Source organism: Micromonospora jinlongensis (assembly GCF_013410645.1).
Taxonomy (GTDB): Bacteria; Actinomycetota; Actinomycetes; order Mycobacteriales; family Micromonosporaceae; genus Micromonospora; species Micromonospora zamorensis.
In genome coordinates this window covers 3876606-3933747 of sequence record NZ_JACCHK010000001.1, presented here as the reverse complement: position 1 = coordinate 3933747, position 57142 = coordinate 3876606, and the positions used below count along the sequence as shown (strand labels likewise).

Below are 57142 nucleotides of genomic sequence, written 5' to 3'. Positions count from 1 at the left end.
CCGGGCGTCGACGATCATCGCGCTGGCCGAGCAGATCCCCTACCGCACGCTTCCGTTGGTGCGGAGCGCCGTTCGCGCCGAGGGAAGGGCGCTCTAACACCTCCGAGCCCAGAAAGCGTGGCGACACGGCGGCGCGGGCGTACGGAAGATCCGTGATCGTGGCTACGGTGTGCGGTGTGGCGAAGGGGAGCGTGCGCGGTGGGCTGCTGCTCGGCCTTGCCGTGGTCGTCGCCCTCGCCGCGACCGGCGTGTGGAACCCCTTCCCCGGCCTGTGGGACTGGGTGGACCGCAGCGAACCCATCTCCGAGCCCGACGTGGTCTGGCAGCAACGGGTCGGCGGCACTCCGCGCAGCGTGACCATCGCCGGCGACTCCGTCGTGGTCGAGCAGCGCACCCGGGTGGAGGCCCGCAGCCTGGCCACCGGCGCCCAGCTGTGGGAGCGCAAGGCGGACTGGTCGGCGGTCGCGGGCGGCGACCGTGACCCGGTCGTCGCCGTGGGCAAGCTCCTGGTCAAGGGGTACGAGCTGCTCGACCCGGCCACCGGGGTGACCCGGCGACGCGACGACGACGCGGTGGCCGTGTGGACGTACCGCAACCTGCTCCTCGACGCCCGCTGCACGGACGCCACCGACTGCACCCTGAGCGCCTGGGACCCGCGCGGCACCACGCCACTCTGGACGGCGTTCCTGCCCGGTGTGCACAGCGGCCTGCTCGCCGACAACCCGGGCCTGCGCGGCACCCGTCGGCTCACCACCACCCGGATCGACGACGGGGTGGCCGGGGCGGAACCCGCGCCACCGCTGCTCGGGTTCCCGGTGGACGGCCGGGTGCACGTGGTCGACACCGCCACCGGTCGCGTGTTGCAGAACGTCGAACCCGGCCGGGACGAGCGGCTGTCCGTGGTGGGCGGCCGGATGCTGCGGATCGCCGCCCGATCCCAGGACGGCACCTGCTACTTCGCCATCTCCGCCCGGGACCCGGCGACCGGGCAGGAGGCCTGGCAGCGGGCCGGGGTCAACCTGCGCACCGCCGACTCCGCAGGCTGCGTGCAGCGCGAAGACCCGCAGGGCGCGCGGAACGTGCTGATCGGCGTCGGCCCGGACGGCCGCGAGGCGGTCATCGACGGGTACGACGGGCGACTGCTCTGGGTCGGCGGCTCGGGCACCAAGCTGATCGCGGTCGACGACCGCCTGGCGGTGTTCCGGGCGGCCGACAAGCGGTCGGTGGCCGCCCACGAGCTGGGCACCGAGAAGGTGCTGTGGACCCGACCCGCCAGCGGCAAGGCCGGTGCCGCGCTCACCCCGTACGCGGCTGTGGTCGCCGACGAGAAGCCGTCCCGGTTGGCCGCGCTGGACCCACGCACCGGCCGGGAACTGGCCGTCCTGCGCACCTCGGCGAACGCCCTCGCGGTCGGGTCGCAGGGCATGATCGTCGGCGAGGGGCGGGAGATCGGGTACGTCCGCTTCGGTGCGGCCGGGGGCTCGCCCGCCCGACCGCCCGGCGACGGCGGAAATCCCGCGCCGGGTGGCACCGGGCCGGGCGGGTCGAACAACGGTGACTGCGGGCCGAAGGGGGAACTCTGCCCCGAGCCGGACGGCGGCAAGGACGGCTGAGCGGGCGAGTCACCAGCTGATCTGGACGGCGGGGAGGCGCGGCGGGGCCGAGGCGATGAGAGCGGCGTCCCAGGACCCGCCCGGCGGGTGGGAGTGATCGACCGGTCTGCCCTAGGCTTGCCGCTCATGAGCAGTGCCGCCGCATTCTCGTACGCCCCTCTGCTGCCGACCGGCCCCGACCAGACGGACTATCGCCTGGTCACCGACGAGGGCGTGGACGTCGTACACGGCCCGGGAGGCCGCCGGTTCCTCACTGTGGAGCCGGCCGCGCTCACCGCGCTGACCGCCGAGGCGATGCACGACATCGCGCACTTCCTGCGCCCCGCGCACCTGGCCCAGCTCCGGGCGATCATCGACGACCCGGCCGCCTCGCCGAACGACCGGTTCGTCGCACTGGACCTGCTGCGCAACGCCAACATCGCCGCCGGCGGGGTGTTGCCGATGTGCCAGGACACCGGCACCGCGATCGTCATGGGCAAGCGCGGCCGGCACGTGCTGACCGACGGTGCCGACGCCGAGGCCATCTCCCGGGGCGTCTACCAGGCCTACACCAAGCTCAACCTGCGCTACTCCCAGCTCGCCCCGCTGACCATGTGGGACGAGCGGAACACCGGCAGCAACCTGCCGGCCCAGGTGGAGCTGTACGCCGAGGACCCGGACGGGCACCCCGACGCGTACAAGTTCCTGTTCATGGCCAAGGGTGGCGGCTCGGCCAACAAGTCGTACCTCTACCAGGAGACCAAGGCGCTGCTCAACCCGACGCGGATGATGCAGTTCCTGGAGGAGAAGCTGCGGCTGATCGGCACCGCCGCCTGCCCGCCGTACCACCTGGCCATCGTCATCGGCGGCACCTCCGCCGAGTACGCCCTGAAGACCGCGAAGTACGCCAGCGCCAAGTATCTCGACGCGCTGCCCACCTCGGGTTCGATGAGCGCGCACGGCTTCCGTGACCTGGAGCTGGAGGCGGAGGTGCTGGAGCTGACCCGCAACTTCGGCATCGGCGCCCAGTTCGGCGGCCGGTACTTCTGCCACGACGTGCGGGTGGTCCGGTTGCCCCGGCACGGTGCGTCCTGCCCGGTGGCGATCGCCGTCTCGTGTTCAGCGGACCGGCAGGCGGTCGCCAAGATCACCCCGTCGGGTGTGTGGCTGGAGCGGCTGGAGACCGACCCCGCCCGGTTCCTGCCCGACGTCACCGACGACTCGCTCGACGCCGAGCTGGTGGTGCGGGTCGACCTGAACCGGCCGATGGACGAGATCCGCGCCGAGCTGTCCAAGTACCCGGTGAAGACCCGGCTGTCGCTGTCCGGCCCGCTCGTGGTGGCCCGGGACATCGCGCACGCCAAGATCGCTGAGCGGTTGGACGCCGGCGAACCGATGCCGCAGTACCTGCGCGACCATGCGGTCTACTACGCCGGCCCCGCGAAGACCCCCGAGGGCTACGCCTCCGGTTCCTTCGGCCCGACCACCGCAGGCCGGATGGACGCGTACGTGGAGAAGTTCCAGGCCGCGGGCGGCTCGCAGGTGATGCTGGCCAAGGGCAACAGGTCGGGTCAGGTGACCCGCTCCTGCCAGCAGCACGGCGGCTTCTACCTCGGCTCGATCGGTGGCCCCGCGGCCCGCCTCGCCCAGGACTGCATCAGGCACGTCGAGGTCCTCGAATACGCCGAGCTGGGCATGGAGGCGGTCTGGAAGATCGAGGTGGAGGACTTCCCGGCCTTCATCGTGGTCGACGACAAGGGCAACGACTTCTTCGCCGAGGTCACCAAACCGGTGCTCACCGTCGGCCGCCGCTGACCGACACGTATGCGAGGGGGTGCCGGGCGAACTCGCCCGGCACCCCCTCTGTCGTCCGTGCTCTGCCGACATCGGTGCGCCCGCCCCGATGGGGTGGGGCGGGCGCACCGCCCCCGTCGGATGCCGTCACCGACAACCCGGTGCGAGTCTGAGGTGCACCCCTGTCGATCCGCTCTCACATCACTATCACCGGACTGCGTCAATGTGTGACCGGCGGGTTACGCTGCCGCAAGTTGCAGATCACAGCGGGGGAGCAGATGCGGTTCGGGATCCTGGGGCCTCTGCGTGTCGGCGGTGGCGAGTCCACCGTCACCGCCGGCCGGGACCGGATCGTGCTCGCCATGCTGCTGCTGCGCTCCGGCCGGCTCGTGCCGGTCGACGAGCTGGTCGACGCGGTGTGGGAGGACCACCCGCCGGCCACGGCTCGCGCCCAGTTGCAGACCTGCGTGTCGCGATTGCGCCGCCGGTTCGCCGAGCTGGGGCTGGCACCGGAAATCATCGTCACCGACCCAGCGGGGTACGGCGTCCGCACCGCTTCCACCGACCTGGACGCCGAGGTCTTCGCCCGGGGTGTGGAGGCCGCCCGCGCCGCCGTGGCGGTCGGTCGCCTGGTCGAGGCACGTACCGGTTTCCGCGCTGCCCTGGCGCTCTGGCGAGGGGCGGCGCTCAGCGGCATCCCCAGCCGCAGTGTCCGCCGCCGCGCACAGACTCTCGACGAGCAGCGCCTCACCGCGCTGGAGGAGTGCGTCGACGTCGAGCTGCGCCTCGGGCGGGCCGCCGAGCTGATCGACGAACTCGCCGAGAGCGTCGACCAGCACCCGTTGCGGGAGCGACTGCGGGGCCAACTGATGCTGGCCCTGTCCTCGGTCGGCCGTCAGGCCGACGCGCTCTCCGTCTACCGGGAGGGTCGGCGGTTCTACGCCGACGAGCTGGGCATCGAGCCGGGCGCCGAGTTGCAGGAACTGCACCAGCGAGTGCTCGCCGGTGACCTGGCCCTGGCCGGTCGGGATGCCCGACCGATCGCCCCGGTCCGCTCGCTGCCCCGGGCGATCGGCGACTTCACCGGCCGGCAGCAGACACTGGCCCGCCTGGTCAAAGAGGTGGAGGCCGGCGCGCGGATCCAGCTCATCGACGGCATGGCCGGCAGCGGCAAGACCACCGTCGCGGTGCACGTCGCCACCGTTCTCGCGGACGACTACCCGGACGCCCAGCTCTACATCGACCTGCACGGGCACAGTGAGCGCACCCCGTTGACGCCGACCGCAGCGGTGGCCACTCTGCTGCGGCAGCTCGGTGTGCCCGACGAGCGGGTGCCGGCCAACCAGGACGACCGGTTGGCGTTCTGGCGCAGCGAGCTGGCCGGCCGGCGGGCGCTGCTGGTGCTGGACAACGCAGCCAGCGCTGACCAGGTGACGCCGCTTCTGCCCAACGGCTCGCACTGTCTGGTCCTGATCACCAGCCGTCGCCGACTGGTCGGGGTGGACGAGGGACGGCCGTCATCGCTTCCCGTCCTCGACACCGACGAGGGGGTCGAGCTGCTGGGACGGGTCGTCGGCGCGGAGCGGGTGGCGGCGGAGCCGGAGGCCGCCGCCGAGGTGGTCCGACGCTGCGGCCACCTGCCTCTCGCCATCCGGCTGGCCGGTGCCCGACTGGCGCACCGACCCCGTTGGCGCATCGCCGATCTGGCCGAGCGGCTGAGCACCCGGCCGGATCCGTTGGCCGAGTTCGAAGCCGGCGAACGGTCCGTCGGTCGCGCCTTCGCCCTGTCGTACGCCCAGGTGTCGCCGGTGGCGCAACGCGCGTTCCGGCTGCTGGGCCTGCACCCGGGAGCACGGTTCGACAACTCGGTCGCCGCCGTCCTCGCCGAACTTCCCCTACCCGATACGCAGGACCTCCTGGACGAGCTGATCGACGCGCACCTGGTGGAGGAGGCGGAGCCGGGCCGGTACCGGTTGCACGACCTGGTCCGGGAGTACGCGCGGACGCTGGTGGCAGAGCCGGGGCGGGCGGTCGAGCGGCGGGGCGGCATCGAGCGTCTGCTCGATCACCACCTGCACGTCGCCACGGCGATCGCCCGCGAGAGGGAACTCTCCGCGCTCCGCTCGCTGATCGTGGTGGGGGAGCCGCTCCGCCCTGACCTGGCCATGCTCGTCGCAGAGCAGGGTCGAGCGTGGCTCGACGAGAACCTGGCTGCGTGGACAGCCCTGGTCCGGTTGGCGGAGACCGAAGGGTTTCTCCGCTACTGCTGGCAGTTGGCGAGAGCCTGCTGGTACGCGCAGTTCGAGGGCGGTCGCCTGGATGAACTGATCGAGACACACACCGTCGGCCTGCGCGCCGCCGAGGAGCTGGGTGACGACAGGGCGGTGGGGATGATGCTCAACTATCTCGCCTCGGCCCACTACCGGCTGGGTGATTTCCCCACCTCGATCCGGGTGATGGAGAGGTCACTCGACATCTTCCGCCACCTGGGTCTGCAGTACGAATACCGCAACACCCTGGGCAACCTGGGCACCGCGTACGCCGCCAACTTCCAGTTCCGCCGGGCTCGCGAGTCCTACGACGCCGCTCGGGCGCTGGCGACGCGGATGCGCGACACGACGGCGCTGGCGAACGAACTCAACAATCTGACGATGACTCTGCTGCTCTGGGGACGGTACGACGAGGCGCTGCGCACCGCTCGGCGGCACCTGGGGATCGCCCGCGAGGTCGGCGACACGCGGCGGATCGGCAACGCCCTCGGGCACCTCGGGATGGTCCGACATCGAATGGGCGACGTGGCGCCGGCCGCACGGTTGTTGCGGGTGGCGCTTCGCTTCAAGCGCCAGAGGGGCGCCCGGTTCGGTGAGGGTGAGGTGCTCAACGAAATCGGGATGATGGAACGGGAGGCCGGCCGTCCGGAACAGGCCGCCGACCTGCACCGTGCGGCACTTGTCGCGATGACCGAGGTCGGGGACCGCATCGGCCAGTGCGGCTCGCGCAACCTGTTGGCCCGGGCCATCCTGGATCAGGGGGACGTGACCAGTGCCCTCGACCTGCATCGGCGAGTGCTTGTCGACGCCACCGGACTCGGCGCCCGGCACGAGCAGGGCCGGGCGCTGGAGGGCATCGCCCGCTGCCTGCTGCCGACCGACCCGGCGGCGGCCCGCGCGCACCTGACCCGGGCGCTGTCCCTGTTCCGCCAGATCGAGTCGCCGGAGCAGCACGAGGTGGAACGGCTGCTGGCCGAGTTGGGCTGACGGATCATCTGCGAGTCGGCCACCGGCGCGGCAGGATGGTACGCGTGACGACTCCAGAGGCGACCGGTTACCGCATCGAACGCGACTCGATGGGCGAGGTGGAGGTGCCCGCCGAGGCGCTGTGGCGGGCACAGACCCAACGCGCCGTGCAGAATTTCCCGATCTCCGGCCGGGGCATCGAACCGGCCCAGATCAAGGCGCTCGCGCAGATCAAGGGCGCGGCGGCCCAGGTCAACGGTGAGTTGGGCGTGATCGACCCCAACGTGGCCGCCGCGATCGCCGCCGCCGCCGCGCACGTGGCCGACGGCGGCTACGACGACCAGTTCCCGGTGGACGTGTTCCAGACCGGCTCCGGCACGTCGTCGAACATGAACACCAACGAGGTGATCGCCACCCTGGCCAGCCGGGAGCTGGGGTCGCCGGTGCACCCGAACGACCACGTCAACGCCTCCCAGTCGAGCAACGACGTCTTCCCGTCCTCGATCCACCTGGCTGCCACCCAGTTCATCGTCGAGGACCTGCTGCCGTCGCTGGCGCACCTGGCGGCCGCACTGGAGGCCAAGGCCGCGGAGTTCGAGACGGTGGTCAAGGCCGGGCGTACGCACCTGATGGACGCCACCCCGGTCACGCTCGGCCAGGAATTCGGCGGGTACGCCGCGCAGGTCCGCTACGGCATCGAGCGGTTGGAGGGCTCGCTGCCCCGCCTGGCCGAGCTGCCGCTGGGTGGCACCGCCGTCGGCACCGGGATCAACACCCCGCTCGGCTTCGCCGCCGCCGTGATCGACAAGCTGCGCGAGTCGACCGGGTTGCCGTTGTCCGAGGCGCGCAACCACTTCGAGGCGCAGGGTGCCCGGGACGCGTTGGTGGAGACCTCGGGGCAGCTGCGTACCGTGGCGGTCGGCCTCTACAAGATCGCCAACGACGTCCGCTGGATGGGTTCCGGCCCTCGTGCCGGCCTCCGTGAACTGCGCATTCCCGACCTCCAGCCCGGCTCGTCGATCATGCCGGGCAAGGTCAACCCGGTGGTGGCCGAGGCGATGCGGCAGGTCTGCGCACAGGTGATCGGCAACGACGCGACAGTCGGTTTCGCCGGCTCGCAGGGCGACTTCGAGCTGAACGTGATGCTCCCGGTGATGGGCCGCAACCTGCTGGAGTCGATCCGGCTGCTCTCCGCGGTGAGCCGACTGTTCGCCGACCGGCTGGTGGTCGGCCTGGTCGCGGACGCCGAGGTCTGCCTGGCGTACGCCGAGGGTTCGCCGTCGATCGTCACCCCGCTCAACCGCTACCTCGGGTACGACGAGGCCGCGTCGATCGCCAAGGAGGCGTTGGCCAAGCAGACCTCCATCCGCGAGGTGGTGATCTCTCGGGGGCACGTCGACTCCGGCAAGCTCACCGAGACCCAGCTCGACGAGACGCTGGACCTGCTGCGGATGACCCACCCCTGACATCCGGCCTGCCCGGCTCAGCGGGTGTCGCGTGGTCTGGCCCAGCCGAGGAAGCGGGTGAAGAGCGCTGCGGGCTCCGGGCCGTCGTGTGGGTTGAGCCGGTACAGGTCGGCGGCCGCCTCGTGCAGGACCGCGCACAGGTAGACGCTCAACCCCACCCGGTCGTGGGCGTACTCCCGGCGGAGGGTGAGCCGCGCGACCGGGCAGGGCCAGGGTGCGGCGCAGACCCGGCACAGCCAGAGCGGGCGCAACGGCAGGTGTGGCCGACAGGGCGTCGTGGCGCGGTTGTCCGGGGTGGTCCGGGACATGCTGCTGCCTTCCTTGTCGGGCTGCGCCGGGCCGGGCCGAGTCAAGATCGCGCTCGATCCTGGATGTAGTGGCTTCAGCACGTCAGGACCCCACTGTTTCCACGATCGAGCACGATCTTGCGCGGTCGGTCGAGGTGGTCGACGTGGACGGGGTCTGGGCGAGGTCTGGGTGGTGGGACCGCCCGGCCGGGGGAGCGGGCGGTCCCGTGCGGCGCCGACAGACCCGGGGGACGGGGAGCGGCGCCGCACTTCACAGTCTGGTGATCAGGCGACTACGGTCGGAAGGGTTTGGCCGCGTCGTCACAGTCGCCCTGTTTCGGGTGGCGTCGCCGCTGGCGGCCGGCTGGAGTTGATCGTCAGCGGGGTGGAGGGGCGGCACGGCATGGCCGATGGACAGATGACGGCGGCGGCGTTCCTGGTCGCGGAGCTGCGCCGGGCCCGGGCTCGGCGGGGCTGGAGTCAGGACGAGCTGGCCAAGGCGGTCAACTACTCGGCGTCGATGGTCAGCGCCGTCGAGCTGGGCCAGCAACCGCCCACCGCCAAATACCTGGAACTCGTCGACCGCGCCCTGGACACCGGCGGCCTGTTCGGCCGGATGTCCACCGAGCTGGTCAGCCTCGACAAGGCTCAGGTGTGGCTGCGCGGCTGGCGTGCGATTCTCGCGGAGGCGCGGGCGCTGCGCTGGTTTGACCCGCTGCACGTCCCAGGACTGCTGCAAACCGAAGGATATGCCCGTGCCGTTTTCGAATCGGACCGGCTGCTCGACGCCGACGAGGTTGAGCGCCGGCTGACGGACCGACTGGACAGCCAGCGGGTCCTCTACGAGGACCGGCCGCCGCATGTGGTCGCCGTGCTGGATGAGTCAGTGCTCAGGCGGCGCGTTGGCGGTCGGAAGGTGATGTTGGAGCAGGCGATGCATCTGGCACGCTTGGCGACCGAGCATCCACGAGTTCAGCTGCACGTGGTGCCTCGCTCGGCTGAGGAATATCCCGGCCTGAACGGGCCGTTCATCCTCGCCACCGTGGCGGATCAGAGCGACCTTGCCTACCTTGGTGGCCAGATCGGCGGCCAGGAACTTGATCGGCCCGCGGACCTATTGCGTCTACAGTGGACCTGGGAAGCGACCCTCGGGCAGGCGTTGCCACCGCAGGAGTCGATCGAGTTGCTGAGGGAAGTGGCGGAGTCGTGGAATTGACCCGAGCTTCGTGGCGGAAGAGCAGCCGGAGCGGTTCCAATGACCAGTGCGTCGAGGTGGCGACCAATCTCGGGGACGTGGTCGGGGTGCGAGACAGCAAGGACTTGGACGGGCCCGTGCTGGTTGTCGACGCGTACTCCTGGCGGCTCTTCGTGGTCGCGCCCCCGCGCTGACGCGACCGCCTCGCCCGCGACGGTGGTCGCGGGGTTTGTTGCCCGCAACTTCACGGACGTTGCTGCCTCGTCGCGGCCTGACGCAGCAGCTTCCCCGATGTTGCGCGGATCTTGCGTGCGGACGGGCGCGGGTAAAACGGCTCGACGGTGGGGTGGGGCGGCGGGATGATCCCGTCATGAGTGACCTGCCCTGCACCGAGCGGCTGCGGTTTCGGCGGTTGACCATGGCTGACGTGGACGCGCTGGTCGACCTGGACAGCGATCCCGAGGTGATGCGGTTCCTCAGCGGTGGTGTCGCCACGCCGCTGGCCACTGTCCGCGACGAGCAGTTGCCGAGGCTGCTCGCCCAGTACGAGCGGCATCCCGGGTTGGGCCGTTGGGCGGCGCTCGACCGGGGGACCGGCGACTTCCTGGGTTGGTTCGCGCTCGACCCGTCGGCGGACGGCACCGAGGCCGAGTTGGGCTACCGGCTGCGGCGCTCGACGTGGGGGCTCGGGCTGGCCACGGAGGGGTCGCGGGCGTTGGTCCGGTACGCCTTCGACACCGTGGGGGTGCGTCGCGTCTGGGCCGAGACGATGACGATCAACGAGCGGTCCCGGCGGGTGATGGCGAAGGCGGGGTTGGGCTACCTGCGGACCTTCCACCTTCAGTGGGACGACCCGATCCCGGGCACCGAGCACGGCGAGGTGGAGTACGAGTTGCGGGCCGAGGAGTGGGCCGCCGCTCAGGAGCGACCCGCCGCCCGGCGGGCGCGGTAGGCGGTCACCGCGGCGCGGTTGCCGCAACCGGCCTCGCAGAACCGCCGCGACCGGTTGCGGGACAGGTCGACGACCACGCTGTCGCAGTCCGGGTACTCACAGATCCGAAGCCGGCGCAGCTCGCCGGCGCGAACCAGGTCGGCCATCGCCATCGCCGCCTCCACAGCGATCCGGGTGGCCAGGGGCGCGTCCCGGGGTACGGCGTGCAGGTGGTACGGCTCGTCGTCGTGCTCGATGAGCTGGGGCAGCGCCTTGTGTTCCAGCAGCAGGCCGTTGACCAGCGCGACGATCTCGGGTGGCTCGGCGTACCAGATTCGGCGTAGCTGGGGCCGCAAATCCCGGACGGCGCGCAACTCGGCGTCGGTGTGCTCGTGTCGCCCGCTGTAGGAGTAGCGGACGAAGAACGCGTCCAACGCGGCGACGTCGGGCAGCTGCTCGCCGTCCCGACCCGTCGTGTTGACCAGCGCGGCGGCGGCGATCAGGGAACATTCAGTGTCATGAGCAAATAGCATCTTGACTCCTGTCATGGCTTCCGCCTAACGTCATCGGCACAAGGATAGTTTGCTCATGACACGGTGCCGTCCCGAGGAGCGCGACATGCACTCACGACCAGCTGCCGGCGCCGCGTTCGCGTTGCTCTCCGCAGTCACCTTCGCCACCTCCGGCACCTTCGCGCGATCACTCATCGACGCCGGCTGGTCGGCCGGGTCCGCAGTGATCGCCCGGGTCGGCATCGCCGCCCTGGTGCTGGCGATCCCCGCCCTGCTGTCGCTGCGGGGCAGGTGGGCCGTGCTGCGGAGCAACGCCACGGCCATCGGGCTGTTCGGCCTCCTCGGGGTGGCGCTGGCCCAGGTCTGCTTCTTCAATGCCGTGCGCTACCTGCCGGTCGGTGTCGCGTTGCTGCTGGAATACCTCGGCATCATCCTCGTCGTCGGCTGGATGTGGATTCGGCACGGGCAGCAACCCCGCCGGCTCACCGTGGCCGGATCCGTAGCCGCCCTGGCCGGGCTGGCATTCGTGCTCGACCTCGCCGGCACCGCCGACTTCCACCCGGTCGGTGTGCTCTGGGGACTGGGCGCGGCAATCGGCCTGGCCGGGTACTTCGTGCTCGCCGGGCGGGTCGACCCCCGGCTGCCCTCGGTCGCCCTGGCCAGCGGCGGAATGGCCGTCGGCGCCGCCGTCCTGCTCCTCGTCGGGCTGACCGGTCTGCTGCCGCTGCACGCCACCTTCGGCGAGGTCACCTTCGCCGGGCAGCCCACCAGTTGGCTACTGCCCATCGCCGGGCTCTCGCTGGTGGCCGCCGTCATCGCATACCTCGCCGGTATCGCCGGCACCCGGATCCTCGGCCCCCGGCTGTCGTCGTTCGTCGGGCTGACCGAGGTGCTCTTCGCGGTGCTGATCGCCTGGCTGTTCCTGAACGAGCTGCCCACCGGCTGGCAGCTCTTCGGCGGCGCGATGATCATCGCCGGGGTCGCGCTGGTACGACTCGACGAACTGCGCGGGACGCCGGTGTCGCCCGCGGCGGTGTCGCCCGAGCCGGAGCTGGTGCTCGCCGGTCGGTGAGTGTGCCGGTGCCGGTGCCGGTGCCGGTGCCGGTGACCGGCGGTCGTGCTGGTGCTCGGCGGCCCGCGGTCGGCGGTCGGTGAGACAGTGGGCAGCGTGCTGACCACTGTGGTGTTCGATGCCGATGAAACTCTGCTGGATCTGCGGCCGGCGGTGACGGGCGGGCTGGTGGCCGTCCTCGACGAGATGCGGCGGCTCACCCCGGCGGCGGCCGAGGTGACGCTCGCTGAGCTGGAGTCGGACTGGGGCGCGGTCTTCGGCGAGATGAAGGCCGCGCCGGTGACGGAGATCCGCCGGGCCGCGCTGGCCCGGTCGCTGGCCCGCGCCGGGCTGGACGACCACCTGGACGAGGCCGCGGCCCTCTTCTTCGCCCGCCGATTCGCCCTCACCCGACCGTTCCCGGACGTGCCACCGGCGCTGGCAACGCTGCGCGACCGGTACACCCTGGGCTTCGCCACCAACGGCAACAGCCGCACCGAACGGTGCGGGCTCGCCGGTGAGTTCGCCTTCGAGGTGTACGCGCACGAGAACGGCCTGCCCAAGAAGCCGGCGCCGGAGTTCTTCGCAGCGGTGGTCGCGGCGGCCGGGGTGCCGGCCGAGCAGGTCGTGTACGTCGGAGACTCGTGGGAACACGACGTGGTGGCGCCCCAGCGGGCCGGCCTGCGGTCGGTGTGGTTGAACCGGCAGGGGCTGCCCCGCCCCGCCGGGTGCACGCCCGACGCCGAAGTGTCCAGCTTGGCCGAACTGCCGATCGCGCTCGCTCGTCTGCATGCCGGTGCGGGTGGTGTCGGTGCTGTTGAGAGCGGTGTCGGCGGCGTCGGCGTTGGTGTGGGTGGCTCTGACGTCGAACTGGGTGGATGAAGGAGAGATTCACCGCCATAACGGGCGCTCACCTGGCGCAAAGCCGAAGGTTGTTGTGTGATGGCTGCCACGTCCCTCAACGAGAGGATCTGATGTGGTGAGCAAGCGCTTCACCGTCGGCACGGTCGCAACCACGGCAGTGCTGGCACTTACGGCTTCGGGGCTGGGTGTACCGGCCAGCGCCGCGCCAAGCAACTCCCGCACCTTCACCGTCGTCGCCGAGGACGGCGTCGCCGCCGACACGGCGGTCGCCGCGATCCGGGCAGCCGGCGGCACGGTGGTGTCGCGGTCCGACGAGGTCGGCATGTTCCAGGTCACCAGTGACCGGGCCGACTTCGCGGCCAGGGCGAACGCCGCCCCGACGCTGCTCGGTGCCGCCGAGCAGAAGGCCATCGGCCGTAAGCCGAAGCTGGACCGCGTCGAGCAGGAGCACCTGACGGCCGCTGCCGCCAAGAGCGCCGCTCGTGCCGCAGCCAAGAAGGGCACCAAGCTCGACCCGCTCGACGACAAGCTCTGGGGCCTGGAGATGATCCAGGCCGACAAGGCCCGCAAGATTGAGCCCGGCGACCGTCGCGTGACCGTCGGCGTACTGGACACGGGCGTCGACGCCAGCAACCCGGACATCGCGCCGAACTTCAACTGGTCGCTGTCGCGCAACTTCGCGCCCGACCTGACCGACGTGGACGGCCCCTGCGAGGTGCCGAGCTGCCTCGACCCGGTCGGCACCGACGACGGCGGGCACGGCACCCACGTGGCCGGCACCATCGGCGCTGCGGCCAACGGCTTCGGCCTCTCCGGCGTTGCCCCGAACGTCTCGCTGGTCGAACTCAAGGGTGGCCAGGACTCCGGCTACTTCTTCCTCGACCCGGTCGTCAACGCCCTGGTCTACGCCGGCCGGTCCGGGATCGACGTGGTCAACATGTCGTTCTACGTCGACCCGTGGCTCTACAACTGCACCGCCAACCCTGCCGACTCGCCCGAGGACCAGGCCGAACAGCGGGCCATCATCAAGGCGATGAAGCGGGCGCTGATCTTCGCCCACAACAAGGGCGTCACCCTCGTCGGTGCGCTCGGCAACAACAACGAGGACCTGGGCGCACCCCGGACCGACGTCACGAGCCCGGACTACGGTGCCGACCCGTACCCCCGGCCGATCGACAACAACAGCTGCTGGGACATGCCCACCGAGGGCCCGCACGTGATCGGTGTGTCGTCGGTCGGCCCGTCCGGCAAGAAGTCGGACTTCTCCAACTACGGCACCGAGCAGATCTCGGTTGCCGCCCCGGGCGGTTGGTTCCGGGACGGCTTCGGTACCGACACGTTCCGTACCGACGCCAACATGATCCTCTCCTCGTACCCGAAGCACGTGCTTCAGGAGGAGGGCTCCGTCGACGCCGACGGCAACATCGTCGCCGGCTTCGAGGAGTCGGTCTTCAAGCAGTGCAAGGCCAACGGTGAGTGTGGCTACTACACCTACCTTCAGGGCACCTCGATGGCGTCCCCGCACGCCGCCGGCGTCGCCGCGCTGATCGTCAGCCGGTACGGCAAGCCGGAGCGCCGGGGCGGCTTCGGGATGTCGCCGGACCTGGTCGAGCAGCACCTGTACCGGACAGCAGCCGAGCACGCCTGCCCGGAGCCGCGCCTCCAGCAGTACCGCAACGAGGGCCGGGACGAGACCTACGACGCCTACTGCGCCGGTGGAGTCAACTTCAACGGCTTCTACGGCTACGGGATCGTCGACGCCTACGCGGCGGTGAAGACCCCGCTCAAGCCGAACGCTCGCCCGTAAAGCACCACCTCGGGGCCCGGTCGACAATCGTCGACCGGGCCCTGTCGGTGTGCGTGGCCCTGTCGGTGTGCGTGGCCCTGTCGGTGTGCGTGGCCCGGTCGGTGTGCGGGGCTTCGTTCCTCGCCTTGATCGACTCGGGTTTCTTGAAGGCGGGGTGTCGGGGGCCGGTGGATGCCACGGTTTCCAGGAACCCGAGTCGATCGTGGGCAGGTCGGGGGTCACCGTCGCCATCCGCGGCTGACGAGCGCGTCGCGCACCTCTCTGAGCACCGCCGGAAACTCGGCGTGCAGCCGTCGGCTCGTCACATGCAGGACCAACCAACCCGCGCCGACCAGCAGGTTGAGCCGACGGCGGTCGCGGTGTAGCTGATCTGCGTCGGAGTGCCACTTGCCGTCGTACTCGACTGCGACCCGATACTCCGGCCACGCCAGGTCGGGGTGCAGGACAACGCCGCTGACCAGACGTACCGGATGTTGAACGATCGGCCGTGGCAGCCCACCGAGCACCAGCCGTACGCGCAGGTGTGACTCCGGTGGGGACTGGGCTCCGCCGTCAGCCAGGTCGAAGACCCACCGTGCCCGCCGCCCACCAGGACGCTCGGTGTTGCGGGCAGCGAGTGCGGCCAACGTGTCGCGATCGGTCAGCCCCTGCCCGAGCAGCGAGTCGACGACGGCGACTGCCCGGATCGGGTCGAGCCACACCGCCGTCTCCCAGGCGGCCCGCCCCGGGTCGGAGCGGGGGATCGGGCCGCTCGGGTCCCAGTTGGGCTGGGACGTGACACCCGCTCCGCCCCCGTCGCCCGGTCTGGCGACCGCGATGCTGCCCGGTCCGGCGACCGCGATGCTGCCCGGTCCGGCGACCGCGATGCTGCCCGGTCCGGCGACCGCGATGCTGGCCGGTCTGGCCGTCACCGCTCCCGGTCGGGCAAGCTGCCGAGCTGGGCGTGGTGGTGCTCCCACGGTCGGCGGGCGCACTGCTCCCGTGGGGACCCCTGTTCGCGATGGGCGCGCTACATCACGTGATCGCTCTGCGTCCGGCGACCGTTCTGCGTCCGGCGGACGCCATGTTGCTGGTGAGCGCTCGGATCCTGGTGAACGCTCCATCCCAAATGGATGCACCACGCCTGATGCGCGTCCTGCTTCCAGTGGATGCGCCGACGTTGGTGGGGGTCCTGCGGTCCGTGGACGCCCTGAGCCTGGTGGACGCATTGAGTCTGGCGGGCGGCGCGAGGCCGGTGGCGGCGCGGCGACGGCCGGCATCTCGTCGTCGAGGAGCGGGGTGATGGCGTTGACGTGCACGCGGAGGCCACGCTGTGGGCCGATCCGCATCGGCCGGGGCACGAGGACGTGCACGTCGTCGGTGAAGGCGGCGGCGTGTTCGACACCGTGCAGGTAGGCGGCTGAGGGGCCTCCGATCACTACCCCGGGCGGGAGTCGGAGGAGTGCGGCGCGACAGGCCAGGGTGTGGTCCCGGTCGAGCCGTGCGTCGGCGTAGATGTCCTGGCGCAGCCGCAGCCAGGCGGCGCTGCGCAGCTGGTGTTCGGTGAGCAGGCCATCCCGGACAGCGTCGGAGCCGCGGAAGACCCGCCACGTCAGGGCGTCGGGGCGGTGCGGACGTGGTGGCATGCCGAGCAGCCTGCCGACCACCCATGGACCGCCGAAACCCCTGTGGACAACCTGCCCCGGGCGGCCGTCCGACCCTGTGGACAACCGAAAGTCCGCGCGGCGATCGTGGTATGACTCGATCGCTGGCTGGCCAGCGTTGGTGCACCTCGCGGGCGGACCCTCGGCTGGCAGCTCCAGGGCGCTGCCACCCGGCTCAGTCGGCCCGGTCGGCCCGGTCGGCCCCCAACCGGGCTCAAACCAGCCGACGGCCCGCGAAGCTTGTGCCGGAGTTGGTGATCGCGCTGCTGTCGTTGGGACACCCGGTCTGGTGATCCACTCGCGTTCATGAAAGTCGGGGTGTCGTCGGCACCGGGATGCCGCGAGTTTCAGGAATCCGAGTTGATCAAGCCGGGTGCGAGCCGGTGCGAGCCGGTCCGATCCGGTCCGAGCCCGCCTGCACCGGTCTGAGCTGGTCCGAACAGGCGGATGGCTCGTTTGTCAGCGGAGGGCGTTGGTGATGGCCGTGGCTGCGGCCATCACCTGGGGACCGATGGTGTCGACGTCCAGCGGGGCGAGCGCGACCACGCCGACGCTGGCCTCCAAGCCGGGTACGCCGAGCACCGGCGCAGCCACCCCGTACGCCCCGGCCTGCAACTCCCCGCTGCTGCTCACCGGCGCCGCATCCCCGGTTCGACCGGCCAGGATGGCCCGGCCCGCCGCCCCTCGGTCCAGCGGATGCCGTGCCCCGGCGCGGTACGCGACGTGGAATGACGTCCAGCTCGGCTCGACCACGGCCAGGGCCACGCCCTCGCCACCCTCGACGACGGTCAGATGCGCTGTCGCTCCGGCCTGCTCGGCGAGGCGGCGTAGCGCGGGTAGCGCACCCTCGGCGAGCAGCGGCTGGGCGCGTCGGGCCAGGTGCAGCAACCCGGCCCCGAGGCGCAGCCTGCCGTCGCCGTCGCGGCGCAGCATGCCGTGCCCGATCAGCGGGCTGACCAGCCGGTAGACGGCCGCCCGGCCGATGTTGAGCTGGTTGGCGGCCTCGGTGACGGTCAGACCGCCCGAGGCGTCGGCGACCAGGTGCAGCAGTCGCAGACCCCGGTCGAGGGTCTGCGACGTCTCAACGGCCCGTCCCGCAACGGCGTCAGCCCGCCCGACAACCTCCTCGACCTGTCCGGCTGCGCCGACCTGTCCGGCTGCGCCGACCTGTCCGGCTGCGCCGACCTGTCCGGCTGCGCCGACCTGTCCGGCCGCATTGACATGCCCTGCCGTGCCCGCCTGCCCAGGGACGGCGTCGGCGGGGGCGCTGGGGTTGGCCGGAGTCTCACCCGAGCGTGCGGTCGCATCCACGCCTGGCAGCGTACGACCCGGCACCGCCGGACCCGGACAGGCACGGACAGCTACCCTTGTACGGTGACGCTACGCCTGTATGACACCGCCACCCGATCGGTGCGGGACTTCGTCCCGCGGGAAGCCGGCAAGGTGGGGGTCTACCTGTGTGGTCTCACTCTTCAGGCCCCGCCGCATATCGGTCACCTTCGCTCCGGCGTCAACTATGACGTGCTGCGCCGTTGGCTGCTGGCCGCCGGCTACGAGGTCACCTTCATCCGCAATCTGACCGACATCGACGACAAGCTTCTGGTGAAGGCTGGCGAGCAGGGTCGGCCGTTCTGGTCGATCGCGTACGTCAACGAGTTGCTTCTCGCCGAGTCGTACCGGGCGTTGAACGTGCTGCCGCCCACCTACGAGCCGCGCGCCACCGGGCACATCCCGGAGATGCACGAGCTGATCACGAAGTTGATCGCCGACGGGCACGCGTACCCGGCGACTGACGGTTCCGGCGACGTCTACTTCGATGTGGCGTCCTGGCCTGCGTACGGGTCGCTGTCGGGTCAGTCTCCGGACGCGATGCAGTCGGCCGGGGACGCTCCGGACCGGGGCAAGCGGGATCCGCGTGACTTCGCGCTCTGGAAGGGTGCCAAACCGGACGAGCCGGCGGACGCCTACTGGCCGTCGCCGTGGGGGCTCGGTCGTCCGGGCTGGCACATCGAGTGCTCGGCGATGTGCTGGCGGTATCTCGGCCCGGAGTTCGACATCCACGGCGGTGGGCTGGACCTGACGTTCCCGCACCACGAGAACGAGATCGCCCAGTCCAAGGCCGCCGGGCTGCCGTTCGCGCGTTACTGGGTGCACCACGGGCTGCTCAGCATCGGTGGGGCCAAGATGGGCAAGTCCGCCGGCAACGCGCTCGACCTGGCGTACGTGGACTCGCTCGGGGTCCGGCCGGTGGAGCTGCGTTACTACTACGCCGCCGCGCACTACCGCTCGGTGATCGACTACTCGGAGGATTCGCTGCGCGACGCGGCCACCGCGTACCGCCGGATCGAGGGGTTCGTGCAGCGGGCGGCCGAGCGGGTCGGTGCCGGGCAGCCCGGTGAGCTGCCGGCCGGTTTCGTCGCGGCGATGAACGACGACCTCAACACCTCCGCCGCGCTGGCCGTGCTGCAACAGCACCTTCGGGACGGCAACACCGCGCTGAGCGCCGGTGACGATGTGACCGTCCGCACCACCCTGGCCGTGGTACGGGCAATGCTGGATATCCTCGGGATCGACCCCCTCAACCCGGCGTGGACGGGTGGCGGCCGATCGAATGATCTGCGTGCCGTGGTGGACTCCCTGATCGCGTTGGCCCTGGAGCAGCGCGCGCAGGCCCGGGGCCGCAAGGACTGGGCTGCCGCCGACGCGGTGCGTGACCAGCTCAAGCTGGCCGGCGTGGTGGTCGAGGACACCCCCCAGGGCCCCCGTTGGACTATTGGAGAGCAGGACTGATGGCCGGCAACTCGCAGCGCCGTGGCCGGCGACTGACGTCGAAGGCAAGCGCCCCCAAGGGCACCGGCGGCAAGAACAAGGACTCCCTCGCCGGGCGGGGTCGCACCCTGCCCGCGGACGAGCGTCCCTGGCACAAGGGCTACTCGGGCACCGAGAAGCTGCCCCAGCGCACCGCCTGGAAGCAGGACAAGGAGCGCCGCGCGGCGGCCGAGGAGGGGCGCGCCCCGAAGATCGGTCAGCCCGGCAGCAAGGACACCACCTGGGGCAGGGGCGGCGGTCGGGGCGTACCGGTCGGTCGGGGCGCCAGCGGCGGCGGTCGGGGCGGTAAGCCCGCCGGCCGGTCCGGCCCCCGGGTCGCGCCGGGGCGCAAGTCCAACCCGTCCAAGGACTCCCCGGAGCTGCTGGTCGGGCGCAACCCGGTGCTGGAGGCGCTGCGCGCCAACGTGCCGGCGACGGCGCTCTACACCGCCCAGGGCATCGACATGGATGACCGGATCAACGAGATCATCCGGACCGCCGCCGACCGGGGCATCGCCAACCTGGAGATCAGCCGGGCCGAGCTGGACCGGATGACCGGCGGGGTGCTGCACCAGGGCGTCGGGTTGCAGGTGCCGGCCTTCGCGTACCAGCCCTTCGAGGACATGGTCGCTGCCGCCCTGGAGCAGCAGGCCCCCCTGCTGGTCGCGCTGGACGGTGTCACCGACCCGCGCAACCTGGGTGCCGTGATCCGGTCGGCTGCTGCGTTCGGCGCGCAGGGTGTCTTCGTACCCGAGCGACGTGCCGCCGGAATCACCGCGACCGCCTGGCGGACCAGCGCCGGCGCGGCCGCGCGGGTGCCCGTGGCGCAGGTGACCAACCTGACCCGGTCGCTGAAGGCGTGCCGGGACGCCGGCTTCATGGTGGTCGGCCTGGACGCCGACGGTGACACCGACCTGTACGACCTGGAGGCCGCGGTCGGTCCGCTGGTGGTGGTCGTCGGTTCCGAGGGGCGCGGGCTGTCCCGCCTGGTCGGGGAGACCTGCGACCTGACCGTCAGCATTCCGATGATCTCCGAGGTGGAGTCGCTCAACGCCAGCGTGGCCGCCGCGGTCACCCTGGCCGAGGTCGCCCGCCGACGCTCCGCCGAGCTGTAACCACGTCGACGAGGCCCCCTTCCGCCCAGCGCGGGAGGGGGCTTCGCCGTCAGATCTGACGGGTCCACGCGACGAAGAGCAGCGCCCCGGCGAGCGCCATCAGCGCCACGGTCGGGATCAGCCAGCGCGGACCGCGCTCCCCGTCCAGGCGTCGGGTGAGTCGCTGGTGCACGGCGGCGATGCCGATCAGAGCGGCCAGCCCGGCAGCCGCCATCGGCAGGCCGACGAGGAAGTGCACCACCCACGCGCCGGCCCGGGTCGGACCACCCCAGGAATGGTCGTACGGCCCGGGGTCCACCAGGCCGTACAGCGCGCCGCGCAGCACCATCAGCAGTTGGACGCCGAGCGGCAGCAGAGCCACGGCACCGAGGAGCAGGCTGAGCAGCGCGTGGCCGAGCACCGCGACCGTGCCGGGCCGCCGGCCGGGCACGGCCGTCGGTGGCATCCCGAGCAGCCCGGTACGCAGGGCACGCCAGCGTGCGACGGCGGCGCCGGCCCCGCCCATCGGGGCGGTCACCAGCGCGAGTACGGCGACCGGGGCCAGCGTCGCGCAGTAGGCGAGGCTGCGGCCCGCCAGGCGGACCACCTGGTACGACCGGGCACGCGCGGTCGGGAAAGCGGTGGACTGGGCGGGAACGGTGGGCACGGCGTCTCCTCGGGCTCGGGTCGCCGTGACGGTACGAGCACGGACCGCCGTGCGGAGTCACCCCACAGAGCCACCTCCGCGCTGGCTCCGCAGGGTGAAGAGCCTTTGCCGGTACGACGAAAGGGGCGGCCCGCCGAAGCGGACCGCCCCTTTCGGTGAGGCGTTACGTCAGATCCGGCCACCCGTGGCGGCGTGGAAGACGTGGCTGCGACCGGCGACCGGCTTGACGAACACGGTGTCACCCATGTTCGGCATGCTGCGCCGGTCGGTGCGGACGACGAAGCGCTCCGAGTTGCCACCCAGCGCGGCGTGGCCGTAGACGTTGGCGTCCGAGCCGAGGTCCTCGACCAGCTCGACCACGACCGGCATGCCGCCCTCGGTCGGGCTGACCAGCTCGCAGTCCTCCGGGCGGAAGCCCACGGTGACCTTGCCGTCGCCGCCCTCGGCGCGGGCCGCCGCGACCTGCTCCCGGGTCAGCGGGATCTGCAGCTCGGCGAACTCGGCGCCCTGCTCGTTCAGCGGAACGGTCTTGATGTTCATGGCGGGAGAGCCCATGAAGCCGGCGACGAACACGTTGGCCGGGGTGTCGTAGAGCGCCCGCGGGGTGTCCACCTGCTGGAGGACACCGTCGAGCAGCACCGCGACCCGGTGACCCATGGTCATGGCCTCGACCTGGTCGTGCGTGACGTAGACCGTGGTGACGCCCAGCTTGGCCTGCAGGGACGCGATCTGGGTACGGGTCTGCACACGCAGCTTGGCGTCGAGGTTCGACAGCGGCTCGTCCATGAGGAAGACCTGCGGCTCGCGGACGATCGCCCGGCCCATCGCGACACGCTGACGCTGACCACCGGAGAGCGCCTTCGGCTTACGGCTGAGGTATTCCTCCAGCTGGAGCAGCCCGGCTGCCTCCTTGACCCGCCGGTCGATCTCCGACTTGGAGGTCTTGCGCAGCTTGAGGGCGAACGCCATGTTCTCGTACACCGTCATGTGCGGGTAGAGCGCGTAGTTCTGGAAGACCATCGCGATGTCGCGGGCCTTCGGAGGAAGGTGGGTGACGTCACGCTGGTCGATGTAGATCGAGCCGGCGTCCACGTCCTCCAGGCCGGCGAGCATCCGCAGGCTGGTGGACTTGCCACAACCTGAGGGGCCGACCAGGACGAGGAACTCGCCGTCGCCGATCTCGAGGTCCAGCTCGTTGACGGCGGGACGCTCTTGGCCCGGGTAGACCCGGGACGCCTTGGAATAGGTGACCGTAGCCATGGTGAAGCGCTTCCTTTCACCGGCAGGAACGTGCCGGACGATCCGAGTGAAGGAGCAACCGGCGCGTATCCGTGCCGGTCAGCGGACGGCGGCTCGGTCACGCGGGGGCGCCGGGCTGTCGTCCGTGTGTGAACCGTAAACGTGTTTCCCCTTGCTGCCAAGGTCAGGGACCGTCGAACGTGACATACGGATTACACATTCCGGTCACTCCGGCACGGTCGGACATCAATCGACACACGGCCAGGCGGCGGAAAGGCGTACAGGCGTCGGGTTGTTGACGTTTCCCGTGCTCGGGAGGCCTCGCGAGCGGGATATCCGGACGTCACTCGCTATGCTGACCTCGACGCACGCGCCCCTGTAGCTCAGCTGGCCAGAGCACTCGCCTTGTAAGCGAGATGTCGCCGGTTCGATCCCGGCCGGGGGCTCCAATTCCATCAGGCTTTTCCGACGGCAACAGCGCACTCACCGCGTCGCGCGTGTGCGCCGCGCGGCGACGTAGCGGCGCATCTTCTCCGCAGTTCCGCAGTCGTCCATGCTGCACCAGCGGCGACTGCGGTTCTTGCTCTCGTCGTTGAAGATGAACCGGCAGCCTCCGCAACCCTTGATCCGGTCCAGCGCACCCGTGGTGAGCAACTGGACCGCTGCGTGCACCACTGGCCGCAGAGGTCGGGCAAGCGTGTGGTCGTCTCGCCAGACCCAGTCGAACGTGCTGCCGCCCTCAAGCTGTGCGTGGCCGAGCGCGTCCGCTTCGTCGTCGCGCAGCCGGGCCAGCGCAGACGTGCTCGGGGCTTTTCCAGCGGCCAGCGGCCGGAACACCTCGTCGAGGTAGTCGCGGGTGCGCAGTGCTCGCGAGAACGCAGCGCTGGCGCCTTCTGGGTCGTTGCGGGACAGCCGGCGCAACGCTTTCGCCTCTGTGTCGGTGAGGGCGCCCGCGTGAACCCCCCAGGCGACCAGCTCCGGATAGCCCGTCAGCACGTCGTCGTCCGGGAGCCCGATTGGTGGACCGGAGCGGGTGTTGATGAAGTCCAGGGCGAGGTTGCCGCCCACCAGGTTCATCCGCGTGACGTCCTCGGCTGTTTCCATCAAAACCCACTTTACCAGTTGACCGTCAGCAAGAGGGGTCGCTAGCTTGTTTCTGGCGTAGCTGATTTAGCCGGTAACGATGGGAGGGTCCGATGGGCCACAGGCGGGCAGTGGGAGCACTGATCGGCTTGTCCGGCGGGACGTTCCTCTACACCACAGCCGAGGCGCTGCCGATCGGGTTGCTGCTCCCGATGGCCGCGGACCTTGCCGTCTCACCGTCGCAGGTGGGCATGCTCGTCACCGCGTACGGCGCGGTGGTCGTCGTCGCCTCGATCCCGCTGACGGCGCTGGCCAGGAGAATCCCCCGTCGGCGACTGCTGTCCGCGCTCCTGGCCGGCTTCGTGGTGAGCACCGCGATCACGGTGTTCGCGAGCTCGTTCGCGCTGCTGCTGGCGGCCAGGATGGCGACGGCGGCGACCCACGCGTTGTTCTGGGCGGTGGTGGTGCCGGCCGCGGCCGAGCTGTTCCGACCCGGGCTTCGCGGTCGGGTGGTCGCGATCGTGTTCGCCGGCGGCAGCGTCGCTCTGGTCCTGGGCGTGCCTGCGGGCACCTGGCTGGGCGAACGCGCCGGCTGGCGGGTGTCGTTCCTGGCGGTGGCCGGGCTCGGCGCGATCGTGCTCGTCGCGGTGGCCTCGCTCCTGCCGTCGACGCCACCCAACGAGGGACATGCCGCCCGGGGCGCGACACCCGACGTCTACCGCTTCTGGCTGCTGGTCGCGGTGGCCATCCTCGCGACCGCCGGTGCCATCGCCGGATACACCTACGTCGCCCTCTTCGTCACCGAGGTCAGCGGGTTCGCCGCCTCGGCGGTCGGGGTCATCCTGCTGGTGCGCGGCGTTGCCAGCGTGCTCGGGATCCTCGCCGTCGGAGTGGTGGTGGACCGCAGCCCGTGGCTCGCCCTGGCTGCGACCGTCACGCTCCAGTCGGTGGCACTGCTCGGGCTGTACGCGGTCGGCCACCGGCCGACGGCTGCCGTGGGCCTGCTCGCCCTGGCCGGGCTGGCGTTCGCGGCGTTCACCGCGGTGCTCGGTGGCATTGTGCTCGAGGTTGCGCCCGGGCGCTCCGACCTCGCCGCCGCCACCGTCTCTGCCGCTGTCAACGTCGGTATCACCGGTGGCGCCCTGGTCGCCGGCCTCGCGCTACCGAGCCACGGCGTGCGCAGCACGGTGCTGCTCGGCGCACTGCTCGGCGTGGTCGCTCTGATGGTGGTCGCCGCTGCCTTCACCGGGCGGCGGCGCGCTACCCGACCGGTGAAAGCACCGGCGGTAGCCTGGGGCCGGGCAACGAGGTCGCGATCAAGGGCGAGACCCGGAACGGGGGAGGCGGGCTGACCGTGATCCGTCGCAGCTCGGACGGCCCGTCGACGCTCGTCGCGCTGAACGACGTCACCGACCTGCCGCCCGAGCTGCGTGCCACCGGCCCGCCAGACGACTACCGGATCCGACCGGCGCTCAGCTGAGCAGCTTCACCACGGCGTCGGCCACGGCGCGGGCGGACTGCGGGTTCTGACCGGTCACCAGGCGGCCGTCGACCACCGCGTGCTCGGTGAAGTCCGGCGCCGGTACGTGCTGCGCGCCAGCCTCGGTGAGCTTGTCGGCGAGCAGGAATGGCACCTCGTCGGTGAGGCCGACGGAGGCCTCCTCGCTGTTCGTGAAGCCGGCCACCCGCTTGCCGGCGACGAGCCGGGAGCCGTCGGTGAGGGTCAGGTTCACCAGCGCCGCCGGACCGTGGCAGACGGCGGCCACCACGCCGCCGCGCTCGTAGACCGAGCGGCCGATGCGGGCCAGGTCGGGGTCGTCGGGGAAGTCCCACATGGTGCCGTGACCTCCGGCGAAGAGGATCACGTCGTACCCGGCCGGGTCGACGTCGGCGGCCCTCGGGGTGTCCGTTACGCCGGCGGTGGCGAGGAAGTCGTTCTGGGTGCTGTCGTTCTCGTCCCGGCCGTCTACCGGCGGCTCGCCGCCGGCCACGGACACCAGGTCTACGTCGTAGCCAGCGGCCCGGAACACCTCCCACGGCTCGGCGGCCTCGCCGACGTAGTAGCCGGTCGAGCGGCCGGTGCGGCCCAGCTCGGAGTGACTGGTCAGGGCGATGAGTGCACGAGTCATGCCCTCCATGCTGGCGTGGCCGGTCCGTCCCGGCCATAGGCCGATGTCACAGCGGATACGGGTTTGAAAGCCGGGTCACCGGGGTCGGCGGTAGCCTGGGCCCGGCAACGAGCGGAGCGGACGGGGGCCAATGAGCCGCGCGGTGGAGGAGTCGAACCGGGCGATGTTGCGCGCCCGGGACGCGATGGACCGGGCGTACGCCGAGCCGCTGGACATCCCCGCGTTGGCCCGGATCGCGCACGTCTCTGAGGCGCATTTCATTCGTACCTTCCGGGCCACGTTCGGTGAGACCCCGCACCGCTACCTGCAACGCCGCCGGGTGGAGCGGGCGATGGCGCTGCTCGTGGAAACGAAACGGGACGTGACGGACATCTGCTACGCCGTCGGCTTCGGCAGCCTGGGCACGTTCAGCCGGACGTTCCGGCAGATCGTCGGGGAGTCGCCCTCGGATTTCCGGCGGCACCGCGTCGCGGCGGCCAATGTGCCGTCGTGCTTCGCCAAAGCGTGGACCCGACCCAGCAGTTTTGGATAAGCCGCAGGTCACGGTCGACCTCTAGCGTCATGGGCATGACGATGAACGCGATCAGCCGCTCTCAGATCTACGTCCTCGACCAGGACGCCGCGCTTGACTTCTACGTCAACAAGCTCGGCATGGAGGTCAACACCGACCAGGACCTCGGTTTCATGCGGTGGTTGACGGTCAACCTGCCCGGCGACCCGGAGCGCGAGATCCTGCTGGAGAAGCCGGGCCCGCCCGCACTGGACCCGGCCACCGCCGAGCAGGTCCGGGAGCTGCTCACCAAGGGTGCCCTCGGTGGATACCTCTTCATGACCACCGACGACGCCCGCAAGACGTACGAGGATCTTGTGGCGAAGGGCGTCGAGATCACCGACGAGCCGACCGAGCGCCCGTACGGGATCGACTTCGGCATCCGGGATCCGTTCGGCAACAAGATCCGCATCGGCCAGATGTTCCCGCGGGCGTAGGGGAGCGGACGATGAGCCAGGCCGCACCTTTCCCGCTGGTACGACCGGCCGCCGTCGGTCGGGACCGCGCACTGCTGATCGGTGGTGTGCTGGCCGGCCCGATCTTCGTCGGCTCGGCGATCGTGCAGGCGTCGACCCGGGAGGGCTTCGACTTTCGTCGGCATCCGGTCAGCGTGTTGAGCACCGGCGAGCTGGGCTGGATCCAGATCGTCACGTTCCTGGTCAGCGGCGTGCTCTGTGCGCTGGCAGCCGACGCGCTGCGCCGCCGTACCGTCGAAGGCGGCGGGTCGGTCTGGCTTCCCCGGCTGCTTGCGCTGTACGGGCTGGGCCTGATCGGGGCGGCGATCTTCAGCGCCGACCCGGCCGACGGGTTCCCAGTCGGCACGCCCCGGGGCGCCGGGGAGATCAGCTGGCACGGCGGTCTGCACTTCCTGGTGGCGGCGGTCGCCTTCGTGTCGCTGATCGCGGCGACTGTGGTGGCGGGCCGTCGGGCCGCCCGGCAGGGGGCACGTGGTCGAGCCGCGTACACCCTGGGGATCGGGGTCTTCTTCGCGATGGCCTGGGTCGCCCTGATCGTCCGACCGGCGCCGGCCGTGATGGTGGCGTTCGGTCTGGCGGTGACGGCCGGTTGGCTGTGGGTGTCGGTCACCTTCGCGCGAGCGGCGTCCGGCCAGGCCGACTGAGCTGACGGCCGCAGGCCCGGGAGGTGCGGGGTGGAGCCCGCACCTCCCGTTGTGTTGAGGTGGGCGGCATGGTGACTCGCCTGCTGTACCTCGCCCGACACGCCGAGCAGGACCTGACCGCGGTGCGGGAGTCGGAGGCCGGTGAACCGGACACCGGCCTGACGGAGCGCGGCCGGCAGCAGGCCACGCTGCTCGGCGAGCGCCTGCGGGGCCGCCGGTTCGCCGCCGTCCACCACGGACCGCTGCGCCGGGCCGCGCAGACCGCCGAGCTGATCGCCAGGTCGCTGCCCGAACCTCCGGTGTACGCGACGGAGCTGGCCGGCGACCACCTCCCACACGACACGGACCCGGCCGGCCTGCCGCCCGCGTACGCCACATTCCTGGCGCAGTTCTCGGCGGCCGAGCGGGTCGACGGGCCGCGGGTGACGGCGGAGGCCGTGCGGCGGTTCGCCGGCCCGGTCCCCGAGGAGGCCCCCGATGGCGAGCCGGTCCGCGAGTTGGTCGTGACGCACACCTTTCTGATCGCCTGGCTGGTGCGGCACGCCCTCGACGCGCCGGAGCGGCGGTGGCTGGGCTTGAACCTGCACAACGCGGGGTTGACCGTGATCCGGTACAGCCCCGGTGGCCCGCCCAACCTGATCGCCCTCAACGACGTGGCCCACCTGCCATCGGAGCTGTGGGGCACCGGCCTGCCCGTGGACTACGTGGTCTGAGCGTCGGTGGCCCGCAGCAGCAGCTCGATCAGCGCGCGGGTGGCCGGCAACCGTTGCGCGTCGTCGCTGGGGCAGTCGTCGTACCCGATCTCGATGGTGCCGACGGTCAGCCGGTAGCTGAACACGTCTGTGCAGATGGTCGCGCCAGCCGTCTGGCGGGCCTCGGCGGCCAGCCGGGCGTCGGCGGTCAGCCCGCGCAGCCGGCCGAGGTCGGCGGGACTGAGTTGGCCGGTACGCCGACCGCCGGCGCGGTCCACGGCCGTCCACCGGCCGTCCGGCTCAACGGTCACGGTGTCAGCCCGACCAGCGAAGCCGCCGGAGCGAAACAGCATCACCCGCGTCGACGCGATATCGGTGGCCGGCGGCCCGGTCGGCAGCGTGGAGGCGGGGCTCGCGGTTGGCGGCGGCGGAGCGTCGGTGGCCGGCCCGGTCCGAGCGGGGCCGGCGCTGGTCGGCGGCTGGTCACGAGCGGCCCCGGTGCGGTCGGTGCTGGTGCATCCGGCCAGGAGCGCGACCAGTAGGGCGAACGTGACGCCGGCTGTCGAGGCGGGTCTCATGTCCGTCAGACGTGCTGGGGCAGGTATTGGTTCCCTCGTCAAGCCCCTCAGCCGAACGGCCAATGTCGATGTCTGACATCGGTTCAGGCCTTCTCTTTTCTTCAACACATAGCTATATCTACATGCGTGACTACCTCCGTCACATCCTTCTCCTCTCAGGAGCGCACGTGAAAAGAGCTCTTGCCGCCGTCAGCGCAGTGCTGCTCACCAGCGGCCTGCTGACCTGCGTCGTCACCCCGGCGCACGCGGCCCCGCCCACCTCTCCCGCGCCGGACGCCTCCGCTGCGGCCCGAGCGGCAACCGTCCTACGAGCGAACCCCGGCGCCGTCCAGGGTTCGAGCGCCGAGTCCTACCAGGTGCGCAGCACCAAGGTGGACCCCAGCGGCGCTGCCCACACCCGATACACCAGGACCTACCAGGGCCTACGGGTGTACGGCGGTGACTTCGTCATCCACACCGCGCCGAACGGCACGTACGCCGGCAGTTCGGTCGGGCTGGCCGCGCCGCTGACCCTCGCCACCTCGGCCAGGACCACCGCGGCGGCCGCGAAGAAGGCCGCCAGCGCCCGGTTCGTCGGTAAGGCCGAGGCGGTGGGCACGCCGGAGCTGTTCGTGGACGCCAGTTCCGGGCAGGGTCGACTGGCCTGGGAGACCGTGGTCAGCGGGTGGCAGCCCGACGGGCAGACCCCGTCCCGGCTGCACGTGATCACCGACGCCGCCACCGGCGCGACAGTCGGGTCGTACGACGAGATCGAGTCGGTGGTCGGCAGCGGCCAGGGCATCTACACCGGCACGGTCAGCATCGACACGACGCTCTCCGGCAGCACGTACCAGATGATCGATCCGTCGCACGGCAACGGCCGTACCTGCGACATGAACAACGGCACGTCGACCTGCACCACCTTCACCGACGCGGACAACGCGTGGGGCACCGGGGCCAACTCCAACCGGCAGTCCGCCGGCGTGGACGCGCACTTCGGCGCGGCGAAGACGTTCGACTACTTCAAGAACGTGCACGCCCGCAACGGCATCTTCGGCAACGGCACCGGCGTGCCGAGCCGGGTGCACTACGGCAACAACTACGTCAACGCCTTCTGGGACGGCGCCCAGATGACCTACGGTGACGGCTCCAGCAACTCCCGCCCCCTCGTCTCGCTGGACGTGGCCGGGCACGAGATGAGCCACGGTGTCACCGAAGCGCTGGCCGGCCTGGTCTACTCCGGCGAATCCGGCGGCCTCAACGAGGCCACCAGCGACATCTTCGGCAACATGGTGGAGTTCTACTCCGCCGCGCCGAGCGACCCGGGCGACTACCAGGTCGGCGAGAAGATCAACATCAACGGCAACGGCACGCCGCTGCGCTACATGTACAACCCGTCGCTGGACGGCTCGTCCGACAGCTGCTGGTCCACCAGCACCAAGAACAAGGACGTGCACTACTCCTCCGGCGTGGCCAACCACTTCTTCTTCAACCTCGCCGAGGGCACCGGCGCCACCTCGTACGGCACCTCCCCGGTCTGCGGTTCCGCCCCGGCGGTGACCGGCATCGGCCGGGCCAAGGCCGAGAAGATCTGGTACCGGGCGCTCGACGTCTACTTCACCTCCAACACGGCGTACGTCAGCACCAGCAACCCGGCGAACACCGCCCGCGCCTACAGCCTGCGGGCGGCCACCGACCTGTACGGAAGCTGCTCCACCGAGTACAAGGCCGTGCAGGCCGCCTGGACCGCGGTGAACGTGGCCGGCAGCGACTCGGCCTGCTCGACCGGCAACGACTTCTCGGTCGCGCTCTCGCCGACCGCCGGCTCGGTGAACCCGGGCAGCGCGGTCTCCACCACCGTGTCGACCGCCACCACCAGTGGCTCGGCGCAGACGGTGACGTTCTCGGCGTCCGGCCTGCCCAGCGGGGCGAGCGCCGCGTTCAGCCCCGCCTCGGTGACCTCGGGCGGCTCGTCCACCCTCACCATCAGCACCTCGGCGAGTACCCCGCCCGGCACCTACTCGATCACGGTGAACGGTGCGGGCGCGGTCACCCGCAGCGCGACCTACCGGCTTACCGTGAACGGCACCGGGGGCGGCTGCGCGGCGCCAGGGCAGAAGCTGGCCAACCCGGGCTTCGAGTCCGGTGCGACCGGTTGGACGGCCAGCTCCGGCGTGATCACCACTGCCAGCGGCCAGGCCGCCCGCACCGGGTCGTACAAGGCGTGGCTGAACGGGTACGGCAGCACCCGCACCGAGACGCTCGCCCAGTCGGTGAGCCTGCCGGCCGGCTGCTCGTCGTACGCGCTCAGCTTCTGGCTGCACATCGACTCGGCCGAGACCACCACCAGCGTCGCGTACGACAAGCTCAACGTGCAGGTGCTGAACTCGAGCGGAACCGTTCTGGCCACGCTGGCGACCTACTCGAACCTGAACAAGGCCACCGGCTACAGCCAGAAGTCCTTCTCCCTGGCGGCGTACGCCGGCCAGACCGTCAACCTGAAGTTCACCGGCACCGAGGACTCCTCGCTGCAGACGTCCTTCGTGGTCGACGACACCGCGCTCACCGTCTCCTGACCTGACCGGCAGGCCCAGCGACCGCCCCTCGGGGTGGCCGCTGGGCTCACGCCGTTATGGTCGCCGTATGTCGGACGCGGAGTTGACCGTCGAGGTGACCGGACCGGTCGCAACCGTGGTGATCCACAACCCGGCCCGGCGCAACGCGATGACCGCAGCCATGTGGCGTCAGCTCCCCGAACTGCTCGACCGGCTGGAACCCGACCCGGGCGTACGGGCGTTGGTGCTCACCGGCGCGGGCGACGCCTTCTGCGCGGGTGCCGACCTCGGCGACCTGGCCGAGCTGTTGGACGCAGGCGACGCCAGCATCGCGGTGGCCGCCGAGGAGCGGCTGGCCAGCTTCGCCAAGCCGACCGTCGCAGCCATCCGAGGCGCCTGCGTCGGGGGCGGCGCTCAGCTCGCGGTCGCCTGCGACCTGCGGATCGCTGCGGACGACGCCCGGTTCGGCGTACCGCCGGCCCGGCTCGGTCTGGTCTATCCGGCACCGACGACGCGCAGGCTGACCCGGCTGGTCGGCCCGTCCGCCGCCAAGCACCTGCTGTTCACCGCCGAGCTGATCGATGCCGAGCGGGCCCTGCGGGTCGGCCTGGTCGACGAGGTGCTGCCACCCGATCGGCTCGCCGGGCGGGTGGACGAGCTGACGACGACGATCGCCCAGCGGTCACCGCTGAGCGTCGCCGCCGCCAAGGAGATCATCGATGACCGCGCCGGGCCCGCGCGGATCGCCTGGTGGCACCGGAAGGTGGCGACCACCGGCGAGGCCCGGGAGGGGGTCGCGGCGATGGCCGAGCGACGCACGCCCCGCTTCGCCTGGCGGGCACCCGCCGACGACTGACCAGTTTGAGCCGTCGTCGTCGATGGGTAGTCCCCGATCCACACGGTGATCGGGGGACCACTATGGACGCGGCAGCAACAGATGCGGGGCAGGCCGAGCGGGGACAACGGCGACTCCGTCTGCTTCTCCTCTTCGTGCTGCTGCCCGCCGTGGTCGGCGGTCTCGCGGTGGGTGTCGCGATGGGTGGCCAGAACACCGGCATCTTCGACGGCGACCCGCCGCGCTGGGCCAGCAACCTCGGCCTCGTCCTGGTGATTGTCGGAGTTGTCCTCGAGGTGGCCGCAGCCATCTGGCTGGTCGCCACCGGCCGCTACCGGTCGGGACGACAGTCGCCCCTGATCGGGCTCTGCTGGTCGCACCGTCGTCGGCTGGATCGGCAGGTGCGACGCGACGCACCCGAGGCCGACGAAGACCGGGCTCTGCTCGTGGAGACTGCCAGACAGTTCGTCAGTCAGCGCTATCTTGCGGTGCTGTGCGCTGGGCTGGTGATGACGAGCGTCGGTCAGGTCTTCGTGGGGTTCGCGCCGTTCCACGCGTTGATCGGCGGGTTGCTGCTGGTGATCTGGGTGGTGCTGATCGTGTCGGTCCTCCGGAACGCCCGACGGGGTGAGACGTTCCTCCGCAACCACCCGGATCTGAGCGAGCGGTAGCCGAAGCTCCGTCCCACCCATCGCAACACCTCGATCCGGGGTGGCCCGCTGCCGGTCGGTACGGCAGGCTGTCGGTCGTGCAGCGTGATCAGTTGCTTGCGGGCCGCTACCGGCTCCTGGAACGCCTCGGCAGTGGCGGCATGTCGGCGGTGTACCGGGCGTACGACGAAGTGCTCGAACGGGACGTCGCGGTGAAGGTGCTCGTCGCCACCGACCACAACGCGCGGCAGCGGATCCGGGCTGAGGCCAAGGCCGCGGCCCGTTTGTCGCACCCGCATGTCACCAGCGTCTACGACTTCGGCGAGTCGATGGTCGACGATGCCCAGGTCCCGTTCGTGGTGATGGAGATGCTCGGCGGTCACACCCTCGAACAACGGTTGGCGGCCGGGCCGTTGCCGCCCCGCGCGGGTCTGCGGGTCTGCGCCCAGGTGGCCTCCGCGCTGGCCGCCGCGCACGGCCAGGATCTGGTGCACCGCGACATCAAGCCGGGCAACGTGATGCTCACGCCCACCGGTGCCAAGGTGCTCGACTTCGGCATCGCGGCGGCCGCCGGTGAGTCGGAGATCGACTTCGAGGGGCGGCTGCTGGGCACACCGGCCTACCTGGCTCCGGAGCGACTGGAGGCCGGCGAGGTGCTGCCGGCCTGCGACGTGTACGCCCTCGGTCTGCTGCTGCACCGGGTGCTCACCGGGCGGCTGCCGTGGCCCGCCGAGGCGCAGACCGGGATGCTCCGCGCCCACACGCACGTCCAGCCGGATCCGCTGCCCCCGGTCGACGGCGTACCGCCCGAGGTGCACCGGCTCTACCGCTGGTGCCTGGCCCCCGACCCCGCCGACCGGCCGCCGGCCGTCGAGGCGGCCCGCATCCTGCTCGCCGCCGCCGCCACCGCCGCCGCCACCACCGCCGCCAGCGCAGCGACTGCCGTGGCCGAGGCGGGGGCCGGCGCTGCCGGCTCGGCGGCCGACGGGACCGAGCAGCCCGGCGCCACGCCCGCCGATCCGACCGAGACGACGAGCAAGACGACTGCCGGGCCGACGAGCAAGACGACTGCCGGGCCGTCGGGCGAGACGACTGCCGGGCCGTCGGGCGAGGCCGTCGTCGGGTCCACGTCCCGGCGAGGAGCGTGGCGTCGGGGGCGGGCCGTGCTGGCGGTCAGCGGCGCGGTGATCGCCGCGGTGGCGATTGCCGGGTCGCTCGGTGACTCGCACAACCGCCGGCAGGCGCAGAAGTGGCCCTCGACGGGGACCGGCCCGGGCACCACCACTGTGGGAATGCCGCGCAGTGAGGAGCCGCTCGACACGGCCGACACCGGACCGGCCGCCATCCCGCCGGCCGGGAGCACCGCGCCCGCTTCCCGGTCAGCCCCTCGGACCCGGCCGAGCCCGACCGTCACCACCCCAGGGCCGACCCCGACCAGGGCTGCGCCGACGCCCACGCCCACCCCTGGCTCGGGTGCGTCAGTGGACGCGCGAGGCGGGACGGTCACCATTCGCTGCGTCGGGAAGTCCGTCGAGGTGCTCGCGGTGACGCTCGTGCCCGGGTTCCGGGCCGAGGCGTACGACCCGGGCCCGACGAAGCAGATCCAGGTCGAGCTGGTCTCCTCCGAGCACCGCAGTGAGGTCCGGGTGCACTGCCCCAGCGGCAGCCCGAAATCGAGGGTCAAGGAACGCGCCGTCTGACCGGGGGCCGGCGGGTGCCGCGCCCGGGACGTACCCGGGACGCGGCCCCCCGTTCCCGCCGGCCGGTCCGTCACCGCCCGGCCAGCGCCCCCCACCCGGGGTTGACCGGCTCCCGGCGCAGCGGCATGCCCGCCTCCGCCGGCGTCCGGTCGCCCTTGCGCTGGTTGCAGGCGTAGCAGGCGGCGGTGGTGTTCCGCCAGGTGTTCCGACCGCCGCGCGAGCGGGGCAGGATGTGGTCGATCGTGGAGGCGGACCCACCGCAGTACGCGCAGCACCTGCCATCGCGGCGCAGCACCCCCGCCCGGGACCAGGCCGGCCCGGAGTTGAACCGCCACCGGGTGACCACGAAGCGGACCAGCCGCACCACCCGGGGCATCGGAAAGATCCCGATCACCCGGTCCGGCTCGGCCTCGTGGATCTCGGCCACCCGACGGCAGAGCATCCGTACGGCGTGTTGGACGGTGACCCGGTGCAGCGGGCCGAGGTCGGCGTTGATGACGAGGACGGCGCCCACCGGGACTCCTTTCCAGAGGCTGACGGACAGCGAAGAGCCGCCCGGTCCGGCTGTCGGACGGGGCGGCTCAGCGCATACGGATACGCGTCAGTCGGGCCGGCCCGCCCGGGGATCTTCCGCTCGGCAACCGCCGCCGGGCAGCGTCGACGGCACGGTGGTGACGTGCGACATCGCCATGAGCTGCTCCCGCGGTGGTGGTTGACCTTGCGCGATCACGGTAGGCCGGGACGGGACAGACGGGCAACGGATTTCGATCGGCTGGCCTCGTCGGAACGGCGTTGGCGGCGGGTGGGGGTGGTGGCGTCCGTCGAGATGTGGGCGGTGGTCAGTGGGCGGTTCAGTCGCAGGGCCATCCGCACTGTGAGTTCGCTGTCCAGCAGGGGTCGGTTGACCTCACCGGCGACCGCCAGCGCCGGGCCCGAGACCGACCGCCAGATCGCGGCCAGTCCGGCGCCGAGGCCCACCAGGGCGACGGTGGCCCGGGTGGTCGGTGAGCCGGCGGCTGCGGCGGCACTCACCCCGACGACCGCGAAGAGCACCAACAGCACGGGTACGAGCACCGGCCAGAAGATGCCCCGTGCCGCCTGCGCCACCAGCCGCCGGTCCCGGATCATCAGATTCCTGGCGATCACCCCGTAGTCCTCCTCGTCGAGCAGGTCGCGCGGGTGCAGGCCGCCGGTGAGCACGTCGCGCCAGAGGTCGCCCTGGCCGCGCAGGGCCCGGCTCAGCTCGGCGGGCGCCGGCACGGCCGGGTCCCCGAGGCTGGCCCGGTCGACCGCGCTCGACCAGGCGGTGAGCGACCGGCGCACCACCGCGGCCGAGTACGGCGGTAGGACGGTGGCCAGCTCGTCCAACCACCGGCGGATCTGGATCTGTCGCCCGCCGAACTGCCTCAGCAACTGGGTGGCGTCGCCGGCTCGGACGGTGTCGGCCACCGATCGGCCCAGCCGGTAGGCCAGGCCGACCCGGTGGTTGGTGGCCATCGTCCAGCGGAGCACGTCCACGTTGAGGTCGTCGAGGGCGAGCAGCAGGGGCACCGGGTCTGCGGGGTCGGGCCGGTCCAGGTCGGGGAGCAGGGCCCGGGCGGCGGCCGTGTCGGGCACCGGCCCGTTGTGCCGGGTCAGTTCGGCGATCTGGGCCAGGGCGACGTCCACCCCGTCGAGGTACATCCGCATCCGGCGGTGGGCGGACATCTCGGTGAGGTTGGAGAGCTTGGCCGGGGGCACGGTCGGGCGGGCCTCGACGGGAGCGCCGAGCTCCGCGTGCTGCCCGTGGTGGTAGGCGTCCGCCATCCACCAGCCCAGCCGTAGCGCGGTGACGATGCACGCGCGTTCGTCGCGGATCAGGGGGTACGCGTCGTCGCGGCTGATCTCGTCGTTCGGCGGGGCGCTTTCCGCGCCGACGCGGTGCAGTGGTGACATCTGCCGCTGCCCTCCCGCCCGGTCGATCGACGGTTGATCAATCGAGCGTACGACAGCGGGCCGATGCTTATGGTGCGTTTTGTCGCTTTGGTGCGCTGCGACCGGCGAGCAGTCCCCGCGGTCGGATCGAGCGCACCGGCTCGGCCGAGGCGCCCTCGGCGCGCAGGATGTGGTTCGCCGCGATGATCCCGGTCGCCGCGGAGCGCTCCATCAACGCGCTCGGGAAATCCGTGGCGATGCCGTCCCCGGCCAGGTAGACGCCGGTCGCGTCGGTGCGTACCCCCGGTCGCCAGGCGTGGCTGCCCGGCGTGAACGCCGGTGCCTGCGCCTCGACCCGGGCCCGCAGCTCACGGACCCGCAGGTCGCCGGCCTCCGGCCAGAGCGCGACCAGCTCGCGGCGCATCCGCTCGGCCAGCTCCTCGGCCGGCACCCCGGGCTCGCAGGCGTACGCGTGCAGCTCGATCACCGACCCGCCGGTCTGCCGCGCCCAGCGCCGCGGCTCGTTCTCCAACCGGTGGTAGAGCGTCACCGAGTCCAGGGTGGGCTGCCGGGACACGCCGTTGAACACCGCCCGCTCGGCGGCCACGTCCCCGTCACACCAGAACCGCGCCACCGCGTACGGGGGGCCCGGCTGGCCGAAGGCGGGCATCCGCGCCGCCAGCTCCGGTGCCTGCCCGGTCAGGTCCGGGGAGGCCGCGACCAGCGCGGCGAGCGCCGGCGGGTCGACGGCGAGCACGACGTGACCCGCCGGGTGGCTGCCGTCGTCGGTGGTCGTCACCCGCCAGCCGTCGCCGTCGCGGTGCACACCGGTCGCGGCGGAGCTGGTCAGCACCCGGCCGCCGTGCTTCTCGACGTGCCGGGTCAGGGGCTCCCAGATCGCCGTGGCGTAGTCCTCGTCGGGGCAGTCGAACGCCAGCCCCTCCGGGTTGCCGAGCAGGTAGAAGTGGAACTGGGCGACCATCTCCGCGGCCGACATCTCGGCCTCGTGGTTGAAGAACGAGTGCGAGAAGACCTCGAACAGCATCGCCCGCGCCCGGTCCGGCAGTCTCAGCGACGCCAGCAGCTCGTCGGCGGTGGTGCCGTCCAACTCGGCGTAGGTGCGTACCGGGTCGTAGCTGAGCAGCGGCAGCGCGGCGTCCCGATCCATCAGTCGCAGGTCGGCCAGGCGCAGGCTGGGGCTGCGCAACAGCAGCGCCAGAAGGTTCGTCGGCGGTGCCGGCGGCAGCTTGCCGAACTCCTCGGTCGGCCACTGCTCGCTGAGGATCGGGTAGCCCGGGATGGGCTTGAGGAAACCCAGGTCACTGTCGACCCGGCGGAGAATCGACCGCCAGTTGTAGTACTGCCGGAAGAAGGCGTGGAAGCCGTGCTCGTTCTGCTGGCTGCCGTCGGCGAGCGCCTCCGGCCAGGCGCCCAGTCGACCGCCGAGCGTCGGTGCCGCCTCCAGCACCGTCACCGCCACACCCCGCTCGGCCAGCACCACCGCCGCCGACATGCCGGCGATGCCGCCACCAACCACCACCGCCGTGGCCGGTCGCGGCACTCGGTCCGCGCCACCGCCGCCCGGGTCCACCAGGTGCTGGCGTACGCCGATGAGCCGACCCACCACTTGCGACAGCGCCATGGGCACCTACCTCTCTCGGGCCCAGTCTCCCCTACTCCAGGCAGCGGCGCGCGCGATCGGAGGCGGGCCAGACGTACTCCAGGTCCGCTGGAACGTCGTCGCCAAAGAGGGGCCGGTAGTGCGCCGGGTCCTTGCGGACCAGCGACGATCGGTGGCTCAGGTGCAGGTCGTCGCGGCCCAGCCACGGTGGCAGCTCGCCGTCCCGGGCCAGCTCGTCCTGGGTCCGTACGACGCCGGCCCCGCAGGCGGCGGCGAGGTCGACGGTCATCGTGGTGGCGCAGGTGTCCGCCCGCCCCGGTTCGGTCCACACCGCGCACATGTCCAGCCCGTAGCGGGTGAGCGCCTCCTCGTACCCGGCCCACATCTTCACCGCCGGGTGGTTGCGCCAGCCGTACCCGGGTCGGGTGAGCCCGCGCAGCACCTGGATGGCCTCCACCCGTTGCTTGCCCAGACGCTTCTGGTCCAGCGTCCGGGCGCTGGCCAGAAAATCCGGGTACGGGAGGAACGTCTGCATGTCGCTGCTCTACCCGTCGCCAGGGCGGGCATGCCTGGCCGGGGGATGATCCGGACGGGGTCGCCCACCGTGGCCGTGCTGATTACGATCCGGGCATGGCGGAGCCGTGGCGGGACCGGGCGCGACGGGCGGTCGAGTGGAACTGGCGGCTGCGCTCCGCTGGTGATCCACGCCCGCACTATGTGATCTGCGGGAAGGACGCGCTCGCCTACTACGTGGCCCGGGCGATGCTCGAATCCGAGCTGCCGACGGGTGGGGCCCGGGTGACCGTCGTGGTGCCGGAGCGTTACCGCAGCAACGGGCCGGACGTGGCCGGGCTGCGGGGGGTCCGGGTGGTCCGTTCGGACCGGCTGGACGTGGCCACCTTCGAGGCCGCCGGTCTGGCCGGGGCGACCGGTCTGGCCCTGCTGCACCAGGACGACGTGGGCAACCTGCACGCCGCGCTCTGCGCCCAGGCCGTCGACCAGCGGGTCCGCCAGGTGCTGCGAATGTTCAACGGCACCCTCGCCGACGGTGTGCGCAAGCTGCTCAAGGCACCGGTCGAGGTGCTCTCCGACGCCGAGATGGCCGCGCCGGCCTTCGTGGCCGCCGCGCTCGGCGAGGTCGACCCGAGTTCCTTCCAGCACCGGGACAAGACGCTGCGGGTGGCCCGCCGGGCCGACGTCCGACCGCAGGACGTGGTCTGCGCACTGGCCCACCTCACCGAGGCGCAGGGGGTGGAGCTGCTTCCGGCCGAGCAGGCTGGCGCAGACCTGGTGCTCGCCGAGGCGACCGGGCAGCCGCCGGGCACCGAGGTCGCCGCCCGTCGGCTGGTCCGGGCCCGCCGGCGACGCCGTCCGGTCGCGGTGCTGATGAGGGCGGTACGTGGCTTCGCCACCCGCAAGATCGGCATCGCGGTGATGCTGGTGCTCGCGGTGATCGCGGTGCTGGGGGCACTGATCTCCCGCACCGAGGGTGCCTCCCCACTGGAAGCCCTGTACCTGACGCTGGTGACCACGCTCAGCGGCGCCGACCCGGACACCACCAAGCCAGCCGGCGCGCAGATCATGCAGGTCGTGCTCAACCTGGCCGGGTTGGCACTGATCCCGCTGATCACCGCCGTCGTGGTGGACGGCATCGTCAACGCACGACTGGCCCTGCACACGGGCCAGTTGCAACCCGCGCGGGTCGGGCACGTCGTGCTGATCGGCCTGGGCAACGTCGGCACCCGGGTGATGGCGCAGCTCCGCGAGTACGACGTCGAGGTGGTGGCGATCGACAAGGACCCGGAGCCGCGCGGCGCCGCCCTGGCCCGTCAGCTGGAGGTGCCGCTGATCGTCGGTGACGCCGCGCTGCCGGAGACACTGGTCGCCGCGTCGGTGGCCGACTGTCAGGCGCTGGTGGTGGCGTCCACCGACGACGTGGCCAACCTGGAGGCGGCGCTCGCGGCCCGCGATCTTCGGGGCGACCTGCGGGTGGTGCTGCGGTTCTTCGACGGTGACTTCGCCGAGCGGGTGGAGGAGACCTTCGCCCTCGGCGTCTCCCGCTCGGTCTCCTACCTGGCTGCCCCGGCCTTCATCGGTGCGCTCACCGAACGGGCAGTGATCACCACGATTCCGGTCGACAGGCACGCGCTGCCGGTCGCCGAGGTTCCGGTCGCCGCCGGCTCCGAGTTGGACGGGCGACCCCTGGACATGGTCAACCGGGACGGGCAGGTCCGGCTCATCGCCCGGACCCCGGCCGGTGGCGGCAGGACGATCTGGTGGAAGGACCTCGATCCTCGCCAGGTGATCTTCGCGGGCGACCGGTTGACAGTGGTCGCACGCCGACGCGGGTTGGACTGGCTGACCAGGCAGTGCGCCCCACCCGCCCCTGGAAGGACGTCGATGCCGCAGGGTAACGCCGGCTCGACGCCCAGGCCCGTGCCAATCCCGGCCGCCCCCGCCCGACCGGCGGGCCCGGCGGCCGTCCCTGGTGGGCAGCACGGCCCGCCGCCCGGGCCGAGCGATCGGGAGGTCGCGGCCTCGGCCCCCGGCGCCGCCCACCCGGTGTCGCCTCCCCGGTCGCCCACCGCTGGTGCCGTGCCGTCCCCGCAGAGTGCGGACGGCGGGCACTGGCCGATGGAGCCGGACGACGACACGGGGGTCCGGGACGAACCGGACGCCAGCGCGGCACGCTCCGGGTGACCGTCCGACGACGTGCACCGGCCCCGTCGACCGGTCGGACCGGTTCGTCGGGCCGGCACTGAGTGACAATCAGTGCCATGCGTTTCCGCGTCCTGGGGCCGACCCAGGTGCTGCTGGCCGACGGGCGTGAGATCGCCGTGGGCGGTCCGCGGCTGCGCGCGCTGCTGGTGTTGCTGCTGCTCGACGCGGGCCGGGTGGTGTCCGCCGAGCGGCTGATCGACGGCCTGTACGGCGAGCACCCGCCGCGGGGCGCCGCCAACGCGCTTCAGTCCCTCGTGTCGCGCCTGCGGCAGGCCCTGCCCGCCGAGCACAGCACTGTCGAGTTCCACCCGGCCGGCTACCGCCTCGCCGTGGATCCCGCAGACGTCGACGCGTACCGGTTCGAGCGGCTCGCCGAGGCCGGGCGTCGCGCGCTCGCCGACGGTGACTGGCCCCGCTCGGCGGCCGTGTTGCGCGAGGCGCTGGAGCTGTGGCGTGGTCCCGCCCTGGCCGACGTCATCGACGTGGCCGGCGTACCCGCGCAGGCGGCCCGGCTGGACGAGCTGCGGCTGGCCGCCGTCGAAGATCGGATCGAGGCGGAGCTGGCGCTGGGCGGGCACGCGGACCTGGTCCCGGAGTTGCGGCAACTGGTCATGGCGCATCCGCTGCGGGAACGGTCGCGAGGCCAGCTCATGCGCGCCCTGTCCGTGCAGGGCCGGCCGGCCGAGGCGCTGGCCGAGTTCGAGGACGCTCGGCGCACCCTGGCCGAGCAACTCGGCGTCGACCCGTCGGCGGCGCTGGCCGCCATCCACCTGGCCGTGCTGCGCGGGGATGACAGCTCTGCCGTGCTGCGCGGGCATGACAGTTCTGCCCTGCGCCCGACGATCGAGCCGCCGCTGCCGAGCCAGCTCACCACGTTCGTCGGGCGGGAGGAGGAGCTCAAGCGCGTCCGAGCGTTGCTCGGCGAGCGCAGGCTGGTCACCCTCACCGGCCCCGGGGGAGCGGGCAAGACCCGGTTGGCCATCGAGGCGGCGGGACGCGTCGACGGCGACGTCCACTTCGTCGAGCTGGCCGGGCTGGCCGACGGGTCGGACGTACCGCAGGCGGTGCTGAGCGCGCTCGGTCTGCGTGACGCGGGTCTGCGGGCTCCGGCCGAACCGGGCCGGCAGTCCACCGACCGACTGGTCGAGGCACTGGCCGAGCGGCGGCTGCTGCTCGTGCTCGACAACTGCGAGCACGTCATCGCCGACGTGGCCCGGCTCGCCGCCCGACTGCTGGGCGCGTGCCCGGCGCTGCGGGTGCTGGCCACGAGTCGCGAGCCGCTCGGGCTGGCCGGCGAGGCGTTGTGCCCGTTGTCCGGGCTCACCCTGCCGCCACCCGACGCGTCGACGGACAATGCCGACGGCTACGCCGCAGTCAGCCTCTTCGTCCAACGGGCCGCCGACGTCGCACCCGACTTCACCGTCACGGCGGCCAACGTCGACGTGGTGCTGCGGATCTGCCGCACCCTCGACGGCCTGCCATTGGCGATCGAGCTGGCCGCCGCGCGGCTGCGGGCGTTGCCCGTCGCGGAGGTGGCCACCCGTCTCGACGACCGGTTCCGGCTGCTGTCCATGGGCAGCCGGGCCGCGTCGCCCCGACACCGCACGCTCCGGGCCGTGGTCGAGTGGAGCTGGGACCTGCTCGACGATGCCGAACGCAGACTGGCCCGCCGGCTGACCGTCTTCGCCGGCGGTGCCACGCTGGAGGCCGCCGGGCGGGTCTCCGGCCTTCCAACGGCAGAGTTCGTCGACGCGCTCAGCGGCCTGGCCGACAAGTCCTTCGTGGAGCTGACCGGCGGCCGTTACCGGATGCTGGAGACGGTGCGTGCCTTCTGCGCGGAGCGTCTCGCCGAGGCCGGCGAGGCCGACCAGCTACGTCGTGCGCACACCGCGTACTTCCTGGAGTTCGCCTGGACCGCCAGCGACCACCTTCGGCGAGCCGAGCAGTTGCACTGGTTGCGGCGGCTCGACGCCGAGCGGGACAACCTGCACGCTGCCCTGCGCCGTGCCACCGCGGCCGGTGACGCGTCCGACGCGGCCGGGTTGGTCGCGGCCCTGTCGTTCTACTGGTGGCTGCGCGGCATGCGCGGGGAAGCGGCCCGGTTGGCCGCCAACGTCCTCGACCTGCTGGGGGCCGAAGCGCCGCCCGGGCTGAGCGAGGAGTTCGCCCTCTGCGTCTACAACACCTCGCTCGCCGGTGCCGGCCACCTGCCGTCGCTCGGAACGCAGCGGTCGGTGATCCGCAGCCTCGACCGGCCACCTCGACAACCGTTCCTGCTGTACCTGTCGGGGATCTCGACCGGGCCGCCGTCCGGCGGCGCCGAGCACGTCGAGGAGCTGATGCGGGAGCTGCGGCGACTGGTCGGCCCGGACGTGTGGATCAACGCCCTCGGGGCGATGGGAAGCGGCTCGGCGCTGATGTGGAGTGGCGAGTGGGACCGGGCCAGGAGCGCGCTGACCACCGCGCTGGACGGCTTCCGGAGCACGGGGGACCGGTGGGGCTGCATGATCACACTCGGTGCGCTCGGCGAGCTTGCTGCCTGGCAGGGTGACCCGGAGACGGCGGGCGCCCACATGGACGAGGCGATGGGACTGGTCGAGGCGCTCGGGTCGGCCGTCGACCAGGCCGACATGCTGCGGACCAGGGGCGAGATCCGGCTGCGCGCCGGTGACCTCGCCGCGGCACGGGACGACTTCGCCGGTGCGCTGCTCCTGGCGCAGCGCAGCGGCGCGCCCGAGTTCGTGGCCAGCGCCCGCCTCGGCCTCGCCCAGGTGGCCCGGCTGCGCGGGGATCTGGTCGAGGCGAGACGGCTCTGCGAGGAGGCGTTGGTCGGCGGGCTCACCGGCTGGTACGTCGGCGAGGCCACCCGGTCGGAGATCATCCTCGTGCTCGACGAGATCACCGAGCAGGAGAAGGCCGGAGCCGCGAGCAGGCCTGGTGCGCTGCCGTCAGCGGACGGTGCGTGACCCGTCAGCGCCTGACCGCACCGTGGGGTCATGACGACATACGAGGTGGTCGCCGAGGGTCTGGGCAAACGGTACGGCCCCACCCGCGCGCTCGACAGGTTCGACCTGGCCGTACCGACCGGCACCGTGTACGGGCTGCTGGGGCCCAACGGCGCGGGAAAGACGACGGCCGTACGGATCCTCACCACGCTGCTGCGCTTCGACGCGGGCAGGGCCACAGTGGCCGGGTTCGACGTGCTGCGCCAGCCGGACGAGGTGCGGGCCCGGATCGGGTTGACCGGGCAGTACGCCGCGGTCGACGAAACCCTCAGTGGTCGGCAGAACCTGGAACTGTTCGGCCGCCTGTTCCGGCTCGGCCGGCGGGAGGCACGGCAACGCGCCGCCGAACTGCTGGAAAGGTTCGGGCTTGCCGAGGCGGCGAGCCGCTCCGCCGGTGAGTACTCGGGTGGGATGCGTCGTCGGCTGGACCTCGCCGCCAGCCTGATCCGTACGCCGCGCGTGCTCTTCCTCGACGAGCCGACGACCGGCCTGGACCCGCGCAGCCGTAACCAGGTGTGGGACCTGGTCCGCGCCCTGGTCACCGAGGGGACCACTGTGCTGCTCACCACCCAGTACCTGGAGGAGGCCGACCAGCTCGCCAACCGGATCTCGGTGATCGACGCCGGCCGGGTGGTGGCCGAGGGGTCACCGGACGAGCTGAAGTCGATGACCGGCGGCGACCGGATCGAGGTGGTGGTGCGCGATGCGGCCGACCTGCACCTGGCCGCCCGCATCGTCGCGCCGATCTGCGGCGCGGAGCCTGAGCGTGACCCGGAGATCCGGCAACTCAGTGTGCCGGTGGCCGACCGGGTCGCGGGGCTGGTCGACGTCGTGCGGGCGTTGGACGACGCCGGGATCGCGGTCGAGGACATCGGCCTGCGGCGCGCCACGTTGGACGAGGCGTTCCTGCACCTGACCGGGCATCGGCCCGACGAGGCCCGCGAACCCGTCGGTGCCGGACGAAAGGCGGACGTGGCATGACCACTGCGGTAGCCGACGGTTGGACGATGACCAGGCGCAACATGATCCACGTCGTTCGCCAGCCGGAGGAGGTGATCCTCTACTTCTCACTGCCGATCATGTTCGTGCTGGTCTTCGGGTACGTGTTCGGCAGCGGCATGCAGGTACCGGGCGGTGGCAACTACCGCGAGTTCCTGCTGCCCGGGGTCTTCGTGATGACGATGCTGTACGGCCTGGGGGCCACCGCGACAGGCGTGGCGCTGGACCTCAGCCGGGGTGTCGTCGACCGGTTCCGGTCGATGCCGATGGCACGGTCCGCCCTGATGACCGGTCGCAGCGCCGCCGATCTGCTGCGCGCCCTGCTGGAGATGTCCACCCTGCTGGTCTGCGGCCTGCTCGTCGGATGGCAGTGGCGAGAGGGTGTGGGCAAGGCGTTGCTCGCCGTCGGGCTGCTCCTGCTGCTGCGGATCGCGATCACCTGGATGGGGATCTACCTGGCGCTGCTGGTCCGTAACCCGGACACCGTCGGCGTCATCGTCTTCCCGGCGGCGTTTCCGCTCACCGCGATCTCCAATGTCTTCGTGTCGCCGGAGCTGATGCCCCCGGTCATCGGGACGATCTCGGAGTGGAACCCGTTGTCGGCCACCGTCGCGGCGATCCGCGAACTGTTCGGCAACCCGGGCCTGGGTGGCGACTCCTGGCCGGCGGAGCACGCCATGCTGTTGGCGGTGCTGTGGCCGGTGCTGCTGATCGCGACGTTCGCTCCGCTGGCGGTGCGCCGCTACCGACGCCTGAGCCGCTGACCCCCGCGCGCCGGTGGCCCGCTCAGGTCACCGGCGCGCGAGGCGCAGCGCGTACCAGGCGGCACCGGCGGCGAGCACACCGAAGCCCGCGAGGGCGCTGGTCACGGGCAGGTTGACCGCGAGCAGCAGACACCCGACCAGCCCCAGGCCGGCGAGCACCTGCACCGGCAGCCGCCGACCGGGATCCCGCCCCAGCGTGAGTGCCGCCGCGTTGGTGATCGCGTAGTAGACGAGCACCGTGCAGCTGGAGAAGCCGATGGCCCCCCGTACGTCGCCGAGCAGCACGATCACGATCACCACGGCGGCGACCGCCAGCTCGGCGCGGTGCGGCACCCGGTGCACGGGGTGCACGGCGGCCAGCGCGCCGGGCAGGTCGCGGCGGCGGGCCATCGCGAGGGTGGTCCGGCCGACCCCGGCGACCAGGGACAGCAGCACCCCGACGACCGCGATCGTGGCCCCGGCGCGGACCACCCAGGCCAGGCCGGGCAGCCCGGCGGCGGTCACCACGTCGACCAGGGGCGCGGCGGACCCGGCCAGCCGGTCGGCGCCGAGCACGCCGAGCGTGACCACGGCCAACACCAGGTAGATCGCGAGCACCGCACCGAGCGCCAACGGCACCGCGCGGGGAATGGTCCGCTGCGGGTCGCGGACCTCCTCGCCGAGCGTGGCGATCCGGGCGTACCCGGCGAAGGCGAAGAAGAGCAGCCCGGCGGCGGTGAGCACACCCCGGGCGGAGCCGCCGGGCTCGCCGAGCCGATCCAGGTGCACCGGCCCGCCCGCCACTCCGACGACCGCGACCAGGGCCAGCACCGCGAGCACCAGCGCCACCAGCAGTTTCGTGACGGTGGCCGTCTTGCCGATGCCGCGCAGGTTCACAGCGGTCACCGCGAGCACCGCGCCGACCGCGACCAAACGGGCCTGGCCCGGCCACAGATACGCCCCGATGGTCAACGCCATCGCCGCGCAACTCGCCGTCTTGCCGACCACGAACCCCCAGCCGGCCAGGAACCCGGCGAACGGCCCGAGGCGTTCCCGGCCGTAGACGTAGGTGCCGCCGGACTCCGGGTAGCGGGCCGCCAGCCGCGCCGAGCTGGTCGCGTTGCAGAAGGCGATGAAACCGGCCAGCACCAGCGCGGGCAGCAACCCGGAGCCGCCGGCCGCCGCCGCGGCCGGGCCGAAGACCACGAAGACGCCCGCGCCGAGCATCGAGCCCAACCCGATGACAACCGCATCGGGTACGCCGAGCCGCCGCGACAGTTGGTCCACGGACCGAAACCCTAGGGGTACGAGGTGAACGGCCGGTCCCAGTCGCGTAGCCGGCGGGGGAGCGGGATGTCGTCCCAGGGCACCCGGTGCAGCAGCCGGTCCAGGAAGACCCCGAGCAGCAGGGCCGCCACGCCGTCGGTGAGCCAGTGGAAGTTGAGGTACGTCGTGGTGACCAGCAGGATCGCCGGCGGAGCGAATCGGATCAGTCGGTGCACGCTCGGGTGCAGTCGCCCCGCCGTCAGCGCGGTCAGCAGGACGGCCATCACCCCGTACCAGACGATCGCGTTGGCGACGTGCCCCGACGGGTAGGACAGGTCGTACTCGGTGGGCGGCAGATCGTTGAAGATCCGAACCGACTGGGTCGGCGGCAGGTCCGAGCTGGGCGCCGCCCGGTCGGTCAGGACCTTGAGCGGCCCGACCGTCAGATACAGGAGGACGAACGCCCCCGCCAGCAGCAGCAGTGGCCGGACGGTGCGGCTCCGCCAGGCCACCGCGACGGCGAGCGCCCCGGAGAGCGGCATCAGCAGCCAACCACCCTGCCCGAGGAAGTTGAACACCCGGGCCGTCCAGTAGATCGGCGCGGGGTGATGGGCGTAGGCCCACTCCCGGACCGCGAGGTCCAGACCGAGCAACGCGCCTCCGGCGAGGGCGAGGGTCAACGCGCCGAACCCGACCAGCAGCAGCGCGTCGAACCACCAGCCGGCCGGGCGGACGGGCCGTAGCCGCAGGTCACGTCGTACCGCCGTGGGTTTGAGCACGCGACCACGCTACCGGCCCGACGCCAGGCCGGGGTGTTCGGCGCTGTGGGCCCAACCACGATGTGAGGCGGATGCGGGGGGCGAGGCGTCATGCTTGTGCCCGTGCGGATCACGTCTGCCCTCGTGGACCCGGCGCTGCTCGACCTGCCCTGGTCGACACCGCTGGAGGAGTGGCCTGCCCAACACCTGGTAGCGCTGCCACAGGGCATCTCCCGACACATCGTCCGGTTCGTCCGGTTGGGCGAGTACGTGTACGCCTTCAAGGAGACTCGCGAGCGGATCGCCGAGCGGGAGTACGACCTGCTCAGGGCCCTGGAGCGGATCGACTTTCCCTCGGTCGAGGCGGTGGCGGTCGTCGCCGACCGGCAGACCGAGGACGGTGAACCTCTCGAATCGGTGCTGATCACCCGGCACCTCCAGTTCTCCCTGCCGTACCGGGCGCTGTTCTCGCACACCCTGCGGCCGGAGACGATGAGTCGGCTGCTCGACGCGCTCGCCGCCCTGATCGTGCGGATGCACCTCACCGGCTTCTTCTGGGGCGACTGCTCGCTGTCGAACACGCTGTTCCGCCGGGACGCGGGCGCGTTCGCCGCCTACCTGGTGGACGCGGAGACGGGCGCGTTGCACAACTCACTCTCCAACGGTCAGCGCGGTGAGGACCTGGAGATCGCCCGGGTGAACATCTTCGGTGAGGCGCTGGACCTCCAGGCCGCCGGCCTGCTGCACGAGTCCATCGACCCCGAGGTGGTCTGCGAGGAGGTCGTGCAGCGCTACGAGCGCCTGTGGCACGAGATCACCTACGAGCAGGCCATCGAGCGGGAGGCCCGGCACGACATCGAGGGCCGGATCCGCCGCCTCAACGAGTTGGGCTTCGACGTGGCCGAGGTGGCCATGTCCTCCATCGACGACGGGCGTTACCTGGTCCGGCCGAAGGTGGTCGACGCCGGCTACCACACCCGCCGGCTGCTGCGGCTGACCGGTCTGGACGCCGAGGAGAACCAGGCGCGCAAGCTGCTCAACGACCTGGACGCCTATCGGGCGGAGAGCGACCTGACCGACGAGCAGCAGGCCGCCCACCGCTGGCTCACCGAGGTCTTCGAGCCGGTGGTCCGGGCCGTTCCCGCGCACCTGCGCCGCAAGCTGGAGCCGCAGGAGCTGTTCGCGCAGATCATCGAGCACAAGTGGCTGCTCTCCGAGCAGGCCGGCCGGGACGTCGGGATGCGCCACGCGGTCCAGTCGTACCTGGCCGACGTGCTGGTGCACCGTCCCGACGAGCAGGCCGTCCTCGGCGTGGAAGTCCCCAGCCTCAACTGACCGTCGCCCGGCCGAACGGCCCGACCTGCGCTCGCTCGGGTCGCGCCGGAGTCGGCAGCTTGGTGGTGACGTCCTGTAGAGCTGCCCCAGATGTGGGGCAATTTTGATCGTCAGGTGCCGACATCGATCGTCCGCGGCTCCGCCTGCCTGCCCCATATCCGCGGCTCCGCCCGCCTGCCCCATATCCGCGGCTCCGCCCGCCTGCCCCATATACGCGGCTCCGCCTGCCTGCCCCACATCCGGGGCAGCTCTACAGGCGGCGCAACAGGCGGCCGCAGCGAACGGCCCGGTCACCTCCCGACGCCCACGAGCGTGTTCGACCGGCTCGGCCTCAGTCCACCCAGGAGCCTCGGCGCAGCACCCGGACCACCTTCAGGTCGGCGTCCAGCACCACAAGGTCGGCGCGGAGGCCCACCTGGAGGGCGCCCACCCGGTCGCCCAGGCCGATGGCCCGTGCCGGGGTGGTGGCCACCATCCGAGCGGCGTCGGAGATCGGGATTCCGGCGTCCACGGCGTGCCGCAGGGCAGCGTCCATGGTCAGGGTGCTGCCGGCGATCGACCCGTCGCGGGCGAGCCGCGCCACCCCGTCGGTCACGGTGACGGCCTGGCCACCCAGCTCGTACTCGCCGTCTGCCATCCCCGCGGCGGCCATCGCGTCGGTGATCAGCGCTGCCCGGTCCGGGCCTGCGGTCGCGGTCGCGAAGGTCAACATGCCGTCGTGCAGGTGCACCCCGTCGGCGACCAGTTCGCAGATCACGGTTGGCTCGTCGAGCAGGGCCACCACCGGACCCGGTTCGCGGTGGTGCACGGGGCGCATGCCATTGAACAGATGGGTGCCGACGCTGGCGCCAGCGGCGACCGCCGCGCGGGTCTGCTCGTACGTGGCGTCGGTGTGGCCGACCGCCGCCACCACGCGCTGCGCGGTGAGGAGCTTGATCGCCTCCAGTGCGCCGTCGCGTTCCGGGGCGAGGGTGACCATCCGGACCGCGCCCCGGCCCAGTTCGATCAGCTCGGCCAGCTCGTCGGTCGACGGGTCGCGCAGGTACTCCGGGTTCTGCGCGCCACACCGTGCTGAGGAGAGGTAGGGCCCTTCGAAGTGGACGCCCGCCAGCACACCCTCGTCGACCAGGGGAGCGAACGCCTCGGTGGCCGCGCGCATCAGCGGGAAGGGCGAGCTGACCAGGCTCGCCAGCAGGGTGGTCGTGCCGTGCGCGAGGTGGAAGTCGGCCGCCGCCCGAGCCTCGGCGGCATCCCCCGTGGTGAAGGTGTGCCCACCACCGCCGTGGGTGTGCATGTCGACGAAACCCGGCAGGATCCAGTGCCCGTCGCGGACGGACGGATATTCGGCCACCGCGGTGATCCGATCCCCGTCCCACTCGACGCAGCCCTGGCGGATGACACCGGTCGGGGTCACCACGCGGCCGTTCACCCGTACGGTCATCGTTTCTCCTGGTGGTCACGGACGCGGACGGCGTCCAGGGCGAGCAGGGCGGCACCGAGGCAGCCGGCCTCGTCGCCGAGGGCAGCCGCGACCAGTCGCGGCTCCCGGTGGAAGGTCATCCGCTCGTGCAGCGCTGCCCGCAGGGGGGTCAGCAGCCGGTCGCCGGCCTGGGCCAGGCCGCCGCCGAGCACGATCGTCGCCACGTCGTACAGCGCCTGCCCGGTGGCAAGGCCGTCGGCGAGCGCCTCGACGGCCTCCCGCCAGACCTCGCTGGCGAGTGGCTCGCCGGCCGCGGCCCGCTCGGCCACCTCGGCGGCTGTCACCGGGGCGTCGGCTGTCGCACCGGTGAGTTCGGCGTAGCGGCGTCCGATCGCGGAGGCCGAGGCGATCGCCTCCAGGCAGCCGGGTCGACCGCAGCCACAGCGCGGGCCGTCGGGTCGGACCAGGATGTGGCCGATCTCCCCGGCGGCGCCGCGAGCGCCCACCGATGCCTTGCCGTCCACGACGTGCGCGGCGGCGATGCCGGTGCCGATCGCCACGAACAGCACATGCCCGGTGCCGCGCCCGGCACCCAGCCGGGCCTCGGCGAGACCACCGGCCCGCACGTCGTGGCCGAGCACCGTGGGCAGGCCCAGCCTCGTCGCCGCCAGGTCCCGCAGGGGTACGTCCCGGAAGCCCACGTTCGCCGACCAGACCGCGACGCCGCGTGCCTCGTCCACCACCCCGGGCACGGCGATGCCGACCGCGATCGGGGTGAGGCCGTCGGCGCGGGCCTTGTCGGCAAGCCCTTCGGCCACATCCAGGATCGTGCCGACCACGGCCGTCGGGCCGCGGCTGGCGTCGGTGGGGTGCCGCTCGGTGCGTACCGTGACGCCGTCCGGCCGGACCAGGGCGCACTTCATGCCGGTGCCGCCGACGTCCAGCGCGACGACCACGTGGTCGGCGTCCACGGCGTCGCTCACGCCAGCACCACGGACCGGGTCAGGTGCCGGGGCGCGTCCGGGTCGAGACCCCGGCTGGTGGCGAGCGCGACAGCGAAGCGTTGCGCCAGGATCAGGTCGGCCATCGGGTCGACCGGGGTACGACCGGCGGACCAACTGCCCAGCACCGTGCGCCAACCGTGGGTGCGGCTGTGCACGAAGGCGGCGCCGGTGGCGGCCACGTCCTCCGGGAGGCCCTCGGGCAGCTCGCCGAACGCCCAGACCAGCCGGCCGGGCGCGGCGACCGAGATGGGGCCGTGCCGGTAGTCCATCGCCGGGTACGCCTCAGCCCAGAAGGTGGCCGTCTCGCGACACTTCAGCGCTGCCTCCTGGGCCAGCCCGACCGTCCACCCCCGACCGAGGAAGGTGACCTGCCCGATGGTGGCCGGGTCGATCGGCAGCGGGGAGCGCACCGCCACCTCGGCGTCGGCGGCGAGAGCGGTCACCGGGTCGCCCAGGTGGGCCCGGAGCAGGGCCAGGGCGGTGGTCGGGAAGCGGGTCTGCACCACCGACCGCTCGTCGGCGAAGGGCATGGTCACCGTGGCGGTGGCCAGGTCGACCGCCGGGGACGCCGGGTCGCCGACGATGACGGTGGTGGGTGTGTGCCCGCGCAGCGCGGCGAGCAGGTCCAGCACCTCCGTCGTGCAGCCGGAGCGGGTGATCGCGATCAGCCGGTCGTAGTGGCGGCCGGCGGGGAACTCGGACGCCTGGAACGCGTCGGTCTCGCCCTGGCCGGCCTGCTCGCGGCGGGCCGCGTACGCCATCGCCATGAACCACGACGTGCCGCAACCGACGACGGCGACCCGCTCGCCGGGGCGCGGCAGGTCACCGCGTACGACGTCGGCCAGCTCGGCGGCCTCCCGCCAACAGTCGGGTTGGCTCGCGATCTCCGCGTCCACGTACGCCATGGGAAACTCCTCGCAGGGGCGACCGGTGCGCAATACGGCTCGTTAGACCCGCATTTCGCGCGTTATTCTGCGCGAACGCGGGTGGCCGTGGCAACCGACCAGCCGATCGCGCAGGTCAGTCTTTTGCGCCAGCCTAGTTTCGCGCACTAGTGTGCACGCAATCAATCACCGTCCGTGCAGTTACTGGGAGGGCCTCCGCGGTGGACCGGTACGCCAGATGGAACGCCCTGCTCGAGATGCTGACCGACAACGGCCGGGTCAGCGTGGAGGCGGCAGCCGAGCGGCTCGATGTCTCCCAGGCCACCATCCGGCGTGACTTCGACCAGCTCGCCCAGCAGCAGATGATCACGAGGACCCGGGGTGGCGCGGTCGCCAACGGCGTCTCGTACGACCTGCCCCTGCGCTACAAGACCGCCAAGCACTCGGCGGAGAAACAGCGGATCGGCGCGGCCGCCGCCGCGCTCGTCACGCCGGGCACCGTGGTCGGCCTGAACGGCGGCACCACCAGCACCGAGGTCGCGAGGGCCCTCGCCGTCCGGCCGGACCTCAACACCAGTGCCGAGGGTGCCCAGCTCACCGTGGTGACCAACGCGCTCAACATCGCCAACGAGCTGCTGGTCCGGTCCCGGATGAAGGTCGTGGTGGCCGGCGGGGTGGTGCGCCCGAAGTCGTTCGAACTCGTCGGCCCGCTGGGCGGGGCGCTGCTGCGTGAGGTCACCCTGGACGTCGCGTTGCTCGGCGTGGACGCGATCGACCCGCAGCTCGGCGCCGCAGCCCACCACGAGGGCGAGGCGGCGATGAACAACCTGATGGTGGCCCGGGCCAAGCGCGTGGTCATCATCGCGGACTCGTCCAAACTGGGCGGGCACGCCTTCGCCCGGATCTGCCCGGTCGAACGGGTGGAGACGCTGGTGACCGACTCCGGTGCCGACCCCACCGTGGTGGAGGGGTTCCGCGCCGCCGGCGTACAGGTCATCTGCGCCTGAGCCGTCACGTTCCGTCGATGAAGTAGCCCGATCGGCGCGTCGATGCATACCGCGTATTGCGGTCGTCTGCATACCGCGTATGGTGTCGGCTGTCACGCCCACCCATCGGGGGAGGTGCAGCTTGCCAGCTGTCCTGGAGATCGAAGGTCTACGTAAGACGTACAAGAGTCGTCGACGCGGCACCCGCAACGCGCTCGACGGCTTCGACATGCGGGTCGACGCGGGGCAGGTGCACGGCTTCCTCGGCCCCAACGGATCCGGCAAGACGACCACTCTGCGTACTCTGCTCGGCCTGATCCGGCCCGACGGAGGGCGGATGTCGCTGCTCGGGCACGAGGTGCCCGACGCGCTGCCCACCGTCGCCGGCCAGGTCGGCGCGATCGTGGAGAGCCCGCAGTTCTTCCCGCACTTTTCAGCACGGGACACGCTGTCCCTGCTGGCCGGTGCCGGCGAGGTGCCGGCCACCCGGGTCGACGAGGTGCTGGAACTCGTCGGGCTGCGCGACCGGTCCGGTGAGCGGGTCAAGACGTACTCGTTGGGCATGAAGCAGCGGCTCGCGGTGGCCTCGGCCCTGCTGAAGAACCCGAAGCTGCTCATCCTCGACGAGCCGGCCAACGGCCTCGACCCGGGCGGCATCCGGGAGATGCGCACGCTGATGCGTACCCTCGCCGAATCCGGCATGACAGTGGTGCTGTCCAGCCACATCCTCGGCGAGATCCAGCTGATCTGCGACTCGGTCACCATCATCTCGCTGGGTCGGCGGGTCGCCTTCGGCCCGGTCGACGAGGTGCTCGCGCAGCACTCGTCCAGTGCGGTCCGGATCCGGCTGGAAGCGGTCAGCGACCTGCCGGCGGCCACCGAGGCGCTCACCCGGGCGGGGATCCAGGTCACCGGGCACCCCGACCACCTGATGCTCACCGGCGTCGACAAGCCGGCCTCGGTGACGCGGCTGCTCGCCGAGCAGAACCTCTATGTCAGCGAGTTGGCGCCGATCGCCGTCGATCTGGAGAGCGTCTTCCTCGAACTGACCGCCACCGCACCGGTCCCCGGTCAGCACCGGCAGGTCGACGAGTCCATGAAGGTCGGCGGGGCGGGTCAGCCCGGCCCCGCCGGAGGGGGGTGGGGCGCGTGAGCCTCTTTCGGACGGAGTTGCGCCGACTCGCCAAGCGGCGGTTCACCCGGTACATGACACTGCTCGGTCTGCTGGTGCTTGCCGCGGTGGTGATCGGGGTCTTCTTCAGCAACCAGAAGATCGGCGCCGACCAGCTCGCGCGGGCCGAGCGTCAGGCCGATCAGCAGTACCAGGAGCAGGTGCGCTACATCGAGCAGGAGCGCGTCGCGTGCGAGCAGGCCAAGACGGCCGGCACGCCGAACGACGGCCGCTACCCGGACGACTGCTCGATGATCACGCCGCCCTCGCGGGACCAGATCGAGGCGCAGTGGTTCCTGCCCTCGACGTTCGACTTCCGGGAGACGTTCGACGAGACGCTGATCCCGTTCGCGGCGATCCTCGCCCTGGTCGGGTTCGTGATCGGCGCGTCCTTCGTCGGTGCCGAGTGGAGCACCGGCGGCATGATGAACCTGCTGCTCTGGCGGCCCAAGCGGCTCACCGTGCTGCTCACCAAGCTGGCCGCGCTGCTGACCGGCATCCTGGCGGTGACGCTGCCCGCCGCGGTGCTCTGGTTCGCCGGGTTCTGGGCGGTCGCGTCCTTCCGGGGCAGCACCGACAAGATGACCTCGGGTGTCTGGCAGTCGTTCATGCTGACCGGGGTACGCGGTGTGGTGCTGGTGCTGGTCCTCACCACCATCGGCTTCGCCCTGGCGTCGCTGGGCCGGCACACCGCGATGGCACTCGGCGGTGTCGTGGCGGTGATGGTGGTCGGCCAGTTCGGCCTGGGCATCCTGCTGGCGATGGCGAACGTGCGCTGGGCCGAGGCATGGCTGCTGCCCACGTACGCACTGGCGTGGATGACGAAGACGGTCACCCTCCAGGACTGGAATTCCTGCAACGCGACCTTCTCCGGGTCGTGCGAGCCGGACACCCTGGACATCACCTGGCAGCAGTCCTCCGTACTGCTCTCGGTCGGGGTGGTGGTGATCCTCGGCGCGGCGCTCTGGGCGATGCGCCGCCGCGACATCTCCTGACCGGTACGACGTGACGCGGCCGGCCCGCACCGTCGGGGTTCCCGACGGTGCGGGGCCGGCCGCGCCGCTTGCTGCGTCCCTGGTCGCCCCTGGCTAGGCTGAGCGACATGTCCGCCGACGCCACCCCGGCCGCCCCCGAGCCGTCCACCGACGCTCGTCCGGGTGACGCGGCGGGTGGTGCCGGGCCGACCGTCCCGACTCCCCGGCCGGCACCGCCCATCGAGACCACCGACGAGTCGGCGCTGCCCGTCGAGGCCGTCGACGAGCCCGCGCCGCCCGCTGACCCCACTGATCCGCCGCCCGGGCTGACCGAGCGGGAGCGGGCCATCCTCGCCTTCGAGCAGCAGTGGTGGCGGCACGCCGGCGCCAAGGAGCAGGCCGTCCGGGACACCTTCGGGATCTCGTCGACCAGGTACTACCAACTGCTCAACGGATTGCTGGACAACCCGGCCGCGCTCGCCGCCGAGCCGCTGCTGATCGGCCGGCTGCGCCGGTTGCGCTCGTCGCGCGCCCGCAACCGGCGCCGCTGACCGCGCTGCCCCCTTCGCGCGCCCTCGCGGCTGATTCCTCCGGTTCCTCCCGCTCACGCCGGTCTTTCCGCCCCATGCCGGTCGGCATAACCGCATGCCGGCTGGCCAGGCGGGTAGGCGGGAGGCGTTCCGAGGTTGCTACGCGACCTCGGTCTCAAGGAGGGAGCGGGGTATGACGGCAACGAACCAGAGCGGATCGAGCGGTAGAGGTCAGCAGGCCCGCCAGGAGGCCTCCCGGGTCGGCCACCAGGCCGCGCAGGCCGGGGGTCAGGTCGCCCACACCGCCGCTGAGCAGGGCGGGCACGTGGCCTCTGAGGCGCGGCGACAGGCCCAGCAGTTGACCGGCCAGGCCACTGGGCAGCTTCGTGACCAGGCGCAGGCGCAGCAGCGGCGGGCTGCCGAGGGACTGCGCGACCTGGGTCAGAACCTCAGTTCGATGGCCGAACAGGACGGCGATTCCGGGCTGGCCGGTCAGGTGGTGCGCAAGGCCGCCGACGCCGCCCAGCAGGCCGCCGGCTGGCTCGACGAGCGCCAGCCCAGCGAGGTGCTCGACGAGGTACGCACGTACGCGCGGCGCCACCCGGGGACATTCCTCGCCGGCGCGGCGGTGGCCGGGCTGCTGGTGGGGCGGCTCACCCGTGGCCTGACCGCGCCGGCCTCCGGCAACGGTGGAACGGGCAGCGCAGCCGGCGGGCCGTCGCAACCGCAGCGCGCGCCGGCGGAGGCTGGTCAGCCGTACGTGGGTACGGCACGGGCGCAGAACGTCTCGCCCGCCGGCCGACCGTCGTCCGACCTGCCGGGTGGGGTGGGCACGTGAGCGCCCCGGAGAAGGAACGGACCCAGGCCTCGGTCGGCGAACTGCTGGGCGAAGTGACCCGGGACGTCTCCACTCTGATGCGCAAGGAAGTCGAGCTGGCCAAGGCCGAGTTGCGCGAGGAGGTCAGCCAGGCCGGCAAGGCCGGTGGCATGTTCGGCGGTGCCGGGCTGGCCGGGTTCCTGGCCGTGCTCTTCGTGTCGTACGCCCTGTGGTGGGGGCTGTCCAACACCATGGACCAGGGGTGGGCGGCGTTGATCGTCGCGGTCCTCTGGGCCGCCGTGGCCGGTGGTCTCTTCATCAACGCCCGGACCCAGCTGAAGCGGGCACGAGCGGTTATGCCCCGGACGCAGCAAACTGCCCGGGAGTTGCCGGACGCCCTGCGGGGTCGGTGAACGAGTCGGGAGGGAACAGGTCATGTCCAGTGATCCGGATCGGATCCGGCGGGAGATCGAGACCACCCGCACAGAGTTGAGCTATGACGTCGACGCACTGACCGACAAGGTCAACCCGCGTCGGATCGCCGGTGACCGCGTCGGGCAGGCCCGCGGCGCGTTCACCCGAGCGAAGGAGAAGGTGATGGGCAGCTCGAGTCACATGGGGCAAGAGGCCAGCCAGCGGATGTCGCACATGGCCGGCTCGGTTCGCGACGAGACCCGGTCGCTCGGGCACCAGTCCCGGGAGGCCATGGGATCGGTGCGGGACGAGGCGCGCTCGCTCGGGCACCAGTCCCGCGAGCAGGCCCAGGGCAATCCGGTGGCCGCTGGTTTGGTCGCCTTCGGCGTCGGTCTGCTGGCCGCCTCGCTGATCCCGCCGAGCGGGCGCGAGCGGCACCTCGCCGGGCGAGCGCGGACCATGGTGAGTGAGCACTCTGATCAGCTGCGCGAGCAGGCGAGTCAGGTCGGCCACCAGATGCAGG

Annotated in this window: 52 protein-coding genes, 1 tRNA gene and 1 pseudogene (2 of these 54 only partly in view); 36 read left to right on the top strand and 18 right to left on the bottom strand. The window is 71.8% G+C overall.

Annotated features, from left to right (window positions below; genetic code table 11):
* The 5 genes from HNR22_RS17400 to HNR22_RS17380 all read left to right on the top strand — a co-directional run.
* Positions 1-97, top strand: the end of a protein-coding gene (locus HNR22_RS17400; protein WP_179781247.1) for an Lrp/AsnC family transcriptional regulator. 407 nt of this gene lie to the left of the window's left edge; the window shows 97 of its 504 coding nt (coding positions 408-504); its start codon lies beyond the left edge, outside the window; its stop codon occupies positions 95-97.
* Between the two features lie 70 nt (positions 98-167).
* Positions 168-1613 carry an outer membrane protein assembly factor BamB family protein gene (locus HNR22_RS17395; RefSeq protein WP_425488106.1) on the top strand — a complete coding sequence of 482 codons (1446 nt, stop codon included), beginning with the start codon at positions 168-170 and terminating at the stop codon, positions 1611-1613.
* A gap of 126 nt (positions 1614-1739) precedes the next feature.
* Positions 1740-3407, top strand: coding sequence for a fumarate hydratase (locus tag HNR22_RS17390; protein ID WP_179781246.1), 1668 nt, complete (start codon positions 1740-1742; stop codon positions 3405-3407).
* A 257-nt stretch (positions 3408-3664) separates the two neighbouring features.
* On the top strand, positions 3665-6643 hold the full coding sequence (locus HNR22_RS17385) for an AfsR/SARP family transcriptional regulator (protein ID WP_179783593.1): 2979 nt from the start codon (positions 3665-3667) through the stop codon (positions 6641-6643).
* Between the two features lie 35 nt (positions 6644-6678).
* Positions 6679-8088 carry a class II fumarate hydratase gene (locus HNR22_RS17380; protein ID WP_179781245.1) on the top strand — a complete coding sequence of 470 codons (1410 nt, stop codon included), beginning with the start codon at positions 6679-6681 and terminating at the stop codon, positions 8086-8088.
* Positions 8089-8105: 17 nt separating this feature from the next.
* On the opposite strand, the gene HNR22_RS17375 is transcribed toward HNR22_RS17380, so the two are convergent.
* The gene (locus tag HNR22_RS17375) at positions 8106-8396 is read right to left on the bottom strand and encodes a hypothetical protein (protein WP_179781244.1); all 291 of its coding nucleotides are present in this window, start codon (positions 8394-8396) and stop codon (positions 8106-8108) included.
* A 382-nt stretch (positions 8397-8778) separates the two neighbouring features.
* On the opposite strand from HNR22_RS17375, the gene HNR22_RS17370 reads away from it, so the two are divergent.
* From HNR22_RS17370 to HNR22_RS17360, 3 genes are all read left to right on the top strand, one after another.
* The gene (locus HNR22_RS17370) at positions 8779-9591 is read left to right on the top strand and encodes a helix-turn-helix domain-containing protein (protein ID WP_179781243.1); all 813 of its coding nucleotides are present in this window, start codon (positions 8779-8781) and stop codon (positions 9589-9591) included.
* On the top strand, positions 9582-9764 hold the full coding sequence (locus tag HNR22_RS17365) for a DUF397 domain-containing protein (protein WP_179781242.1): 183 nt from the start codon (positions 9582-9584) through the stop codon (positions 9762-9764). The genes HNR22_RS17370 and HNR22_RS17365 overlap by 10 nt, the downstream gene beginning before the upstream one ends.
* Before the next feature lie 176 nt (positions 9765-9940).
* Entirely contained in the window at positions 9941-10522 is a 582-nt protein-coding gene (locus HNR22_RS17360) for a GNAT family N-acetyltransferase (RefSeq protein ID WP_179781241.1), read from the top strand.
* On the opposite strand, the gene HNR22_RS17355 is transcribed toward HNR22_RS17360, so the two are convergent.
* Entirely contained in the window at positions 10489-11034 is a 546-nt protein-coding gene (locus tag HNR22_RS17355) for a CGNR zinc finger domain-containing protein (protein ID WP_179781240.1), read from the bottom strand. The genes HNR22_RS17360 and HNR22_RS17355 overlap by 34 nt on opposite strands.
* An 85-nt stretch (positions 11035-11119) precedes the next feature.
* On the opposite strand from HNR22_RS17355, the gene HNR22_RS17350 reads away from it, so the two are divergent.
* From HNR22_RS17350 to HNR22_RS17340, 3 genes are all read left to right on the top strand, one after another.
* A complete protein-coding gene (locus HNR22_RS17350; protein ID WP_179781239.1) occupies positions 11120-12085 on the top strand; it encodes an EamA family transporter in 966 nt (321 codons plus the stop codon).
* 96 nt (positions 12086-12181) lie between these two features.
* Positions 12182-12946: an HAD-IA family hydrolase gene (locus tag HNR22_RS17345; protein WP_179781238.1), complete on the top strand. Its 765-nt coding sequence runs from the start codon at positions 12182-12184 to the stop codon at positions 12944-12946.
* Between the two features lie 97 nt (positions 12947-13043).
* Positions 13044-14735: a S8 family serine peptidase gene (locus tag HNR22_RS17340; RefSeq protein ID WP_179781237.1), complete on the top strand. Its 1692-nt coding sequence runs from the start codon at positions 13044-13046 to the stop codon at positions 14733-14735.
* Positions 14736-14953: 218 nt separating this feature from the next.
* On the opposite strand, the gene HNR22_RS31400 is transcribed toward HNR22_RS17340, so the two are convergent.
* Together HNR22_RS31400 and HNR22_RS17330 are read right to left on the bottom strand one after the other, a co-directional pair.
* Positions 14954-15646: a DUF559 domain-containing protein gene (locus HNR22_RS31400; RefSeq protein WP_246380912.1), complete on the bottom strand. Its 693-nt coding sequence runs from the start codon at positions 15644-15646 to the stop codon at positions 14954-14956.
* 1191 nt (positions 15647-16837) lie between these two features.
* Positions 16838-17461, bottom strand: a pseudogene (locus tag HNR22_RS17330) (IclR family transcriptional regulator); the annotation flags it as partial.
* Between the two features lie 291 nt (positions 17462-17752).
* Here HNR22_RS17330 and cysS point away from each other — a divergent pair.
* Positions 17753-19168: a cysteine--tRNA ligase gene (gene cysS / locus HNR22_RS17325; protein WP_179781235.1), complete on the top strand. Its 1416-nt coding sequence runs from the start codon at positions 17753-17755 to the stop codon at positions 19166-19168.
* On the top strand, positions 19168-20301 hold the full coding sequence (gene rlmB, locus HNR22_RS17320; RefSeq protein ID WP_179781234.1) for a 23S rRNA (guanosine(2251)-2'-O)-methyltransferase RlmB: 1134 nt from the start codon (positions 19168-19170) through the stop codon (positions 20299-20301). The genes cysS and rlmB overlap by 1 nt, the downstream gene beginning before the upstream one ends.
* Before the next feature lie 49 nt (positions 20302-20350).
* Here rlmB and HNR22_RS17315 read toward each other — a convergent pair whose 3' ends face one another.
* Both HNR22_RS17315 and HNR22_RS17310 read right to left on the bottom strand, forming a co-directional pair.
* Positions 20351-20947 (bottom strand): NUDIX hydrolase, encoded by a 597-nt coding sequence (locus HNR22_RS17315; RefSeq protein WP_179781233.1) that lies wholly within the window; start codon positions 20945-20947, stop codon positions 20351-20353.
* A gap of 168 nt (positions 20948-21115) precedes the next feature.
* Positions 21116-22207 (bottom strand): ABC transporter ATP-binding protein, encoded by a 1092-nt coding sequence (locus tag HNR22_RS17310; RefSeq protein WP_179781232.1) that lies wholly within the window; start codon positions 22205-22207, stop codon positions 21116-21118.
* A 351-nt stretch (positions 22208-22558) separates the two neighbouring features.
* Between HNR22_RS17310 and HNR22_RS17305 the strand changes: the two genes are divergently transcribed.
* Positions 22559-22635 (top strand) — tRNA-Thr (locus HNR22_RS17305).
* Positions 22636-22669: 34 nt separating this feature from the next.
* On the opposite strand, the gene HNR22_RS17300 is transcribed toward HNR22_RS17305, so the two are convergent.
* The gene (locus HNR22_RS17300) at positions 22670-23290 is read right to left on the bottom strand and encodes a CGNR zinc finger domain-containing protein (RefSeq protein WP_179781231.1); all 621 of its coding nucleotides are present in this window, start codon (positions 23288-23290) and stop codon (positions 22670-22672) included.
* Positions 23291-23382: 92 nt separating this feature from the next.
* Between HNR22_RS17300 and HNR22_RS17295 the strand changes: the two genes are divergently transcribed.
* Together HNR22_RS17295 and HNR22_RS31680 are read left to right on the top strand one after the other, a co-directional pair.
* Positions 23383-24621, top strand: a complete 1239-nt coding sequence (locus HNR22_RS17295; RefSeq protein WP_179781230.1) for an MFS transporter — start codon at positions 23383-23385, stop codon at positions 24619-24621.
* A gap of 2 nt (positions 24622-24623) precedes the next feature.
* Positions 24624-24749: a hypothetical protein gene (locus HNR22_RS31680; protein ID WP_269458532.1), complete on the top strand. Its 126-nt coding sequence runs from the start codon at positions 24624-24626 to the stop codon at positions 24747-24749.
* Here the strand turns inward: HNR22_RS31680 and HNR22_RS17290 are convergent.
* Positions 24742-25398 (bottom strand): type 1 glutamine amidotransferase domain-containing protein, encoded by a 657-nt coding sequence (locus HNR22_RS17290; RefSeq protein ID WP_246380910.1) that lies wholly within the window; start codon positions 25396-25398, stop codon positions 24742-24744. The two genes, HNR22_RS31680 and HNR22_RS17290, sit on opposite strands and share 8 nt — an antisense overlap.
* Before the next feature lie 130 nt (positions 25399-25528).
* On the opposite strand from HNR22_RS17290, the gene HNR22_RS17285 reads away from it, so the two are divergent.
* The 4 genes from HNR22_RS17285 (at position 25529) to HNR22_RS17270 (ending at position 27781) form a co-directional block, all read left to right on the top strand.
* Complete coding sequence (locus tag HNR22_RS17285; protein WP_179781228.1) at positions 25529-25930, top strand: helix-turn-helix domain-containing protein; 402 nt, start codon at positions 25529-25531, stop codon at positions 25928-25930.
* A gap of 35 nt (positions 25931-25965) precedes the next feature.
* Complete coding sequence (locus tag HNR22_RS17280) at positions 25966-26385, top strand: VOC family protein (RefSeq protein ID WP_179781227.1); 420 nt, start codon at positions 25966-25968, stop codon at positions 26383-26385.
* 11 nt (positions 26386-26396) lie between these two features.
* On the top strand, positions 26397-27068 hold the full coding sequence (locus HNR22_RS17275; protein ID WP_179781226.1) for a DUF998 domain-containing protein: 672 nt from the start codon (positions 26397-26399) through the stop codon (positions 27066-27068).
* 68 nt (positions 27069-27136) lie between these two features.
* On the top strand, positions 27137-27781 hold the full coding sequence (locus HNR22_RS17270; RefSeq protein ID WP_179781225.1) for a histidine phosphatase family protein: 645 nt from the start codon (positions 27137-27139) through the stop codon (positions 27779-27781).
* On the opposite strand, the gene HNR22_RS17265 is transcribed toward HNR22_RS17270, so the two are convergent.
* Positions 27769-28338, bottom strand: a complete 570-nt coding sequence (locus HNR22_RS17265; protein WP_179781224.1) for a hypothetical protein — start codon at positions 28336-28338, stop codon at positions 27769-27771. The two genes, HNR22_RS17270 and HNR22_RS17265, sit on opposite strands and share 13 nt — an antisense overlap.
* Before the next feature lie 167 nt (positions 28339-28505).
* Here HNR22_RS17265 and HNR22_RS17260 point away from each other — a divergent pair, with 167 nt between their 5' ends.
* The 4 genes from HNR22_RS17260 to HNR22_RS17245 all read left to right on the top strand — a co-directional run bounded on the left by HNR22_RS17260 (position 28506) and on the right by HNR22_RS17245 (position 34057).
* Positions 28506-30893: a M4 family metallopeptidase gene (locus tag HNR22_RS17260; RefSeq protein WP_179781223.1), complete on the top strand. Its 2388-nt coding sequence runs from the start codon at positions 28506-28508 to the stop codon at positions 30891-30893.
* 67 nt (positions 30894-30960) lie between these two features.
* Positions 30961-31728 carry an enoyl-CoA hydratase/isomerase family protein gene (locus tag HNR22_RS17255; protein ID WP_179781222.1) on the top strand — a complete coding sequence of 256 codons (768 nt, stop codon included), beginning with the start codon at positions 30961-30963 and terminating at the stop codon, positions 31726-31728.
* 62 nt (positions 31729-31790) lie between these two features.
* Positions 31791-32378: a hypothetical protein gene (locus HNR22_RS17250; RefSeq protein ID WP_179781221.1), complete on the top strand. Its 588-nt coding sequence runs from the start codon at positions 31791-31793 to the stop codon at positions 32376-32378.
* A gap of 77 nt (positions 32379-32455) precedes the next feature.
* Positions 32456-34057: a serine/threonine-protein kinase gene (locus tag HNR22_RS17245; RefSeq protein ID WP_343059853.1), complete on the top strand. Its 1602-nt coding sequence runs from the start codon at positions 32456-32458 to the stop codon at positions 34055-34057.
* A gap of 70 nt (positions 34058-34127) precedes the next feature.
* On the opposite strand, the gene HNR22_RS17240 is transcribed toward HNR22_RS17245, so the two are convergent.
* The 4 genes from HNR22_RS17240 to HNR22_RS17225 form a co-directional block, all read right to left on the bottom strand.
* Entirely contained in the window at positions 34128-34571 is a 444-nt protein-coding gene (locus HNR22_RS17240) for an HNH endonuclease (RefSeq protein WP_179781220.1), read from the bottom strand.
* A gap of 212 nt (positions 34572-34783) precedes the next feature.
* The gene (locus HNR22_RS17235) at positions 34784-35992 is read right to left on the bottom strand and encodes a hypothetical protein (protein WP_179781219.1); all 1209 of its coding nucleotides are present in this window, start codon (positions 35990-35992) and stop codon (positions 34784-34786) included.
* Positions 35993-36059: 67 nt separating this feature from the next.
* Positions 36060-37613 (bottom strand): FAD-dependent oxidoreductase, encoded by a 1554-nt coding sequence (locus tag HNR22_RS17230; protein WP_179781218.1) that lies wholly within the window; start codon positions 37611-37613, stop codon positions 36060-36062.
* Between the two features lie 31 nt (positions 37614-37644).
* Entirely contained in the window at positions 37645-38127 is a 483-nt protein-coding gene (locus HNR22_RS17225) for an MSMEG_6728 family protein (RefSeq protein WP_088950458.1), read from the bottom strand.
* A 95-nt stretch (positions 38128-38222) separates the two neighbouring features.
* Between HNR22_RS17225 and HNR22_RS17220 the strand changes: the two genes are divergently transcribed.
* The 4 genes from HNR22_RS17220 to HNR22_RS17205 all read left to right on the top strand — a co-directional run bounded on the left by HNR22_RS17220 (position 38223) and on the right by HNR22_RS17205 (position 45081).
* On the top strand, positions 38223-40292 hold the full coding sequence (locus HNR22_RS17220; RefSeq protein WP_246380908.1) for a potassium channel family protein: 2070 nt from the start codon (positions 38223-38225) through the stop codon (positions 40290-40292).
* A 77-nt stretch (positions 40293-40369) separates the two neighbouring features.
* Positions 40370-43279 carry an AfsR/SARP family transcriptional regulator gene (locus HNR22_RS17215; RefSeq protein WP_179781217.1) on the top strand — a complete coding sequence of 970 codons (2910 nt, stop codon included), beginning with the start codon at positions 40370-40372 and terminating at the stop codon, positions 43277-43279.
* Positions 43280-43309: 30 nt separating this feature from the next.
* Positions 43310-44299: an ATP-binding cassette domain-containing protein gene (locus HNR22_RS17210; RefSeq protein ID WP_179781216.1), complete on the top strand. Its 990-nt coding sequence runs from the start codon at positions 43310-43312 to the stop codon at positions 44297-44299.
* Positions 44296-45081 (top strand): ABC transporter permease, encoded by a 786-nt coding sequence (locus HNR22_RS17205; protein ID WP_179781215.1) that lies wholly within the window; start codon positions 44296-44298, stop codon positions 45079-45081. Before HNR22_RS17210 ends, HNR22_RS17205 begins: the two co-directional genes overlap by 4 nt.
* Positions 45082-45108: 27 nt before the next feature.
* On the opposite strand, the gene HNR22_RS17200 is transcribed toward HNR22_RS17205, so the two are convergent.
* Both HNR22_RS17200 and HNR22_RS17195 read right to left on the bottom strand, forming a co-directional pair.
* Positions 45109-46347, bottom strand: coding sequence for an amino acid permease (locus tag HNR22_RS17200; protein ID WP_179781214.1), 1239 nt, complete (start codon positions 46345-46347; stop codon positions 45109-45111).
* 11 nt (positions 46348-46358) lie between these two features.
* Positions 46359-47105, bottom strand: coding sequence for a phosphatase PAP2 family protein (locus HNR22_RS17195; RefSeq protein ID WP_088950451.1), 747 nt, complete (start codon positions 47103-47105; stop codon positions 46359-46361).
* A gap of 102 nt (positions 47106-47207) precedes the next feature.
* Here HNR22_RS17195 and HNR22_RS17190 point away from each other — a divergent pair, with 102 nt between their 5' ends.
* A complete protein-coding gene (locus tag HNR22_RS17190) occupies positions 47208-48419 on the top strand; it encodes a DUF4032 domain-containing protein (RefSeq protein WP_425488061.1) in 1212 nt (403 codons plus the stop codon).
* 331 nt (positions 48420-48750) lie between these two features.
* Here the strand turns inward: HNR22_RS17190 and nagA are convergent, their stop codons facing one another.
* From nagA to HNR22_RS17175, 3 genes are read right to left on the bottom strand one after another with little or no spacing between them, the layout of a single operon-like run.
* Positions 48751-49860, bottom strand: coding sequence for an N-acetylglucosamine-6-phosphate deacetylase (nagA, locus tag HNR22_RS17185; RefSeq protein WP_179781212.1), 1110 nt, complete (start codon positions 49858-49860; stop codon positions 48751-48753).
* Positions 49857-50822: an ROK family protein gene (locus HNR22_RS17180; RefSeq protein WP_343059852.1), complete on the bottom strand. Its 966-nt coding sequence runs from the start codon at positions 50820-50822 to the stop codon at positions 49857-49859. Before HNR22_RS17180 ends, nagA begins: the two co-directional genes overlap by 4 nt.
* Positions 50819-51748, bottom strand: a complete 930-nt coding sequence (locus HNR22_RS17175) for an SIS domain-containing protein (RefSeq protein ID WP_179781211.1) — start codon at positions 51746-51748, stop codon at positions 50819-50821. The genes HNR22_RS17180 and HNR22_RS17175 overlap by 4 nt, the downstream gene beginning before the upstream one ends.
* A 200-nt stretch (positions 51749-51948) precedes the next feature.
* Between HNR22_RS17175 and HNR22_RS17170 the strand changes: the two genes are divergently transcribed.
* The 7 genes from HNR22_RS17170 to HNR22_RS17140 all read left to right on the top strand — a co-directional run.
* Positions 51949-52734, top strand: coding sequence for a DeoR/GlpR family DNA-binding transcription regulator (locus tag HNR22_RS17170; RefSeq protein ID WP_088950447.1), 786 nt, complete (start codon positions 51949-51951; stop codon positions 52732-52734).
* Between the two features lie 121 nt (positions 52735-52855).
* The gene (locus HNR22_RS17165) at positions 52856-53866 is read left to right on the top strand and encodes an ABC transporter ATP-binding protein (RefSeq protein ID WP_281374166.1); all 1011 of its coding nucleotides are present in this window, start codon (positions 52856-52858) and stop codon (positions 53864-53866) included.
* The gene (locus tag HNR22_RS17160; protein WP_179781210.1) at positions 53863-54879 is read left to right on the top strand and encodes an ABC transporter permease subunit; all 1017 of its coding nucleotides are present in this window, start codon (positions 53863-53865) and stop codon (positions 54877-54879) included. Before HNR22_RS17165 ends, HNR22_RS17160 begins: the two co-directional genes overlap by 4 nt.
* A gap of 107 nt (positions 54880-54986) precedes the next feature.
* Positions 54987-55409, top strand: coding sequence for a DUF3263 domain-containing protein (locus tag HNR22_RS17155; protein ID WP_179781209.1), 423 nt, complete (start codon positions 54987-54989; stop codon positions 55407-55409).
* Between the two features lie 172 nt (positions 55410-55581).
* The gene (locus HNR22_RS17150; RefSeq protein WP_179781208.1) at positions 55582-56226 is read left to right on the top strand and encodes a hypothetical protein; all 645 of its coding nucleotides are present in this window, start codon (positions 55582-55584) and stop codon (positions 56224-56226) included.
* On the top strand, positions 56223-56618 hold the full coding sequence (locus HNR22_RS17145) for a phage holin family protein (RefSeq protein WP_179781207.1): 396 nt from the start codon (positions 56223-56225) through the stop codon (positions 56616-56618). The genes HNR22_RS17150 and HNR22_RS17145 overlap by 4 nt, the downstream gene beginning before the upstream one ends.
* A 22-nt stretch (positions 56619-56640) precedes the next feature.
* On the top strand, positions 56641-57142 hold the 5' portion of the coding sequence (locus tag HNR22_RS17140; protein WP_179781206.1) for a DUF3618 domain-containing protein. 152 nt of this gene lie beyond the right edge of the window; 502 of the gene's 654 nt are visible here — the first part of the coding sequence; its start codon is at positions 56641-56643; its stop codon lies beyond the right edge, outside the window.

Bases quoted from the DNA above. Each gene is read 5' to 3' on its own strand.
- HNR22_RS17390 (WP_179781246.1), top strand. From the start codon at position 1,740: ATGAGCAGTGCCGCCGCATTCTCGTACGCCCCTCTGCTGCCGACCGGC.
- HNR22_RS17385 (WP_179783593.1), top strand. From the start codon at position 3,665: ATGCGGTTCGGGATCCTGGGGCCTCTGCGTGTCGGCGGTGGCGAGTCC.
- HNR22_RS17380 (WP_179781245.1), top strand. From the start codon at position 6,679: ATGGTACGCGTGACGACTCCAGAGGCGACCGGTTACCGCATCGAACGC.
- HNR22_RS17375 (WP_179781244.1), bottom strand. From the start codon at position 8,396: ATGTCCCGGACCACCCCGGACAACCGCGCCACGACGCCCTGTCGGCCA.
- HNR22_RS17370 (WP_179781243.1), top strand. From the start codon at position 8,779: ATGGCCGATGGACAGATGACGGCGGCGGCGTTCCTGGTCGCGGAGCTG.
- HNR22_RS17360 (WP_179781241.1), top strand. From the start codon at position 9,941: ATGAGTGACCTGCCCTGCACCGAGCGGCTGCGGTTTCGGCGGTTGACC.
- HNR22_RS17355 (WP_179781240.1), bottom strand. From the start codon at position 11,034: ATGCTATTTGCTCATGACACTGAATGTTCCCTGATCGCCGCCGCCGCG.
- HNR22_RS17350 (WP_179781239.1), top strand. From the start codon at position 11,120: ATGCACTCACGACCAGCTGCCGGCGCCGCGTTCGCGTTGCTCTCCGCA.
- rlmB (WP_179781234.1), top strand. From the start codon at position 19,168: ATGGCCGGCAACTCGCAGCGCCGTGGCCGGCGACTGACGTCGAAGGCA.
- HNR22_RS17310 (WP_179781232.1), bottom strand. From the start codon at position 22,207: ATGGCTACGGTCACCTATTCCAAGGCGTCCCGGGTCTACCCGGGCCAA.
- HNR22_RS17300 (WP_179781231.1), bottom strand. From the start codon at position 23,290: ATGGAAACAGCCGAGGACGTCACGCGGATGAACCTGGTGGGCGGCAAC.
- HNR22_RS17295 (WP_179781230.1), top strand. From the start codon at position 23,383: ATGGGCCACAGGCGGGCAGTGGGAGCACTGATCGGCTTGTCCGGCGGG.
- HNR22_RS17290 (WP_246380910.1), bottom strand. From the start codon at position 25,398: ATGACTCGTGCACTCATCGCCCTGACCAGTCACTCCGAGCTGGGCCGC.
- HNR22_RS17285 (WP_179781228.1), top strand. From the start codon at position 25,529: ATGAGCCGCGCGGTGGAGGAGTCGAACCGGGCGATGTTGCGCGCCCGG.
- HNR22_RS17280 (WP_179781227.1), top strand. From the start codon at position 25,966: ATGACGATGAACGCGATCAGCCGCTCTCAGATCTACGTCCTCGACCAG.
- HNR22_RS17275 (WP_179781226.1), top strand. From the start codon at position 26,397: ATGAGCCAGGCCGCACCTTTCCCGCTGGTACGACCGGCCGCCGTCGGT.
- HNR22_RS17270 (WP_179781225.1), top strand. From the start codon at position 27,137: ATGGTGACTCGCCTGCTGTACCTCGCCCGACACGCCGAGCAGGACCTG.
- HNR22_RS17265 (WP_179781224.1), bottom strand. From the start codon at position 28,338: ATGAGACCCGCCTCGACAGCCGGCGTCACGTTCGCCCTACTGGTCGCG.
- HNR22_RS17255 (WP_179781222.1), top strand. From the start codon at position 30,961: ATGTCGGACGCGGAGTTGACCGTCGAGGTGACCGGACCGGTCGCAACC.
- HNR22_RS17250 (WP_179781221.1), top strand. From the start codon at position 31,791: ATGGACGCGGCAGCAACAGATGCGGGGCAGGCCGAGCGGGGACAACGG.
- HNR22_RS17235 (WP_179781219.1), bottom strand. From the start codon at position 35,992: ATGTCACCACTGCACCGCGTCGGCGCGGAAAGCGCCCCGCCGAACGAC.
- HNR22_RS17230 (WP_179781218.1), bottom strand. From the start codon at position 37,613: ATGGCGCTGTCGCAAGTGGTGGGTCGGCTCATCGGCGTACGCCAGCAC.
- HNR22_RS17225 (WP_088950458.1), bottom strand. From the start codon at position 38,127: ATGCAGACGTTCCTCCCGTACCCGGATTTTCTGGCCAGCGCCCGGACG.
- HNR22_RS17220 (WP_246380908.1), top strand. From the start codon at position 38,223: ATGGCGGAGCCGTGGCGGGACCGGGCGCGACGGGCGGTCGAGTGGAAC.
- HNR22_RS17215 (WP_179781217.1), top strand. From the start codon at position 40,370: ATGCGTTTCCGCGTCCTGGGGCCGACCCAGGTGCTGCTGGCCGACGGG.
- HNR22_RS17210 (WP_179781216.1), top strand. From the start codon at position 43,310: ATGACGACATACGAGGTGGTCGCCGAGGGTCTGGGCAAACGGTACGGC.
- HNR22_RS17205 (WP_179781215.1), top strand. From the start codon at position 44,296: ATGACCACTGCGGTAGCCGACGGTTGGACGATGACCAGGCGCAACATG.
- nagA (WP_179781212.1), bottom strand. From the start codon at position 49,860: ATGACCGTACGGGTGAACGGCCGCGTGGTGACCCCGACCGGTGTCATC.
- HNR22_RS17175 (WP_179781211.1), bottom strand. From the start codon at position 51,748: ATGGCGTACGTGGACGCGGAGATCGCGAGCCAACCCGACTGTTGGCGG.
- HNR22_RS17155 (WP_179781209.1), top strand. From the start codon at position 54,987: ATGTCCGCCGACGCCACCCCGGCCGCCCCCGAGCCGTCCACCGACGCT.
- HNR22_RS17150 (WP_179781208.1), top strand. From the start codon at position 55,582: ATGACGGCAACGAACCAGAGCGGATCGAGCGGTAGAGGTCAGCAGGCC.